Raw genomic sequence first — 57,008 nt, 5'->3', positions numbered from 1 at the left:
CACCCGCCGGACCAGCGCACGCAGATCATCGCTGCTCGGCGGCCGCTTGTAGGCGGTGGCATGCGCCCGGACGAGACCGACGATCGGTTCGAGGTCCTCCTCCGGGGCGTCGATGCCGTGACGCTCCATGGCGTGCCGCACCGCCGCCCGGCCGCTGTGCTTGCCCAGCACCAGCCGCCGGGACGCCCCGACCTCGGCCGGGTCGAACGGCTCGTAGGTCGCCGGAGCGCGCAGCACCCCATGGACGTGGATGCCGGACTCGTGGTCGAACACGGCCTCCCCGACGACGGCCTTGCCGGCGGGCAGCGGCCGGCGCGCGGCCTGGGCGACCATCCGCGCCAGCGGCCGGAAGGCGGCGGCGTCCAGATCCACCGGGTGTTCGAGCAGGNGCCGCAGCGCCATCGCGACCTCCTCGATCGGCGCGTTGCCCGCCCGTTCACCGAGGCCGGTGACGGTGGTGCTCACCCAGGTGAAACCGGCCTGGACCGCGGCCAGGGTGTTCGCCGTGGCCAGGCCGAAGTCGTCGTGGGCGTGGATCTCCCACGGACCGGGGACCGCGTCCACCAGCGCCCGCAGCCGGCTGTGCAGGGCGAGCGGGTTCGCGACGCCGACGGTGTCGGCCCAGCGGAACCGGGTGACACCGAGCTCGCGCAGCCCGCCGGCCAGGTCGATGACGAAATCGTCGTCCGCGCGGGAGGCGTCCTCGAACCCGACACTGACCCGCAGCCCGCGGTCGGCGGCGGCGCGGACGCTGTCGGCGGCCCGGCGGCGGGCCCAGTCCCTGTCCTTGCCCAGCTTGGTGCGCAGGTGCAGGTCGGAGACCGGGATGGCCACATGCGCCGCCCCGGCCCCGCAGGCGGCGGCGGCGTCGATGTCCCGGCGGTCGGCCCGGCACCAGGCCACCACCTCGGCGCGCGGCACGGCGGCGACGATCCGGCGCAGCACGTGGACCTCGCCCGGACCCATGGCGGGAACCCCGGCCTCGATCTGGTGCACGCCGGCCGCGTCGAGCGCGACGGCGATCGCGATCTTCTCCTCCGCGGTGAACGCGACTCCTGGAGTCTGCTCGCCGTCACGCAGAGTGGTGTCACAGAAGCGGACCAGGCCGCGGGCCGGTTCGGGCCCGGCCGTGGGGCCCTCACCCGGCGGCACGGGTCGCGGCACACTGGGGTGGGACGGCCTGCCACTCATCATGATGGTCACCGGCACTTTCGACGGCTGTGAAATACCCGACGCGGAGGCTGTGTGTTCCCGGTCTCCCTGGCCGGCCGCTAAACGGCGGCGCCCGGGTGCCAGAAGGCCGGAATCGCCAGCGACCCTATGTCGGGCCGATTTCAGAAGCGGGTCGCGAGGTAGCCGGGAGGTTAACAGGACAGTCGCCACGGCGGTGCCAACCTTTTCCGTCAAGATATCTCCTGGAACCGGGAAGAAAAAGCCCGCCCGCCGCCCGCCGCCCGCCGCCCGGTCGGACCCTCCAGGACGGGCGGCACCGGGGCACCGGGGTTCCCGGGTATCCGGGGTACCGCGGGTCGCGGTACCCCGGCCCGGCCCGGCCCCTGGGCGTGCTGCCTAGCCCGGGGGCAGGCTGCCGGCCACGCTGGCGGTGAACGCCGATCTCATGGCCGCCCGGAGTGACTTGGCGAAGAACACCACCACCGAACGCCGCGGGCCGAGGCGGCTCCGGGGGCGCATCCGGTGCCCGAACCGAGGACGGGACGGCCCCGGCTGGTCGCCGGCCCCCGGCCGGTGCCGCCAGGCGCCCGGCACCGGCCCGTGTCGGTGCGGCCGCGCGGATCGGGTGGGCTGCCGCCTGATCGGGGGCCTGGTCCGGTCTGGTCTGGCCCGCCCGGTCGAATCCAGCGGCCCGGTCGAATCCAGCGGCCCGGTCGAATCCAGCCGCCCACCCGCTGGATGCAACGCGTTTCTCGAAAGATAACCCGCTGTACGTGTTCCGTGCGAGTTTCAAGATAGCTGTGTGGGGCGCGTTTCCGGGACGGTCCACTTCACGGACCTTGCTGCATGGTCATCGCGCCACCTTTGTTCACCGGCGTGGCCGGGTGGTGGAACCCGCCAGATCTGCGTACTCCTCCGGACCTGGTCCGGAGAGGGAGAACTGGTGTGACATCTACTTTCTCCGCCTCGGCAGGGCCTCTCGCGCTGGGCGCTGCCGGAGCCGCCGCGGTGCTGCTGGGTACCGGGAGCGCATCCGCGGGTGTCCCACGACCACCCGGTGGCGGGGCGAAACCCGTTCGTCTCGGCGTGGGCTCGGGAGAGCCGACAGCTGACGGCGTGCCGGACGGCTAGGCCGACTCCGTGGATCTCGGCCCGTGCGGGTGCTCGGCCCGTGCGGGCGGCGGCGCGGCGGGTGCGTTTGGTGATCTGACGATGGCGGTCAGCGTTTCGGGCGCGGGCGCGCGAGTGGCGATCGGGCGCCTGAAGGGCTGTTTGTGTCTCCTGTGGAGGCGTCTTGACGACCACGGCGGCGCAGGGGCCGCAACCCCTGCGGGCGAAGGACACACAGAGCTCTTCAGTCGCTGTCGGCGAATCCTCGCCACCCGCGGCCGCGGGGGCGGCTGACGGTGTTGCGGGGTCCGTTGGCGCCCTGAAAGCCCTGGTAGCGCCATTACGGCGGGTCCCACGGGGGGCCGGCGGCCCGGCGGTCGCGCCGCGGCGGGAGCTTCACCGGCCGAGTCGTCCGCGGGCGGGGTCGTGGACGTCGAACGGGTGGGGCGGTGGGGACCCGGTGCCGGCCCGGGACACCCCGCCCGCCGGGCCTCACGGCCGGCCGACGGCCGCGAGATCCCGCTGATCAGACAGCCGTGTCACCCGAGCCCGGCCTGTCACCCGAGCCCGGCCTGGGACGCAGATCCGTCTCGACTACGCCGATGTGAGGCGCCGCAGGTGACGACCACGGCAGAGGCGATCTCGATCCGGGCCGACGACATCGCCGAGGAGCGTCGACCGGGCGTTTCTACCGGCCTGACCGGGCGGCCGGCGGGCCGGACCCATCAGGGCGGGGACTACGGTCGGATGCCGTGAGCACTCCGCCCCCGGTGGTTCCCGCCGGCCCCCGCACCGCCGGGTCCGCCCGCCCAGCCGGATCCGCCGGATCCGCCGGATCCGCCGGCGCCCCGCCTGTCGATCTGCGCAGTGACACCGTCACCCGGCCCACCCCCGGCATGCGCCGGGCGATGGCCGACGCCGAGGTCGGGGACGACGTCTACCGCGAGGACCCGACCGTGCGGGCGCTGGAGGAGCACGTTGCCGACCTGCTCGGGCACGAGGCCGCGTTGTTCGTGCCGAGCGGGACGATGGGCAACTTCTGTGCGCTGCGCGCCGGGGCGCCGGTGGGTACCGAGATCGTCGCCGACACCGAGGCCCACATCGTGACCTACGAGCTGGGGGGGCTCGCCGTGCTGGGCGGAGTGCAGACGCGCACGCTCACCGGCCTGCCCGACACCCTGGAGCTCGCGGCGGTCGAGGCGCAGCTGCGCTCCTTCCCGGACGGGCGCGGCTACAACATGGTCCGCACGAGTGTGCTGGCGGTCGNGAACACCCGGGCCCGGGCCGGTGGCCGGGTGTGGGCCCTGGACCGCCTCGACCAGCTGCGCGCCATCGCCGATCGCGCCGACGTCCTGCTGCACTGTGACGGGGCCCGGCTGTGGAACGCCGCGGTCGCGCTGGAGGTGGAACCGCGCCGCCTGGGTGGCGTCTTCTCGACGCTGTCGGTGTGCCTGTCCAAGGGTTTGGGCGCCCCGGTGGGCTCCCTCGTCGTCGGCGACGTCGACCACGTCGAACGGGCCCGCGTGTGGCGCAAGCGGCTCGGTGGGGGCATGCGTCAGGCCGGGGTGCTCGCCGCGGCCGGGCTGTACGCCGTGCGCCACCATGTCGAGCGGCTCGCCGAGGATCACCGCCGGGCCGGTGAGCTGGCGGCGCTGCTGGCGGCGGCGGCCCCGGGGCGGGTCCGCCCGGAGCTGACCGAGACCAACATGGTGCTCGTCGACGTCCCGGACGCCGTCGCGTTCGCCGGGCGGGCGGCGGCCGGTGGGGTGCTGGTCGGCGCCGCGGGGCCGACGACGGTCAGGATCGTCACCCACCTGGACGTGGACGACAGCGCGATCCGGCTGGCCGGGGAGGTCCTCGTCCCGCTGCTGGCCGAGCTGCCCGCGGTTGGACCCTGATCTTCGCGGTGGGCGGCTGACCCCCTGTGGTCTGCCGCTGATCGTCCGCGGCGGGCGGCTGGGCGTCGGCTGTGGGCTCCCGGTCACCCGCGGGCGGGGTCGGTGTGCTGTGCGGTCTGCGAGGCGGCGGCCTCGGGGCGCAGGTCGGCGAGGCCGAGCTGGTGCGCCGGCGGGTCGGGCAGGGCGATCCAGGTCGTGGTGACCCGCCCCGGAAGCACCCGCACCAGTTCGCCCGGGCGCAGGGCCCGCCAGTCGGGGTGCTCGTCCATCGGCTCGCTGGCGACCACCACCGACGGCACCGCCGCGAGGTCGGCGGAGCGGACGCGGGTGGTTCCCGCGGCGTCGACGTGCTCCAGCGGACGTCCGCCGTGGTGCCCGCCGGCGGCCCGGCGCAGCAGGTAGAGCTGGTTGGTGTCGGGGTAGCGCAGCGCCCACAGCTCCCGCGGGGTGATGAGCACCAGGTTGATGCTGTAGAGCGGCAGGTTCTCGGCCACCCAGCGGGCCGCGGCGGTGAGGCCGCGCCCGATGTCACCGCCGGCGTTCGCGATCTCGGTGGTGATCAGCGCGAAGAAGCGCTCGGAGTCGGTGTCCCCCGTGACGGAGGCCAGCGCGGGGCCGAGGCGGGCCTCCAGCCGGTCCAGGTCCTCGATCACCCCGTTGTGGGCGAACAGTCGGCCCTGCTGGCAGAACGGGTGGGTGTTGGACACGGCGAGCCGTCCGGTGGAGGCGTGGCGCACGTGGGCGACGAAGGTCGTCGAGGTGACGTGCCGGGCTTCGGCGGCGAACTCGTGGTCGGCCCAGGCGGCGAGCGGCTGGCGGAACACCTCCGGTCGGCCGTCGCTGTCGAACGCGCCGAGGCCGGTGCCGTCGGGGTTGCGGTGGCTCTGCTCGTCGAGGCTGTCCGGGGCGTCGAGCAGCCAGAAGGTGGCCCGGGTCCGGGCCGGGGCGCTGGTGAGCCCCAGAAGTCGACACATATCCCTGCCCCCTGCCGGTCGTGGCCGTGGGTGTTGTGTGCCCGCGGACGTGGTGGCTGTACCGGGCCGGGTGCGGGCGGTCGGGGGCCGGGCCGCCGCCGGGCGCGGTGGGCAGCGGGCCGTTCGGTGAGGTGTCCCGGCCGCGACACGGTACGGGTTTCGGTGGTCTTGTGCGCTAACATCCGGCACGCCGGGGGGCGGAAATCGGGCGCGGCGGCCACGGATGGTCATCCGGGTGGCGCCGTCGCGCCGTCGCGTGACGCGACGGTGACCAGGAGGCCGGTCTGTGCCGATCATCGATCGGGCTCGTGTGGCCGCGGCGCTGCCGGGCTACGACCTCGGTCGGGAGCTGGGCGCGGGCGCGTTCGGCCTGGTGGTGGCCGCGCGCCGGGTGGGTCCCGCGGTCGGTGGCGACGATGTCCATGACGTGGCGGTGCGAATCCTCGACCTGGGTGCCGCCGGCGGCCCGCCGCTGCCGGGGCGGGTGGTGGACCCGGCGTCCGACGCGCGGGTCCTGACCCGTCTGGACCACCCGCACCTGTGTCGGCTGCTGGACATCGTCCCGGTCGACGGGCTGCGCCTGCTGGTCGCCGAGCTGCTGCCGGGCGGCACCCTGGCCCGGCAGAGCCTCTCGCCGCCGGCGGCCTGTGCCGTCGCCGTCGCCGTCGCGGACGGGCTGATGCACGCCCACGCCGCCGGCGTGCTGCACCGCGACGTCAAACCCGCCAACATCCTGTTCACCGCGGACGGCCGGCCGAAGCTGACCGACGTGGGCGTGGTGGGCCTGGTGGACGGGACCGCGCTGGCGGGCGGGCGGGTCGTCGGCAGCGCCCAGTACATGGCGCCCGAGCAGATCATCGGCGGGCGCCTGCTGCCGGCCACCGACATCTACTCCCTCGCCGCGACCCTGTACGAGCTGCTGGCCGGAGCGCCGCTGTTCGGGGCCGGGCTGACCGTGCCGGACCTGTTCCTGCACCACTGCGAGGTGGTGGCGCCGCCTCCGCCGGGAGTACCGGCGCCGGTGGCGGCGGTACTGGCCCGGGCACTGGCGAAGGCGCCGGGGGACCGGCACCACAGCGCGGGCCAGTTCGCGATGGAGCTCGCCGCGGCGGCGGCCGCGGGTTACGGGCCGGACTGGCTGGAGCGGGCCGGCGTCCAGTTGCGGGTCGAGGCGGTCCCCGGCGGCCCGCCGGGCGGCGCCGACGATCCGGCGGACCGCACGACCCGGCTGACCGAGCCACCTCCCGAACCGCCGGCGCTGTCCGCAGCGCCGGCCGCCGCGGCCGTCGCGGGTGGGTACGCCACGGGCGGCGGGCAGGCCGTCACCAGCGAGCGGACCACGACCAGCGCGCCGCCCGGTGCCGCCGGTGGAGCCCGGGCCGCCGCCCCGCCAGGCCTCGGCCTGGGTGCCGGTTCCGGAGGCGGCTGCGGGGCCGGACCCGACGCCCGGCCGTGGCGGACCAGGCGGGCCGCGTTGCTGGCCGCGGCCACGGTCACCGCCGCCGGGGTGGCCGCGGCGGCGATGATCCCGCTGGGGGGCAGGGGGAGTGGTCCGGCCAGCGAGGCTGCCGCGGGACTGATGAGCGGCCCCGGCACCGCGGCGCCGGTGGCCCCGGACGGGACGCTGCCCAAGCCGCCGCCCTATCCGGTGGTGGCCATGGCGGGAACGGGCCGGCCCGGAGCCTCCGGCGACGGCGGCCCGGCCGCCCGGGCCGAACTCAACGCGCCGTTCGGCATGGTCGCGGACTGGGCCGGCAACCTCTACGTCGCGGACGCCGGCAACAACCGGGTCCGGCGGATTGCGGCGGACGGCTCCATCGTGACCATCGCCGGCACCGGCACGGAGGGCTTCTCCGGCGACGGGGGCCCCGCGACCGAGGCACAGCTGGGCCGCCCGTCGGCGGTGGCGCTCGACCACGCCGGGAACATCCTCATCGCCGACACGTTCAACCAGCGGATCCGCCGCATCGCCCCGGACGGGACGATCACGACGGTCGCGGGCACCGGCGAGCACGCCTTCGGCGGCGACGGCGGACCGGCCACCGAGGCCGCGCTGTGGTACCCCGGCGGGGTCGCGGTGGACCGCAACGGCACCATCTTCATCGCGGACACGGCCAACAACCGGATCCGGCGGGTCGGCGTCGACGGGATCATCAACACCCTGGTCGGCGGGGACGGGGAGGGGGCGTTCGGCGACGGCGGCCCGGCCTCCGAGGCGCTGCTCGCCTTCCCGATCAGCGTGGCGGTGGACGGTTTCGGCCGGCTCTACATCGCCGACTCCAACAACAACCGGATCCGCCGGGTGGGGCTCGACGGGGTGATCGAGACGGTGGCCGGCAACGGCCGGCCCGGCTACTCCGGCGACGGCGGCCCGGCGACGGCGGCCACCCTGCGGTCGCCGCGGGGCGTGGTGGTCGGCGCCGACGGCAGCATCTACATCACCGACCGCACCAACCGCCGGGTCCGCCGGGTCGACCCCGGCGGAGTGATCACCACCGTTGCGGGGACGGCCCGCCCGGGCCGCGCCGCCGACGTCGACCCGGACGCGATGGGTCCCGACGGGCAGGTCGCGCTGAACACGGCCGGGGACCTGTTCGTCGCCGACCGCCGCCGCCACCTGGTGCTCCACGTGCACCTGAGCGGCGCCGGCTGAGCGGCGCCGGCCGACCGGCGGGCTGACCGGCGCGGGCAGCACCGCGACACCACACAGACGAGGACAGGAGGGCCGCCGTGCCAGTCGTCGACCGCGGCCGCGTGGCCGCCGCGCTACCCGGCTACGGGATCGGCGCCGAGCTGGGGTCGGGCGCCTTCGGCCTCGTGCTCGCCGGCTACCACCAGGAGCTTGACCGCCGGGTCGCGGTCAAGGTGCTGACCAGTCCGGACGCCGCCGCCGAGGCGGGTTTCCGCGCCGAGGCCCGGCTGTTGAGCCGGCTCGACCACCCGCACATCGTGCGGACCTACGACTATGTCGTGCGCGGCGACCTGTGCATGCTGGTGATGGAGATGCTCTCCGGGGGCACCCTCTCCCGGCGCGCGCTGCACCCCGAGGCCGCCTGCGCGGTGGGCCTGGCGATCGCCGACGCGCTGGCGCACGCGCACGCGCACGGCGTGGTGCACCGCGACATCAAACCGGCCAACATCCTGTTCAGCGACTCCGGCCAGCCGAAGATCACCGACTTCGGGATCTCGAAGGTGATGGAGGGTTCGGCGTCGACGGCCAGCCGGGTGGTGGGCACACCGCGTTACATGGCCCCGGAGCAGATCACTGGGGACCGGCTCGGCCCGGCCACCGACCTGTACGCGCTGGGTGTCGTCCTGTACGAGCTGTTCACCGGCACCCGGCTGGCGCCGGCCGCCCTGCCGCTGCCGGCGTTGCTGCGCCACCACACCGAGGTGCCGCCACCGCCGCCGCCGGGCGTGCCCGCCCCCCTGGCCGCGGTGCTCATGCGCTGCCTCGCCAAGCGGCCTGACCAGCGTCATCCCAGCGCGCACGCGTTCGCGCTGGACCTGGCCCGCGCCGCCACCTCGGTGTTCGGGCGGAACTGGCTGGACCGGTCCGGCATCCCGATCCATCTGGGGCTGGACATCCGCGCGGTCACCACCCGGCGCCCGTCCCGCCTGACCGGGCGGCGCCCGCCGGCTGGTGGCGCCGGCCCGGTCACCGCGGGCGCGGGCGCGGTGAGTCCCGGCCGGGCGGGCGGGTCCGAAGGGCGGATCCCGGTGCTGGTGACGGCCCTCGCGGTGGGGCTGGCCCTGGTCATCGGCGGCGGGGTCGGCTGGGCGGCGTGGGGCCGGGCCGACCCGGCGCCACCCACGGCCCCGCCGCCGCCGGCCTGGCAGCCGGTCCTGGCCACGGGCACGATCACCGCCGTGTTCGGCGCCGGCTCGGACGGTTTCTCCGGCGACGGCGGCCCCGCGGCGCAGGCCGAGTTCGACTCGGTCAGTGACCTGACCGTCGACGCCGCGCGCGGCGTCGTCTACGTCGCCGACACCGACAACCACCGGATCCGTCGCATCGACCGCGCCGGGGTGATCACGACGGTGGCCGGGAACGGCACGGCCGGCTTCGCCGGTGACGGGGGGCCGGCGACCGCCGCCGCGCTCGACAGCCCGGCCAGCGTGGCGGTCGCGCCCGACGGCACGCTGTTCATCGCCGACAAGGACAACCACCGGATCCGCCGGGTCAGCGTCGACGGAATCATCACCACCATCGCCGGCCAGGATGCGCCGGGCTTCGCCGGCGAGGTGAGCGACGACGGCCTGCTCTTCGCCGGTGACGACCTGCCGGCGGTGAACGCGAAGCTCGACTACCCCAACACCGTGCTGCTGACGGCGGACGGCAGCCTGCTGATCGCGGACGGGGAGAACAACCGGATCCGCCGCATCAGCCCGGACGGGATCATCAGCACGATCGCCGGCACCGGCGGGAGCGGTTTCACCGGTGACGACGGGCCGGCCACCGCCGCCAGCTTCAGCTACCCGTGCGCGCTGGCCCGCGGGCCCGACGGCAGTCTGTACGTCGTGGACCAGGACAACTACCGCATCCGCCGCATCGACCCCGCCGGGGTGATCACCACCGTCGCCGGCACCGGGCACAAGGGCTTCTCCGGTGACGGCGGGCCCGCGACCAGTGCCGACATCAACACCATCGGCGCCGACGTCGAGGTGGACGCGGCCGGCACCGTCTACCTCTCCGACCCGGGGAACAGCCGGATCCGCCGCATCGGCCCGGACGGGATCATCACCACCCTCGCCGGCACGGGTGTGTCGGAGTACTCAGGCAACGGCGGTCCGGCCCTCGAGGCGGAGCTCGTCTACCCGGGCGGCCTGGCCCTCGACGCGGGCGGGAACCTCTACGTCGGTGACGCGGTCGACGGTCGGGTCCGCGCCGTGCGGGTCCGCTAGGCGGCCGGCCCGTGCCCGCTGTCGACCGTGCCCGCATCGCCCGGGCACTGCCCCGCTACGCCCTCGGTGAGCAGCTCGGCGCCGGCTCCTTCGGTCTCGTCATCGCCGGGCGCCACCTCGACCTCGACCGGCTCGTCGCGATCAAGGTGCTGCCCGCGGCGTCGGTGTCCGGTTTCCGCGGCGAGGCGCGGATGCTCAGCCGGCTCGACCATCCGCACATCGTGCGCGTCCACGACTACGTGGTGCTGGACGATCTGTGCCTGATGGTCATGGAGCTGCTCTCCGGCGGGGCGCTCTCCCAGCACCAGCTGTCGGCCGCGGGCACCCTGGCCGTCGGCGCGGCCGTCGCCGACGCGCTCGCCCACGCCCACGCGGCCGGCGTGCTGCACCGCGACATCAAGCCTGACAACATCCTGTTCACCGGGTCCGGGCAGCCGAAACTGACCGACTTCGGCATCGGGATGATGCTCGACGGTGCGCCGGGACCGACCGGCCAGGTGGTCGGGACGCCGCGGTACATGGCGCCGGAACAGATCGCCGGCGGCCCGGTCGGCCCGCCCGCCGACCTGTACGCGCTCGGCGTCGTCCTGTACGAGCTGGTGTCGGGCCGGCAGGTGTTCGACCCCGGCCTGTCGGTGCCGGAGCTGCTGCGCCACCAGCGCGAGGTCGACCCGCCGGTGCCCGCCGGGGTGCCGGCGGCGGTGTGTGACGTGGTGCTGCGGACGCTGGCGAAGGACCCGGCCGCCCGCCCGGCGGACGCCCGCACCCTCGCCCGTGACCTGGCCGCGGCCGCGGCCGCGGTGTTCGGCCCGGACTGGCCGGCCGGCTCGGGTCTGGTGGTGCATCTTCCCGAGTCCACCGCGCGCCCCCCGGCGCCCGGGGAAGGCCCGGTTCCACGGTTCACGCCGCCGCCCCGGCCCTCGGTGGGCCTCGCGGGCTCGGCCGGGGAAGCCGCCGAGGCCCGGCCCCGCCCCCCCTCCCGGCCGGAGTCCGGGCAGGTGCCTGGGCATGAGGTGTCCGGGCATGAGGTGTCCGGGCGGGAGGTGTCCGGGCCCCAACCGGTTGTGGCGGCGCGGAACCTGTTCGAGGGCACCTCGTACGGAGGCTGGTCCCCGGCCCGGCGCCGCACGGCCGTGGTCGCCGGCGCGGTCGCGGCCTTCCTGCTCGCCGTCGTCGCGCTCGTGCTCATGCGCGAGCTGGGTGACGGCGGGGGCACCGGGGCGGCTGCCGCGGACGGCGGCTCCACCGGTACGCCGACGGCGCCCGCAGCCGGCACGGCCGCGCCACCACTGATCGACACGGTGCGGGCCTGGGCCCTCGCCCCCTCCGGCGGCTTCTACATCGTCGACGGCACCGGTGCCCGGCTGCTGCGCCTGGCACTGGACGGGACGGTGTCGGTCGTGGCGGGCACCGGGGTGGAGGGCTCGACCGGCGACGGCGGCCCGGCGACCGCCGCCCGGCTACGCGGGGTGAATGACCTCGCGGTGGCCCCCGACGGCACCGTGCTGCTGTCCGACGGCGGCAACCAGCGGATCCGCCGGATCGGCGTCGACGGGGTGATCAGGACGGTCGCCGGTGGTGGCTCCGAGCTTCCCGCCGACGGGCGGAGAGCCACCGACGTCTCGCTCGGCTCGGGCGGTCGGGTCGCCTGCGGCCCCGGCGGCGAGCTGGTGCTGGCCCGCGCGGGCCAGATCTACCGGGTCGACCGCGCCGGTGTGCTGCATCTGATCGCCCGCACGCAGGATGTCGGGGCGACGGACAACCCGGCGCGGGGAGAGGAGTCGGTGCCGGTCATCGCCGCCAGCATCGGCGACCTCGAGGTGGGCGGAGGCCGCGTCTACGTCGCCGACTTCACCACCGACCGGATCAGGGTGCTGGAGCCGGACGGCACGCCGCGCACGCTGGCCGGCGGCGGTCCGCAGGGGCAGCTCGGCGACGGGGGTCCGGCTACCGCGGCCGGGCTGAACCTGTCGAGCGAGCCGTCGACGCTCGCGCTCGACCCGACGGGGAACCTCTACTTCGCCGAACCGGTGCCCAACCGGGTGCGCCGGGTCGACGCCCGCGGGGTGATCACCACCGTTGCCGGCACGGGGGAGATCGGCTCGGGCGGGAACGGCGGTCCGGCGACCGCCGCCCGGCTGTGGAGCCCCGCGCGGGTCGCCCTCGACACCTCCGGTGTTCTCTTCATCGGCGAGACCGGGACGTCGATCCGCCGGGTGGGCCCCGACGGGGTGATCACCAGCGTCCTGGACTAGTGCCGCCCCGACTCACCGCGCGGGCGGCGGGGCGTCGGCGCCGGCCGGGTCGGTCGTGGGCGCGGCGGTCGTGGAGACGATGGACATCAGCTGGCGGAGGTTGGACTCCGCGGCGGTCTTGGTGAGGCCCAGGGTGGCCAGCGGGCCGGCGCCGTCCTCCAGCTCCAGCAGGGCCAGCAGGAGGTGTTCGGTGCCGACGAAGTCGTGGCCCAGGCGCAGGGCCTCCCGGAAGGTGAGCTCCAGGGCCTTCTTCGCCCGGGCGTCGAACGGCACGAGGTCGGGGACCTCCTCCACTCGGGGCGGCAGGGCGGCGGTCATGGCCGCGCGGACGGCGTCGAGGGTGACGTGCTGGGCGGTGATCGTGGCCGGGCCCAGCCCGTGGCGGTCGCTGATCAGGCCGAGCATGAGGTGCTCCGGGGTGATCTCGCTGTTGCCGGCCGCCTGGGCCTCGTTCTGGGCGGCGATGACGGCGTTGCGGGCGCGTGGGGTGTAGCGGCCGAAACCCTGCGCCGCGTCGAGGCTGGCGAGCTCGCCGGGCTCCCTGGGCACGAACCGCTTCTGCGCGGCCTGCTTGCTGACTCCCATGCTGCGGCCGATCTCCGTCCAGGACGCGCCGGAGCGGCGGGCCTGGTCGACGAAGTGGCCGATCAGGTGGTCGGCCACGTCACCGAGGTGGTCGGCGGCCAGCACGGCGCCGGCGAGCTGGTCGAGGGCGTCGGTGTGGACGTGCTTGATCGCGGCGATCAGGTCGTCCAGGCGGACGCTGTAGGTGAGGGGGAGGGGATCGGGGTTCGTCATGGCGTCAACTCTAGGTTGACGACTGGGAATCGTCAACCATGGGTTGACGCTGACGCTGACGCTGACGCTGACGCCGACGGGTGCCGGCGCCGGGACGGGAGCCCGACGCCGGCGTGGGCCGGCGGGGTTCAGCCGGTGGTGCGGCGCCGGTACAGCCTGACCGCCAGCGGCGCGCACACCGCGATGATCGCCGCTGACCACAGCAGCGCGGCCACCACCGGATGCTGCATCGGCCAGGCGCCGGCGGCCGCCGACGGATTGGGATTGCCGAACAGCTCGCGCGCGGCGGCGGTCACCGCGCTCACCGGGTTCCACTCGGCGATCGCCCGCACCACGGCCGGCATGCCCGCGGTGGGGACCATCGCGTTCGACACGATCGCCAGCGGGAACAGCACGACCAGCCCGATCGACTGGGCGCTCTCCGGGCCCTGGCTGACCATGCCCAGGCAGGCCGTCGCCCACGCCAGCGCGTAGCTGAACAGCAGCGGGATCGCGAGCGCGGCGACGAACCGCCCNGGCGAGGTGTCCGGGCGCCAGCCGACCGCCAGCCCCGTCAGCAACACGATCGACAGGCAGACGCCGGCCGCGAGCAGGTCGGACAGCGAACGGCTGACCAGCACGGCCGCCCGCCACATCGGCAGGGTGCGGAACCGTTCGACGACCCCGGTGCCCAGGTCGTTGCTCAACCCGACCGCCGTGCCCATCGCCGAGGTCGTCAGGTTCAGGGAGACCAGCCCGGCGATCGCGAAGTCGGCGTAGTCGCCCCCGGCGACGCGCACGCCGCTGCCGAGGACATAGATGAACAGCAGGGTGAACAGCACCGGCTGGACGGTGATGTCGGACAGCTGCAACGGCTCGCGCGCGATGTGCAGCAGGTTGCGCCAGGTCAGCACCCCGACGTCGCGGGCCGCCCGGCCGAGCGGGCCGGCGGAGCGGGCGGCCGCGGCCGGGCTCCCGGAGGCCGGGGGCCGGGTGGACGGGTGGAGGGCCGCCGTGAGCTCGGACATCACGCCACTCCCATCGCGTCGCCGGCCGGCTCCGGCCGCGCGCAGCGCCGTGGGTGGTCGGGGTGGTCGGCGTGGCCAGGCTGGGCGGGTAGGTCGGGCCGGTCGGGCCGGTCTGCTCGCCCGGTGGGCGGGGCGGCCGCCGTCCCGGTGAGCGCGAAGAAGACGTCGTCGAGGGACGGCGCGTGCACGACCAGGTCGTCGACGCGCGCGCCGACCGCGTCGAGCGCGCGGATGACCTCGGTGGCCACCCCCGATCCGGCGCGGACGGCGGCGCGCAGCCGCCGGCCGTCCCCCTCGGTGTCGACCCGTCCGTCGAGCAGGGGCGCGAGGGCCGCGGCGGCGTCGGGGTGCGCCGCGCTGAGAGTGACCTCCAGGCGGTGCCCGCCGACCATGTCCTTGAGCTCGCGGGCGGTACCCCGGGCCGCGATCCGGCCGTGGTCGATCACCACGATGTGGTCGGCCAGCGCGTCGGCCTCCTCCAGGTACTGGGTCGTCAGCAGTACCGTCGTTCCGGTGGCCACCAGGTCGCGCACGATCTCCCACATCCGCGCCCGGCTCGCCGGGTCCAGCCCGGTCGTCGGTTCGTCGAGGAACAGCACCGCCGGTCGGGCGACGAGGCTCGCGGCCAGGTCCAGCCGGCGGCGCATGCCGCCCGAGTACCCCTTCAGGACGCGGTCGGCGGCGTGGGCGAGCTCGAAGCGTTCCAGCAGCTCGGTGGCGCGGGCGTCGGCGTCCCGCCGGCGCAGGCCGCTCAGCGCGGCTGTCATCCGCAGGTTCTGCCGGCCGGTGAGTGCCTCGTCAAGGGTGGCGTCCTGCGCGGTCACGCCGATGCGGCGGCGGACGTCGCCGGCCTGGGTGGCCACGTCGAACCCGGCGACCCGGGCGCTGCCGGAGTCCGGCCGCGCCAGCGTGGTGAGGATGCGCACGGCGGTGCTCTTGCCCGCCCCGTTCGGGCCGAGAACGCCGAGCACCGTGCCCGCGGGAACGCTCAGGTTGATCCCGGCCAGCGCCTGGGTCTCGCCATAGCGTTTCGAGAGGCTGCTGGCCTCGATCATGAACTTGTCCACGCCCGTCTCTCCGCCCATTTGGTAACTTGCCGACAGGTAAGTTTGCTTACCTGTCGCAAGGTAAGCAACATCAGGTCCTGCCGTCAAGTAGGTTCAGATCATGCCCAGACCGCCCGCACCCGTCGCGGGGGAGAAGAGCACCCGGGAACGGATCCTCGACGTGGCCCTGGAGCTGTTCACCCACGCCGGCTACGAGGCGGTGTCGCTGCGCGAGATCGCGGAGCGGATGAACTTCACCAAGGCGGCGCTGTACTACCACTTCTCCAGCAAGGACGACATCCTGCTGGCGCTGCACCTGCGCCTGCACGACCTGGGCCGGGCCGGGTTCGAGGACCTGGAGGCCGACCTCGCCAGCCCCGACCGCTGGCCGGGCATGCTCGACCTGATCGTCGGCACGCTGCTGGCGAACCGCACGCTGTTCCTGTTCCACATGCGCAACCACACCGCGATCCAGCGGCTCCAGCCCCACCACGGCAACGACGAACACGCGGACCTGCAGGAGCGGTTCCAGCGGGTGCTGGCCGACGAGAACATCCCACTCGAGCTGCGGGTGCGGCTGGCCTGCGCGCTGGGCGCGATCGCCGGCGGGTTCGTGCTCGGCGGCGAGGTCTTCGCCGGTGTCAGCGACGACGACCTGGGCCGCCTGGTACGCACCGCCGTCGGCGACCTGATGGCGCCCGCCGCCGACACCGCGGCCTCGATCCGCCGCCCCTGAGCGCCCGCCGGCGGGCGGTGTCCCGCCGCGGGGCCGTCTGTCATGATCGTACGGTGACCTCACCGCGACAGTGGGCGGCGGCCACCCGCCGGACCTTCCTGGACGCCACCTGGCGACTGGCCGCGTCCGGCGCGGCGGCGACCGCCGCCGGCGGACTCGCCGGCGGCTGTGACAGCTCCCCGGCGGCGGGCGGTGGGCCGGCCGCCACGGCCGGCGGCGCCCTCGACCAGCCCCGCCGGCCGCCCCTCACGGGAACACCGGGCCCCGTGCGGGCCGAGGATCTCGTCGACGCCGACACTCTGTGGGGCTGGGTCGAGCGGATGACCGCCGCCGGCCCACGGTTCACCGGCTCGGCGGCGCACCGCCGCTACCTCGACGACCTCGAACGGCAGCTGCGCGGTCACGGTCTCACCGTCACCCGCTACCCGACCCGGCTCGACCAGTGGATCGCCCGCTCCTGGTCACTGCGGGTCACCGACTCCGCCGGTGTGACCCACGACATCCCGGTGGCCTCGTATCGGCCGCACGCCGGTGAGACCGGCCCGGCCGGGGTGAGCGGCCCGCTGGTCGACCTCGGCGCGGGCGACGACGAGGCCTACCGCGCCGCCGGCGGTGCGGGCGCGGGCGGTGGCCTCACCGGGGCCGTCGTCCTCGTCGACGCGCCCGTGGCCCGGCTGCAGGCCTCCGTCCTCACCGACCTGGCCTACTCGGTGCACCCGCCGTCGGCCCGCGCCGAGTTCGCCGCGGAGGACTACTCCCGGGTCTGGCTGGGCGTGCCCGCGCCGCCCGACCCGGCCGTCGCGCTGTCCCACGGGGCCGTGGCGATGATCGAGGCCGGTGACCAGTCCCCGGCACTGGCGGCCGGCCAGTACACCCCGCACCAGCAGGAGCACGTGGGCCTGCCCGCGCTGCGGCTGGACCGGGAGCAGGCAGCCCGCCTGCGCACGCTGCTCGCCCGCGGCCCGGCGCGCGCCACCGTCGTCCTGACCGCGGACCGCGAGCGCACCACCGTGGACTACCTGCTCGCCCGGCTGCCGGGCGCGTCACCGCGGGCCGTCCTGGTCGGCACCCATACCGACGGGCAGAACGCCGTGGAGGAGAACGGCNGCCCGGCACTGCTCGCGCTCGCGGAGTACCTCAGCCGCTACCCGGCCGCCGCCCGGCCCCGGGACCTGCTGTTCCTGTTCTCCCCGAACCACATGACCGCCGACGTGGCCACGGAGAAACCGGACGCCTGGCTACGGGAACACCCCGAGATCACGTCCACCGTCGACATGGCGCTCGTCGCCGAGCACCTGGGCACGCTGGGCTGGGACGACCAGGGAGGCACCGGCCCCTACCGACCGACGGGGCGCGCCGAGCCGGTCGCCGTCGCCGTCGGCCACAGCGACACGCTGCGTGGCCTCGCCGAGGACGAGCTGCGAGCCGACGGGGTGATCCGCGCCGGCGTGCAGAAGCCGTTCCAGAACGGGCTCTACGGGGAGGGCACGTTCCCCTACCGGCTGGGTATCCCCACCATCGCCCTGATCACCGGGCCCACCTACCTGCTGCAGGTCAGCGAGGGCGACAGCCTCGACAAGCTGGACCGCGGCCTGCTGCACCGCCAGACGCTCCTGCTCGCCCGCCTGCTCACCCGNATGATGGACCTGCCCAGCGGCCCGCCGCCGTGACCTCGATGCCTTTCTCGACCTCGGACCCTCCCGCTTCGGCCCTTCCGGCTCCGGCGGCCCCGGCTCCGGCGGTCCCGAGTCCGGCGGCCCCGAGTCCGGCGGCCCCGACCCGGGAGCAGGCCGCCCGCAGGGTGCGCGCCGGCCGGCCGAGCAGGTAGCCCTGCCCGTAGCCGATCCCGGCCTCGGTCGCGGCCCGTAGCTCGCCGGCGGTCTCGATGCCCTCAGCGATCACCTGGCTGCCGATCTCCTCTGCGACGCGGACGATCGCGGCCGCCACCGCGCGCCGGGCGGCGTCGACGTCCATCGAGTGGGTGATGACGTAGTCGATCTTGACGATGTCCGGACGCAGCTGGAGGAGCTGTTCCAGACCCGCGTAGCCGGTGCCGATGTCGTCCACCGCGATCCGGGCGCCCCGTTCGCGCAGCGTCCGCACCCCCCGCATGACCACCGGGTCGGAGCCGAAGCGCTCGTGCTCGGTGAGCTCGACGATCACCCGGTCGCAGGCCCCGAACGACCTGAGCAGCCCCAGCAGGCCCGACGTGATCGTCGCCGGTGCGGCGTTCACCGACAGCATGACCGACGGCGGGAGGTCGGGCAGCACGGAGAGGGCGTGGCGGATGGCCGCGAGTTCCAGCTCGGTGCCCAGCCCCACCTGCTCGGCGACCCGGTACCAGCCCTCGGGCCCGCGGTCCGACCCGGGGAACCGGGACAGCGCCTCCACACCGGCGATGCCGCCGTCGGCGAGGCTCACCACCGGCTGGAACACGATCTCGGGGCCGCCGGCGTCGATCAGGTCGCTGACGAGCCGCGAGACCCGGCTCCGCGACTCCCACACCCGGCGCAGGTCGATCACCGCGTCGCTGAGGAACGCCGCCAGCAGGTCGACGAAGCGACCGTCACGGGGCCGCAGCCGCGGACGGGGCTCGTGCCCGAAGCAGCCGACCAGGCCGTACACCTCGTCGTCGGTGTCGAAGACGAGGGCGGCGGCGTACGAGCCGACCCCGAGCTCGCGCACCATGCCGGCCCGCGACGTCCGCCGGTCGGCATGGGCGTCCGGGATGATGATCGGCTGGTCGTGCGCGAGCACCTGCGGGTACAGCGCGGCCTCGCGGCGGATCGTGCTGCCCGGCAGCACGTCGAACGACGCGGCGTCACCATCGAAGACCTGCAGGACCAGCCATTCCTCGTCGAGGCGGCCCAGGAAGGCGAGATCCATGGCGAGGTGCCGGCGCAGCACCCCGAGCAGGTCCGTCACCGCCNGGTCGGTGGTGACCGAATCACCGGGCGGGTTCGGCGGTCGCCATGGTCCCAGAGGCATGGCACGGCTCCCTCACTCCGGCACCCCGACATCCGCGCTGCGGGGCCCGGCGTCGCGGCCCGGCCGGTCCGCATCGGTATGCCCGGCGCGTCGCCCCGCACACCGGTGCGGGGCGGGATCGCGGGCCGGGATCGCGGGCCGGGACGTCCGCTCAGAGCCAGCCGTTGCGGCGGAACGCCCGGTAGAGCGACAGGCAGATGACAGCCATCAGCGCCAGGACGGCCGGGTAGCCCCACACCTGCCGCAGCTCGGGCATGTGCTCGAAGTTCATCCCGTAGATGCCGGCGAGCGCGGTCGGAACCGCGCCGATGGCCACCCAGGCGCTGATCTTGCGCATGTCCTCGTTCTGCGCGATCGTCACCTGGGTCAGCGTCGCCTGCAGCGTGGACGAGAGCAGCTCGTCGAGATGGATGACGCGCTCGGTCACCTGGACGAGATGGTCGAACACGTCCCGGAAGTGGTCGCGCACATGCGGGTCGATCATGGGCAGCGACGTGTCCGACAACATGCGCAGCGGGCCGTTGAGCGGGGTGACGGCGTGCTTGAACTCCAGCACCTCGCGCTTGAGCTGGTAGAGCTTCTCCACCGGCGGGTGGGCGGCGTCCTGGAAGACCGACGCCTCGACGGCGTCCATGTCGGCGTCAAGGCGTTCGGCGAGGGCCAGGTAGTTGTCGACGATCCCGTCGCACACCCCGTGCAGCACCGCGGACGGACCATGCCGCAGCATCTGCGGCCGGTCCTCCAGGTTCGCCCGCAGCGACTCGAGGGCGCCGTGGTTGCCGTGCCGGACGGTCACCACGAAGTCGGGCCCGACGAAGACCATGACCTCGCCGGTGACGATGACCTCGGTGTCGCGGGCCGGTTCGTCCTGCTCCACGTAGCGGGCGGTCTTGAGCACCATGAACAGTGTGCTGCCGTACAGCTCGATCTTCGGGCGCTGATGGGCGACGACGGCGTCCTCCACCGCCAGCGCGGGCAGGCCGTAGATCTCGGCGATCGACGCCAGCTCGGTGTCGCTGGGCTCGAACAGCCCCAGCCAGGCGAACGCGCCGTGGTGACGGCGGGCGATGCGGGCGGCGGTCAGCAGGTCCGAGCCATCCGGTACCCGGCGCCCGTTGGCGTAGACATGGCAGGCCACCACCCGCCCGGAGTGGGCCTGCTCCTCGCTCGCACGCGCCCTCCGCTTGGGCCGGGTGCGTACCAGCGACACCGGCCGGGACAGCGCACCCGCCAGGAGATCCCGCAGCGAGCCGCCGTCGAGGTCGTGGTCGTGGTCGTGGCCGTGCGGGTGATCGTGCCGCCCCGGCCCGGTGGCGCCCTCGCCGCTGCCGCTGCCAACGCTCACGCCGTCCGCCTCCGCACGATTGCCTCGCTCCCCTCCGGCCGAACATCTTCGACCAGGCGGGCTCGCGCCACGCGGGTCGCCAGTCCATCCTGGCGGACGCCGCGGCGGGCCCGCGGGCCGGTGGGGTCTCGCACCCTCGGAGCGGCTGGGTGGCCAGCCTGAGGCTGTGGTGACGGACCTGTCTGATCGGACGGGGCGCCCCGGGTGTCGAGCCGGGTCGCGAGGCCCGATGGGCGACCGCCCCAGGTCGGTACCGGGGCACCACCGACCCGTCCCCTCCGGCGTCCTGTACCTCGCCCGCGGGTACCTTGGCCGGCGGCCACCCGGCAGGCGCACGGCCGTCGGCCCACCGCTTCCGGCGGAACCCGCCGCAACGTCGCTGCCAGGGCTTTCCGCGGGCGTACAGGCCGCGCCACAGCCGTCACCCGCCCCCGCACGGCGGGTCCGCGGGTGTTCGCCGACAGCGACTGAAGGGCTCGTTGTGTCTCTGCTGTCAGCGGGGTTGCGGCCCCTCCGCTGTCGGGGTTGTCAACAGCTCTCGCGAGGAGACACGGCGAGCTCTTCAGCCGCTGCATCGCCACGCCCGCGCCGGCACCCGAAACGCTGGCCGCCACTGTCAGATCACTCAGCGCACCACCCGCCCCGCTACGCCAGGCCCGCTGAGGTATTCGGCCGGTCACGACACGCCCGCGCCCGCGGCGGCCGACGCCCGCGGCCGCCCGCGCCTGCGGGCGGCCGCCCGTGCTCAGGCCTTCGGGCCCCCGGCGACGTAGAGGATCTGCCCGGAGACGAAGCCCGCTGCGTCGTCGGCGAAGAACGACACCGCGTTCGCGATGTCCTCGACCTCACCGGGACGCGCCACCGGGATCTGCGACGACGCCGCGGCCAGGTAGTCGTCCCAGGCCACGCCGAGACGCTGGGCGGTCGCCCGGGTCATGTCACTGACGATGAAGCCCGGCGCCACACAGTTCACCGTGACGCCGAACTTGCCCAGCTCGATGGCGAGTGTCTTGGTGAATCCCTGCAGCCCGGCCTTGGCCGCCGAGTAGTTCGCCTGCCCGCGGTTACCGAGCGCCGAGATGCTGGAGAGGTTGACGATCCGTCCCCACTTCGCCTCCACCATGTACTTCTGCGTGGCCTTCGACATGAGGAACGAGCCGCGCAGGTGCACGCCCATGACCGCGTCCCAGTCACCCTCGGTCATCTTGAACAGCATGTTGTCCCGGGTGATCCCGGCGTTGTTCACCAGGACGGTCGGCGCCCCCAGCTCACTGGCGACCCGGGCGACCGCGGCCTCGACCGCCGCGGCGTCGGCGACGTCGGCGCCCAGCGCGATCGCCTTGCCGCCGGCGGCCGCGATCGCGTCGACGGTGCCCTTGGCCGCGGACTCCTCCAGGTCGAGCACGGCTACCGCCAGACCGTCGTCGGCCAGGCGCCGGGCGATGGCGGCGCCGATTCCGCGGGCGGCTCCGGTGACGATCGCGACACGGGAAGGGGACTCGGGCACGGGAGCGGCTCCTCACACGACGGGGGCACGCGGGATGCGTGACTGGGCGTTCGGCGCACCGGCAGATGATCCCNGGGAGGGACCGGCCGCTGCGTCGGCACCGGGCGCCTGGCGCCGCGGCCCCTAAAGTCAACCGGGTCGGCCCGCCGGACGCCACCGGTCCGATCACCGCGGCCGTCGCATGGACCGCCACGAGGTCCGCCGCGAGGTGCGTTATGTCGCCAGTTGCATGGCCAGTTGCCTGGCCAGTTGCGTGGCCGGCTGGGTAGCCCGTCACGTGGCCCGTCGCGTGGCCGTCCGGGCGCCCTCCGTGCCGCTAGAATCCGCGATACGGAGTGTCTGCTCCGTCTGCCGGAAGTTCGTCGCACGTTGTGTGCACACGTTGTGTGAAGGAGCGCCGTCGTGGCCGGTCCGCAGACCCCGCCCGGAGTCGAGATCGTCCAGCCGGGCGTTCCCGGCGCGGCCGAGATCCTCACCCCACCGGCGCTGGCCCTCGTCGCGGACCTGCACCGCCGTTTCGGCCAGGCCCGCCGGGAGCTGCTGGCCCGCCGCGCCGAGCGGCAGGCGGCGCTCTCCACGGGGGCCGACCCGGACTTCCTGCCCGCCACCCGGCGTATCCGGGAGGGGGAGTGGCAGGTGGCGCCGCCGGCACCGGGCCTGGTCGACCGCCGGGTCGAGATCACCGGCCCCACCGACCGCAAGATGACCATCAACGCGCTCAACTCCGGTGCGAAGGTATGGCTGGCCGACTTCGAGGACGCCAACACCCCGCTGTGGGAGAACATGATCGGCGGGCAGCTCAACCTGCGGGACGCCCTCGCCGGCACCATCGCCTTCACCAGCCCGGANGGGAAGCGCTACACCCTCGCCCCCGGCGCGACGATCAGCCACGGCACCGCGACCACGACCGCGACCACGATCGTGGTGCGGCCCCGCGGCTGGCACCTCGACGAGAAGCACCTGCTGGTGGACGGCGAGCCGGTGGCCGGCGGCATCGTCGACTTCGCCCTCTACGCCGTGCACTGCGGCCGCCGCCAGCTTGATGCCGGCAGCGGCCCCTACTACTACCTGCCGAAGACCGAGAGCCACCTCGAGGCCCGGCTGTGGAACGAGATCTTCACGCACACCGAGGACGCGCTCGGTTTCGCCCGCGGCTCCATCCGCGCGACCGTGCTGATCGAGACGATCCTGGCCGCCTTCGAGATGGAGGAGATCCTCTACGAGCTGCGGGAACACAGTGCCGGGCTCAACGCCGGCCGGTGGGACTACCTGTTCAGCATCATCAAGAAGTTCCGTGACCGCGGCAGCGCCTTCACCCTGCCCGACCGCAACGCGGTCACGATGGCGGCGCCGTTCATGACCGCCTACGCCGAGCTGCTGGTGCGTACCTGTCACCGCCGCGGGGCGCACGCCATCGGCGGGATGGCGGCGTTCATCCCCAGCCGGCGTGATCCGGCGGTGAACGCCACCGCGCTGGCGAAGGTCCGGGAGGACAAGACCCGGGAGGCCGGCATCGGTTTCGACGGCTCCTGGGTGGCCCATCCCGACCTGGTGCCGGTGTGCCGGGAGGTGTTCGACGGGGTGCTCGGTGAGCGCCCCAACCAGATCGGGCGCACCCGCGAGGATGTCGCCGTCGACGCGGCCGCGCTGATCGACCTCACCACCACGCCGGGCGCGCCGACCCTGGCCGGGCTGCGCAACAACGTCAGCGTCGCGCTGCAGTACCTGCGCGCCTGGCTCGCCGGCTCCGGCGCGGTGGCGATCTTCAATCTGATGGAGGACGCGGCCACCGCGGAGATCGCCCGCTCCCAGGTCTGGCAGTGGCTGCACAACGACGTCGTGCTGGTCGGGGACACCCCCGCGGCGGCGGGGGAGCCGGGCCCGGCCGACCCAGCCGGCCNGGTCGGTGTCCCGGTGACCCGTGAGCTCCTCGAGCGGGTGGTCGCCGAGGAGCTCGACGTGCTGCGAGGCACCCTCGGCGAGGCCTACGACGCCGCCGGGTTCGAGCGGGCCCGGGCGCTGTTCGTCGAGGTCGCGCTCGCCGACGACTTCGTCGAGTTCCTCACCGTGCCGGCCTACCAGCGGATGCCCTGAGCTCCGCCGGGAGGACTGGTGACAGCGGACCCGGATCCGGCCGCGGCGGCGGCGGGGCGCGCGGGGGTGGTGCAGTCGGTCGACCGGGCGTTGCATCTGGTCGAGCTGCTCGCCGCCGCCGGGAACGGGGCCGGGCTGGCCGATCTCGCCCGGGCGGCCGGCCTGCCGCAGCCCACCGTCCACCGGCTGTTGCGCGCGCTGCACGAGCGCGGCTGGGTGCGCCAGGACGCCGACCGCCGCTACGCCCCGGGCGCCCGGCTGATCGGGCTCGGCAACGCGGCGCAGCGGCTGCTGGCGGCCGGCGCGCAGCCTTTCCTGCGGGAGGCGGTCGCGGTGTCGGGGGAGACGGCCAACCTGGCCGTCCTCGAAGCCGATCAGGTCGTGTACGTGGCGCAGGCCGCCTCGCCGCACCGGCTGCGCATGTTCACCGAGGTTGGCAACCGGGCGCCCGCGCACAGCACCGGTGTCGGCAAGGCGATGCTGGCGTTCCTGCCCGAGCCGACGGTGCGCGCGATGCTCGCCCGGGCGGGGCTGCCGCGGCGCACCGCGAGCACGATCACCGACCCGGCGGACTTCGCCGCCGAACTCGCCGACATCCGGCAGCGGGGTTACGCGACGGATGACGGCGAGGAGGAGGTCGGTGTGCGGTGCGTGGCCTTCCCCCTCACGGATCCCGCCGGACGGGCGGTCGCCGCGTTGTCGGTGTCCGGCCCGGCGGCGCGGATCCCCGCGGGGAGTGTGGACGACCTGGCGGCGCGGCTGCGCCCGGTCGCCGCCGCCTGCGGTGGCCATCTCCTGCACCGCTGATCCGACCGCGGCCGGGCACGTCCCGCTGGACCGCAGGCAGGTCACCCGAACACCAAGATAGTCAACGATGGTGACTTCGCCGCCCGGCGGTTCTTGATCATTTCGTCGTGCCGTAGCGCAGCCCGNCGTACAGGATCAGCGCGATCTGGACCGCATCGTCCTTCCAGCCGGTGGCGCGCAGCCCGCAGATGCCGCCGAGGGCGCGCAGGACGACGCGCCCGCCGACGCCGTCGCGGACGAGACCGGCCGCCACGCCCGCGGCGAGCAGTTCGTCGAGAGCGCCGGCCATCTCCTCGCGCGTGTCGTCGAAGACCGGTGAGTCGGTCGCCATGATGCTCTCCAGTGCCGCACCCATCCCTCTGCCTACTGCCGCGTGCTCGACGATCAGCAGCAGAAAGGCGCGCAGTGCGTCGTCCGCGGTGTTTTCGGCGAGCAGTCGGGTGGGGGTCGCGCAGAGCTCGGCGACCTCCTGCCGGTAGACCTCCGCGACGAGCGCGTCGCGCGTGTCGAAGTGGCGGTAGAGAGTGCCGACGGCCACCCCGGCTCGGCGGGCGATCTCCTCCACGTGGGCATCTTCGTCGGCGAGGAACGCCGCGCGCGCCGCGGCCAGCAGTGCTTCGCGGTTGCGGCGGGCGTCGGCGCGCAGCGGGCGGGATGGCGGCAACGGTCCTCCATAAGGTGAGCGTGACTCCGCTTACGTGTACAGTTTCCGGAGTCAGGTTCACCTTACTGGGGAGGCGCCCGTGACGATCGCGGACGAAGGGCTCGCCGGCCTGCGAGTGCTGGTCACCGGCGCCAGCCGGGGGCTGGGGGAGGCGACGGCCCGTCGGTTCGCCGCCGCCGGTGCGACCGTGCTGACGGCCGCCCGAACCGCGCCCCCGCGGGATCTGCTCGCCACGTTCATCCCCGCCGACCTACGTTCCGCGGCGGGGGCGGCGGAACTCGGGCGCCGCGTGCTGGAGCGGGCCGGGGGCATCGACGTCCTGGTCAACAACGCCGGCGCCGCCACCGGGCCGGCGCCCACCCTTCGGCGGTCCGACGAATCCTGGCTCGCCGACCTGGACATGAACCTGCTCAGTGCGGTCCGCCTCGACCGGGAGCTGGTTCCCGGGATGGTCGAGCGCGGCCGCGGGGTCGTGGTGCACGTGTCCTCCATCGCCAGCCACCTCCCCCAGCCCGCCGAGGCGTCCTACGCCGCGGCGAAGGCGGCACTCAACGTCTACAGCCGCGAGCTGGCGACCGCGGTGGGGGAGCACGGCGTGCGCGTGGTGTGCGTGCTGCCGGGCTTCGTCGTCACCGAGGGAGCGGCCAGCCATCTCCAGCGGATGGCCGACAGCCAGGGGGTCGGCGTCGACGACGTCACCCGGCAGATCGTCGACCGGCTGCAGGTGCCGATGAGGCGCCCCGGCGACCCCGAGGACGTCGCGGAGATGATCGCGTTCCTCGCCTCCGGCCGCGCCGGATGGCTGACCGGTGCGCAGTTCCGGGTCGACGGCGGCATCATCCCCACGGTCTGAGCCGCCGGGCGGGCCGGACTCCCGGATGTGCGGAAGCCCGGCCGCTGTCGATCAGTGGATGTGCGGGGTGGGGGTCGGGTCGGATCAGGAGCGGGCGGCGAGGACCTTGACGACCTGCTCGGCGACCCCGGTGGCACTGGCCGGGTTCTGCCCGGTGACCAGGCGGCCGTCGGTGACGACCTGGGCCTGGAAGTTGGCGGCGCCCAGGTGCTTGGCCCCCAGGTTCTCCAGCCGGCTCTGCAGCAGGAAGGGAACGGTGTCGGCCAGGCCGACGGCGTTCTCCTCGTCGTTGGTGAAGGCGGCGAGGCTCCTGCCCTCGACCAGGGGCCGGCCGTCGGAGAGCGTGATGCCGACCAGCCCGGCCGGGCCGTGGCACACGGCGGCGACGACGCCCTGGTTCTCCTCGTAGATGCGGCGGGCGAGCTCGGCGAGGGCGGTGTCGTCGGGGAAGTCCCACATGGTGCCGTGGCCGCCGGCGTAGAGGATCGCGTCGTAACGGGTCGGGTCGACCTGGGCCGGGGTGGGGGTGGCGCGCAGCTTGGCGGCGATGTCGGGGTCGGCGAGGAAGCTCTGCTGGGTCGGGTCGTCCGGCTTGACGCCGTCGCGGGGCGGCTCGCCGCCGGCCGTGCTGACGAGGTCGACCTCGTAGCCGTGCGCCCGGAAGACCTTCCAGGGGTCGGCGGCCTCGGAGACGTAGAAGCCGGTGTTCCGGCCGGTCGCGCCCAGTTCGCCATGGCTGGTGAGGGCGATCAGGATCCGCTTGGTGGGGGCCATCGTCGGTGCCTCTCCGTGGTGAAGACCTGTCCGTCTGAAGTCTCTCGGAGCCGACGGTAGGTGCGGGCGTGGTCGGCGTCTAATGCCCGCCGCCGCCCGGGGCATAAGAATTCTTATGGCCGGCGTCCGCCACCAGCCGCATGGTGATGCGGGCGGCTTCCGGCGCGCTGGCGGGGTTCTGACCGGTGACCACCCGGGAGTCGACCACCACCCGGGGCGCGTAGCTGCGGCCGGACTCGTACCGCGCGCCCAGCGCGGTAAGCGCGTCGGGAAGCAGCAGCGGAACCACGTCGACCATGCTCGCCTTGTGCTCCTCGTCCCGGCTGAAGCCGGTGACGCGCAGACCCTGGACGAGCGGGGCGCCGTCGTCGCGGCGGGCCGGGAGCAGCCCGGCCGGGCCGTGGCAGACGGCGTTCACGACCCCGCCGGCGGACCAGACCGCCGCGACCAGCGCGCCCAGGGCGGCGTTGCGCGGCATGTCCCACATCGCCGCGTAGCCGCCGGCGAGGAAGACCGCCTGGTAGGCGGCCGGGTCGACGTCGTCCACCGCGGGGGTGCGCGCGAGGGCGTCCCGGACGTCGGGGGAGCCGAGGAACAGGCGTTGCACCGGGTCGCTGTGGTCGACGCCGTCGGCCTGGGGGCGGCCGCCGGCGATGCTGGCGATGTCGACCCGGTAGCCGGCGGCGCTCGCCTCCCACCAGGGATAGGCCGCCTCGGGCAGCCAGAAGCCGGTGCTGCGGCCGGTGTCGCCCAGCCGCGTCCAGCTGCTCACGACGACGAGGACCCGTGGTCCGGAGCTGCGGATCGTGTCCACCCCCCGATCATGCTCTCTTCCGCGGCCAGTCGTCTTGCCGACACCGCCGCGCCGGGCCGGCGCCGCGTCCCGCGGAAACGCGGCGTATGTCGCTGATGTGGGTGCGGCGATCCCGACAGCTGCCCGGAATGCGGACGCCCGTCGGGCAGCCGACGCCTTCGTCGGACAAGTACCACCTTCCCGGTGTACTCGTGCCTTCGCCGGGTCGTGATCCGCCATGGGGATAATCGGTCCGCGTCCCGGCGGGCAACGGCCGGCCCGGCGGCCTTTCCGCCATGCGCGGTGGCTAGAGCGGGCCGAGGCGGTGAGATACACCCAACCGGGCTGGCAATTTCGGTGACTGCGCAACAACGAGGAACGGCAAGTGCCGGAACATACTCCGACCGCTGGGGGAAGACGTGCAGCAGGGGCCCGGCCTCGACCTTCTCCGCACCTTTCTCGCCGTATACCGCTCCGGTGGGCTCACCCGCGCCGCCCGGGAACTCGGGCTCAGCCAGCCCGCGGTGACCGGTCAGGTCAAGGCCCTGGAGACCGCCCTCGGCCGGCCGCTGTTCGACCGGACCAGCCGCGGCGTGCTGCCCACCGACGACGCGGAACGGCTGGCGACCGAGATCGCCGACCACGTCGACGCGCTGGAACGGGTCGTCATCGCGCGTACCTGTGCGGACGGGGGACCGCTGGACCGGGTGGTGCACCTCGGCGGCCCGCCGGAACTGACCTCGGCGCGGGTACTGCCCTCGCTGGCCGACCTGGTGCGCCAGGGGCTGCGCATCCGGGTGAGCCTCGGGTCCGCCGAAGCCCTGCTGGAAGGTCTCGCCGAGGGCCACCAGGACATCGTCATCAGCGACACCCACAGCCGGGACCGCCGGCTGCGGGTGACCGCTCTGTGCGACGAGGAGCTGGTCCTCGTCGGTGCCGAGGGGTGGGCGTGCCGGCTGACCCCGCAGCGGTTCGCCCGGTGCGGCGCCGCCGCGCTGCAGGACGTCGCGGTGGTCACCGGGTCTAGCGGCGACTCCCTGGTGCACCAGTACTGCTCACTCGCCTTCGGCGNGCTGCCCCGGCTGCGGGCGGTGGTCACCGTCGACGACCTGCGCGGGGTGATCTCCACGCTGCTGGCCGGTGCCGGGGTGGGCGTGGTGCCGCGCTACCTCATCGCCGACCATCTGGCCGCCGGCTCCCTGCGGGAGCTGCACACTCCGGAGATACCGCCGATCAACACGCTGTTCCTCGCCGTCCGGGCCGGCGCGCTGACCCAGCCCCATCTGGCCGAGGTGCACACCCGGCTGTTGCTGCAGGCCCGCCTGTGGTGAATTCTCCCGAGTATGGTTGTGACGGTTCCGCCGTACCGTGTCGGCTAGCCGTCACCGCTGTCGGAAACTAATCTTCGCCATCGCCGTGATGATGGCCGGCCGGCAACTCGTTATTGGCCGGATCGGAATTCGCCTGGCACCTTGTGGTCCGAGGCGGTCGCCAGCCAGGGCCTCCTCGGACTGCCCCCGACAGTAAATCGGAGTGGTGCGATGTCTTCTTCCGTGGTGATGGTCCGGCAGCGNTCCGCCGAGACAGTCGATCGTATTGTGATCCGGCCGTCCGGCAAGGACGTGCGGGAGCTGGAAAGGCTGTTGCGTCGCGGCGGCCGGGCCCAGCAGGAACGCCCGGAGCGGCACGGGCATCTCAACGAGCACATCACCAAGCCCTGGGGCTGCGAGTACCNGGTGTTCGCCGACGACTTCCACGATGTGTGGGAGCTGCGGATCGAGCCCGGGCACGCGACGTCCGTGCACGCGCATCCNCGCAAGGTGACCTACCTGCTGTGCCTGGCCGGAACCGGCGAGATCTCGACCCTGGACGGGACGTTCGAGATCGGCCCGGGAACATCGGTGCGGATCTGCGCGGGGGCCTTCCACGGCACCGCCAACAACGGATCCGAGCAGCTCGCGCTGGTCGAGGTGGAACTGCCGCGGAACAAGTACGACCTGGTGCGGCTGGCGGACAGCTACGACCGGGCGGCGACCGCCTACGAGCCGGTGGGCAGCCGCATCGAGAGCAGCCCGCTGCGCCGGGCGCCGCATGTCCCGCACGGGGTCATCCGCCGGCTCGCGCCCGATCGCCGGTTCAGCTACGAGATCCGGACCGGGATGGACCTGTACTACCGCCGGCTGCCCATCGAGATCTTCCACGTCCCCATCGGCATGAGCGGCGTCGTGCACGGCAGCGTCGACGTGCTGACCGCGACCGGTCGGGACGGTGTCGCGACCGACAAGTACTACCTGTCGATCAGTCGGGGTCGGTAGCGGGAGCCGCCGTCCTTTCGCCGTTCTTCGTCGTTCTCCGGCTCCCGTTCGTCTTTCCCGAGAGGAATCCGCCATGAGCAGCGCCGTCATCCTCACCGGTCCCGGCTTCCAGGACCACGACGTCGTCTACACCTACTACCGGCTGATGGAACAGGGGTGGACGGTGGACGTCGCCACCCGCGACGGCGAGCCGGTCACCGGCAAGTACGGTGTCCCGCTGCCGATGGACAAGACCGCCAGTCCCAACATCAGCTTCGACGACCTCGACGTCGCCGCCTACGACGTGGTGATCTGCACCGGCGGCCACGAGGCGCCCGACCGGGTGCGCCAGGACCGCCGCGTGCTCGACTTCGTCGCGGGTATGGCGGAGTCGGGCCGGATCGTCGCCGGGCTGTGCCACGGCCCGTGGATCATGGTGAGTGCCGGGGTGCTGCGCGGCCGAAAGGCCTGTGCGTACATCGGCCTGCGGGACGATGTGGTCAACGCCGGCGCGCATGTCGTCGACAGTGACGTCGTGGTCGACGGCAACATCATCACCTGCTCCTACTACGCCTATGTCGGCCGGTTCATGCGGGCGGTGTTCGAGACCGCCGAGGCCCGGGCCGCCGCGCCGTTGCCCGCGGCGGGCTGAGAACCGCGGACGCCGTGGCGTGGGCCCGGGCGTCGGATCCGGGCTCTGGTCGTCGGGAATCCGGTCAGCCGTCGGGGCTCCGGTCATCGGAGAAATTGTGATCTGACACCACTGGACGGTTTCGTCCGAGACCGTCGGAGCCATTTTCCGGCGGAGCTGCGGGTGGCGTTCGCACGCCTGAAGGGCTCGAGGTACCTCCTTTCCGAGCGGTCTTGACAACGTCCTTGGTGGGGGTATTCCCGGTTTCGGGAGCGACTGTTCCCGAGAGGCACACAAAGCCCCTTCGGCCGCTCTCACGGCTCCCCGCCCGGCAGCTCGCGGAGGCGCCGGCGCACATGGACCGGCCCGCGGAGGCTCGGGAGAACCGCTGTTCAGCGCCCTGGCGAGGCATTGGCAAGGTTCCGGCGGGCCGGCCTCGGCCTCCCGGGTCGACCCGGCTCGCCCCCCGGGTCGGCCCGGGAGGAGACGACCGGGAACGCGGCCGAGGGCCTGCGGTCCGGCGGCGCCGCACCAGGATCCCGAAAGCACCGAAAATGAACTAATTCCGCAAGCCGTTTCCGGTCCACGTCTCCCGGCGATGCCCGGTGGTGGTGATGGATTCTGACGGTTCTGCCCATCCGCGCCCCGCCGGGTCGATTCGTCCGCGGCTCGAGCGGCGTCGTCCGTGCGCCNGGAGCGGATTCACCGGAACACCAGGGAGAAAAGGAGCTTACGACGATGCTCTTCCTTGATTTCGACGGGGTCATCTGTGACGCCTTCACCGAATGCGCGGTGGTGGCCTGGCACGGTTACCGGCCGGCGCCGCCCGGGGCGGCGCCGACGCTGGACGGCGCGGTGCTGCCCGACCGGTTCGTCGCGGATTTCCGGCGGATCAGGCCGTATGCCCGCACGCTCGGCGGTTTCCTGGTCGCCCACCATCCNGACGCCGGCACCGTCGACTCCCAGGAGGGGTACGACCGGCTGTTCGCGGCGTTCGAGCCCGCCGACGTCGCGGACTTCGAACGCCGGGCGACCGCGGTGCGGACACGGCTGCGGCTGAGCTCACCGCGGCGCTGGCTGGACGTCCACCAGGTGTACCCGCAGGTCGGGGTGGCGATGGCCCGCCATCACGGGCGGGTGGTGGTCGTGACGGCCAAGGACGCGGTGTCGGCGGGGGAGATCCTGGCCCACCACGGCCTGCGCGGGCATGTCGCGGAGATCATCGGTGACTGCGCGGACAAGCCCGCGGCGATCAACGCGGCGCGGGAACGGTCGGGGCGGCCCGACCGGGTGCTGTTCGTCGACGACAATCTGGACAACGTGCTCGGCGCGGTGCGGGCCGGGGTGCCGAGCCGGTGGGCGCGGTGGGGCTATCACACCGCCGAGCACGTGCGCCGCGCCGGCGCGGAGAGCGTCAGCCCGATAGAGCTCGCCGAGCTCGCCGGGCTGACGGTGTAGGCGCGGGATGGGTGTGCGTACCTCCCCGCGCCCGCGGCGGTCGGCCGCGCCCGCCGTCACCACCAGCACGGTCCCCACCGCGGGCTCCACCACCGGCGCCGGGGCAGGCCCCACCCGACCCACCCCTGGTACCAGCCCCATCACCGCGGCGCCCGCGGCGGCCTCGGTGACCGTCCTGCTGGTGGTCTGCGCCCTGCTGATTCCAGCCGCCCTGTACGTGGGCGTGCCGTTGGCCGGGCCGACCGGACGGCGTTTCGGGGTCGGGGCCGCGGCGGCGAGCTGGACCAGCGGTGCGTTCGCCCTGGCGTACGCGGCGGGTTTCCTGGCCGCGGGTCCGGTCGCGGCGCGGCTTGGTCCGCGGCGGACGCTGGCCGGGGCGAGCGGGGTGCTGGCTGTCGTCACCGCCGTGGCGCCGCTGGCCGGCGGGTACGGCGCCTTCCTCACCGTGCGGGCCGGGCAGGGGCTGGCCGCGGCGATGTTCGCGCCGGTGGCCCTGGTGTACACCGCGGAGCGCACCGGCCCGGCCCGGCGGGGCGCGGCGCTGGCCTGGCTGACCACGGGTCTGCTCGGTGCCGGTCTCGTCGGTCAGCTGCTGGGCACCGGCCTGCTTGCCTGGTCGGGTTGGGAGGCGGTGTTCTGGGTCAGCGCGGCCGGTTACGGTGCGCTGGCGGTGGCCCTGTGGCTGGTCCTGGCCGTGGACGGGCCGCCGGTGGCCAGCGCGGGCGAGGGCCTGGTCCGGTCGGTGGCGGAGCTGCTGCGGGACGGGCGGATCTGGCCGGTGTTCGTGGCGGCGTTCGGCGTCTTCGGGACGTTCGTCGCCATGTACCGCATGGTCGACACCCGACTCGTGGACGACCATCAGGCGGGAACGGGTCTGCTGCTGGCGTTCGAGGCGGTGGGCTGTGTCGGGCTGCTGGCGGCCCCGGTGGTGGCCCGGACGGGGCTGGGGCGGTCACCGCGGGCGCAGAGTGTGGCCGGTTTCCTGCTCGCGGCCGCGGGGCTGGGCGTCCTGCAGATCGGGGGCGTGGCGGTGATGGTCGCCGGCAGCGTCGCCTATGTCGCGGGGACGAGCCTGGTCGTCCCCGGCCTGGTCGGGCTGCTGGCCACGGGGGCGGGGGAGCGGCGCGCCGTCGCGGTCGGGGTGAACACCTGCGTGCTGTTCGTCGGCGCCGCGGTGGTGCCGGCGCTGGTGGTGGGGCTGGGGTATCGCCCCGGCCTGCTGGCGCTGACGGTGCTGCCGCTGGCCGGGGCGGCGCTTCTCAGCAGGACTTCGTCCAGCGGATCTCGTCAAGATAGTCAACAGCGTTGACGGCCCCGGGTGGCCATTTTCGATCTTGGTTGACCCGTCTCATGTCAGCCTCTCTCATGTCAGCCTCATCGTAGAAACGCCTGGTTTCCCGGGACCTCGGCGACAAGGCCGCCGCCCTCCGATTCTGGCGGGCGATGAGACATCACAGACTCCACGACAGATCCGACAGATCCGACAGATCCGGCGGCGGCCCCGACCGCCCTGACGCCGGACCCGCCATCCCTCGAACCGGCGTGGGTGGCGTCCCGCGTCGCGGTGCGGGCCGGGCGCTGAACCGCGGTACGGCGATCGTCGCGGCGGCGCTCGCCGGCACGGCGGTCCTCACCGGCGCCGCGGCAACCGGCGCGGCGACGACGGCCGGTGACCTTCCCGTGACCGGCTTCCGGCCGGAGCTGCTCCCCTTCGAACGCCAACCGGTGCGCTGGCACCCGTGCCAGGTCGGGCCGAACGACGCGGCCGGCGCCTACCTGGACGATGCCGGAGCGCAGTGCGCCGAGCTCAGCGTCCCCCTGGACTACGCCCAGCCCGACGGACGCACGCTCACCCTGGGGGTGTCCCGGCTGCGGGCGGTGGACCAGGACCACCGCCGTGGACTGCTGATGGTCAACCTCGGCGGTCCCGGTGGCGGCGTGGTGGACGCGCTGGGTGACATCCGTCTGCTGCTGGGCACCGCGGCCGACCGGTTTGACCTGGTCGGGACGGATCCGCGGTTCGTCGGGCGCAGTTCGGCACTGGACTGCGGGCCCGCGCTGGCGCAGGACTGGCTGCGGGCCGGCGGGCCTGACCGGGACGACTTCGACCGGGTTGCCGCCATACAGGAGGCCACGGCGGCGGCCTGCGCCGCGCACGCCGACGTGCTGCCGTTCGCCTCCACCCGCAACACCGCCCGGGACATGGACATCGTCCGGGCGGCGCTCGGTGCGCGCCGGACGTCCTATCTGGGCTACTCGTACGGCACCTACCTGGGTGCGGTGTACATGCAGCTGTTCCCGGACCGGGTCGACCGGTTCGTGCTGGACAGCGCGGTGGATCCGGCGACGTACAACCCGCNGGTGCTGCGTGGCACCGGGGATCTGCTGGAGGCGGCGCTGCNGGAGTGGGCCGACTGGGCGGCGGGCCGTGACGCGCAGTTCGCGCTGGGCGACACCGCCGCGCGGGTGCTGCGCACCGTGGACCGGATCTACGAGGAGGTTGCGGTCCGGCCGTTGGTCGTGGACGGCGTCGCCTTCGGCTCCGCGGAGATCCCGAGCCTGCTCATCGCGTCGCTGGTCGACGACAGTGTGGAGGCGGCGGAGATCCTCGCGATGGGTGTGCGTGCGCTGGCGGACGCCGCGGACGGGCGGGTTCCGGTGGTGAGCCCGATTTTGGCGGAGTTCCTCAGCGGTGTCCCGACGGCCGGTCCGGCGCGCGGCGGCCCGACGGGCACCCGTGACCCCCGGGGCACGGTCGCGGGGGTCACGGGGGGCGGAGGGCTGGCGGGGGAGTCGATCAGCGCGTTTCTGAGCGCGCAGCTGGCGGTGGTGTGCGGTGATGTGCCCGCGTCCCGGATCGTCGGGGACTACCTGGCGGACATCCGCCGGCATCGGCGGGCGCAGCCGCATGTGGCGACGGCGATCTGGAACATCACGCCGTGCTCGTTCTGGCCGGTGCGGCCGGTGGAGCCGCCGACGCGGGTCGCGAACGACCTGCCGGCGCTGGTGGTGGCCGCGGAGAAGGACAACCGGACCCCGTACGCCGGGAGCCTGGCGCTGCACCGGGCGCTGACCGGCTCCCGGCTGGTGACCTTGCGCGGCGCGCGGGTGCACGGCGTGTTCCCGGGGCGCAGTGAGTGCGTGGACGGGGCCGTCGAGGCCTATCTGCGGGACGGGACCCTGCCGCGGGCCGCGGTGTCCTGCACGCGGCCACCGGCCGCACCGGGCTCACCCGGCGAGTGACCTGGCCGGCGTGCCGCCGGTGACGGTGCTGGTGACCGNGGCGGCCAGCTCCCCGGTCACCAGCAAGATAATCAACACTGTTGACGGCCCCGGGTGGCCATTTTCGATCTTCGTCGATTGCCGGACCCAGCGAATCGCACCGATCCCCTTCCATCCAAAAGATCAGCACGGACTACGCCCGGCTCAATCAAGATCGACTGAGCGACTGGCGGCCGGGTGACATCCTGAAAGGCTGCTGGTAGATGCTTTCTGGGTCGGCAACGCTGCCGGGTCCGCCCCGGAACCCGGACCCAGCGGTGCGGTGAACGAAAGGTGAAGGTGGCGGTATGGCGGTTTCCCGGCGTGAGGTCGCGACACCCGACGGGACGATGGAGGTCTTTCTCCAGGGCCCGGCCGACGGTGCCCCGGCACCGGTTGTGATCATGATTCCGGATGCCTACGGCGTGCGGGACACGGTGCTCGAGATGGCCGGGCGGCTCGCGGCGGCGGGTTATCTGACGGCGGTGCCGAACATCTTCCACCGGTCGGGTCCGGCGACCACCGGCCACCTGGAGATCAACTTCGCGGATCCGGCGCAGCGGGCGCGCCTCGGCGAGGTCGTCGGCAAGGCGACCCCGGCGGCGGTGATGGCTGACCTCGGCGCCCTGCTGGACGTGCTGGCCAGTGACCCGGCGGCCGAGGCGGGCCCGGTGGGGGTCATCGGCTACTGCATCGGCGGCCGGATGGCGTTCACCGCGGCCACGGCGTTCGGTGAGCGGGTCGCGGCGGCCGCGTCGATCCACGGTGGTGGGCTGGCGACGGAGGATCCGTCCAGCCCGTATCTGGCGGCTGACGGGATCCGCGCGGAGGTGTATGTGGCCGCTGCCCGTGACGACGCCCATCACACGGCGGCGGACCACGCCCGCCTGCTCGCGGCATTGGACGAGGCGAAGGTCGACTACACGGCCGAGGTGCTCCCGGCGTTGCACGGCTTCGCGATGGTGGACTTCCCCGTCTACGACGAGTCCGCGGCGCGGCGGCACTGGGAGATGTCGCTGGCGCTGTTCGCCCGCACGCTGCGGCCGGCGGGTTGATCGCAGCGTGCGGCGCTGGTCGCCGGCAATGACACCTGGAAAGATAATCAACATTGTTGACCGTCCGGCAATGCATTTTCGATCATGAGGTATCTCGCATCACCTGAGTGCACATAGAAAACATAGAAAACCTGGACGCGTGAAAAACGCACCCGGCCGGCGAGACCTTCCAAGATCCAAGGATTCCTGAGGCTCTCCGGCCGGATATGCGTCCGGTGGAAATACCGTGACCCGGCGGCTGCTGGCCGCTAGAGTCGCCGGCATGTACTTCCAGCAGATCTACGGCTGACACGACCGGGGCGGCTGCTCCCGGCTTCTCCCCGCGCGTCCGCAGCAGGCCCCTGCGCGCCGCGGGCCAGGTTCGCCGAGTTCCTCGGAGCCGTCGGCGTGCCCTGCCTGGCCTTGTGTCCTCGCGTCTTTGTGTCCTCGCGTCTTCGCCGTAGATCTGATCTGAAATGAGTGATCGTTCATGTCCCGTCGCCGTGCCCATATCGCGATGGTCGGCATTCCGGCCGTCAGTCATGTCCTGCCCAGCCTTGAGATCATCCGCGAGCTGGTGGCCCGAGGACCCGATCGCCGCGATGGGGCTGTTCCTCGACGACGCTGTTCAGGCACTTCCCCAGCTGCGCGCCCACTACGATCACGACCCCGCGGACCTGTACCTGTACGACATCGGCGCCTACGCCGCGCGTGCTCTGGCCGAGTCCCNGGGCCGGCCGGTCTTGCAGCTGTCCCCCACGATCGTGGCCTGGGAGGGCTATGACCGGGAAGTCGCGGCGCAGCAGGCGCTGCTGCCGGGCGCGGACGCATACCGGGCGAGGTTCGCGCGCTGGCTGGCCGGGTGCGGGGCGTCGACCACCGATGTGGACGCGTTTTCCGGACGTCCCGCGCGGGCCCTCGCGCTGATCCCCCGGGCGATGCAGCCGCGACTCGATCGGGTCGATACCACCCGGGTGACGTTCGTCGGGCCCTGCTTCGACCTGACGGCGGGCGCGGGCGACAGCTGGGCCCGGCCGGCGGGCGGGGAGAAGGTGTTGCTGATCTCGCTGGGTTCGGCGTACACCCGGCAGCCGGAGTTCTACCGCCGCTGCCTCGCGGCTTTCGGTGACCTTCCGGGTTGGGCCGTGGTGCTGCAGATCGGCAGGTATACCGATCCGCGGGAGCTCGGCGACATTCCGTCCAATGTGCAGGTGCATTCCTGGGTGCCGCAGCGGGCGATTCTGGCGCAGGCGGATGCCTTCGTCACGCACGCCGGTATGGGTGGGTGTGGCGAGGGGCTGCGGGCGGCGTTGTGGGAGCTGGTCACCGACGCGCGGGTTGCTCGCCGCCTGGCCCTGCTGCGCGCCGAGGCGCGGGCCGAGGGCGGTACGCCGCGCGCTGCCGATCTTGTCGAGGGCCTGCTGGGCTGATGGCTCGCGGGCCTGCCGGCCTGCTGGGCTGACCGGTGCGTCTGCGGGCGGTCACCCGGTCGGTTCGGGCGATCCGGCTGGGCCGGATGCTCCGGCTGGCTGGGCCGGTTGGGGCAGGAGGCGGGCGCGGGCGGCGCGGAGTTCGGCGGCGAGTTCGTCGGCCTGCCGTTCGGCGCGTTCGGCGCGGGCGCGGGCGTCGGCGAGGGCCGCGAGGCGTTCGGCGGCGGTCTGCTGTTCGGCGGCGAGGCGGGCCGCCGCTTCGCCGCGGACTCGTTCCAGCAGGTCGATGGCGGCGGCGCGGTCGCGGTCGAGTTCCTCCGCGGCGGCGGCGCGGACCTGGGCTGTCTCGGTCTGGGCGGCGGTGAGCCGGCGGGTGAGGTCGTCGCGTTCGCGGCGGGCGTCGTCGCGGAGGCGGTCGCGGTCGGCGCGCAGCTCGGCGATGGTGGCCGCGTCGCGTTCGGCGGCTTGTTCGGCGGCGCGCAGCTCGGCGGTGAGCCGGTCGCGTTCGGCGGTCAGTTCGGTGCGTTCACGTTCGGCGGCGGCGCGGATGCGGGTGGTTTCGGCGGCGGCGTCGGCGCGGGTGCGGTCGAGGTCGGCGGCGGCCCGGTCGCGGACGTCCTGGATGCGGCTTTCGGCTTCGGTGCGGGCGGCGGTGAGGTCCGCGGCGGCCTGGGCGCGGGCGGTGTCGGCGGCGGCGATGGCCTGGGCGTAGGCGGCCTGGCTGGCGGTGAGGCGCTGTTCGGCGTCGTCGAGGGCGGCGACGGCTTCGGCCGCGACTGCTTCGGCTTCGGTGCGGCTGGTCTGTTCGGCGCGGGCTGTCTGTTCGGCGCGGACGGCGCGGGCGACGGCTTCGGCGACCCGTTCGGCGGCGTCGGCTTCGGCGGCTTCGACCTGTGCTTCGGCGCGGGCGACGTCGCCGAGGCTGGCCATTTCGCGGGCGAAGGCGTCGAGGGAGTGGGTGAGGTCGGTGGCGAGGGTGCGGATCTGCCCGGCGAGTTCGTCGGCGCGGAGTCGGCCGGCGGCGAGGGGCCGGTGGGTGGTGGGGCGTCCGCTGGCCGGGTCGGGGCTGGTGGTGGGGGTGGTGTCGCGGCGGGCGAGTTCGCGGCGGCGGCGGTAGGCGGCGAGCCGGTTGTGGGCGGGGTCGTCGCAGTAGGCGGGGGGCCGGCCGGGGCGGTCGGTGGCGGCGGTGGGGCGGTCGCAGTCTGGGAACGCGCAGCGGGCCGGTGCTGTGGCCGGGGTCGGGGCGGGTGCCGGTGCTGTGGCGGGTGCCGGTGCCGGGGTTGGGGCCGGTGGTGGCGGTGTGGTCGGTTCGCCGGTCGCCTCCGGTCCGGTCGGGCCGGTTGGGGTGTGCTGTTCCAGGGTGGTGGCGGTGCCGTCGGCCGAGCTCATGCTCCGGTTCTACCGGATGGGGTGGGTGGCTGATCGTGTGCGGCACGCGCGGCGCGCAGGCGGGTTCGTCATGGTGCGCGGCTGTTCGGGTGCGGCTCTTCCTGGCCTGCCCGGTTCGGATTCGTTGTGCTCGTTGTGGGGTGCGGNGGGTGGGGTGGCGGCTGCGTGCGGGGGATCCTGGGTGCCATGGTGGACGGTGTGTTGAGCGGCGGGACGGGCGAGATGGTTATGGATGAGGACGCCTGGGAGGCGTGGTACGCCGCTCGGGAGGTGGAGTGGAGTGGGCGTCCGAACAGCCAGCTGGTGGCGGAGGTGGGTGCGTTGGCGCCGGGGCGGGCGCTGGATGTCGGGTGCGGGGAGGGCGCGGACGCGCTGTGGTTGGCGGAGCGTGGCTGGCAGGTGCTGGCGGTGGACTTCTCGGCGACGGCGTTGCGGCGGGGGAAGGCGCAGGCGGTGGGCCTCGGTCGGGCGGTGGCGGCGCGGGTGATGTGGATGCGGGCCGATGTGATGACCTGGTCCGGTCTGGATGCCCCGCCCGCCTCCACCCCCGCTCCTGCCCCCGCTCCTGCCGCGCGGCGGGTGTCGCGGTTCGAGACCCGGTTCGATCTGGTGTCGGCGCAGTTCCTGCACCTGGCGGCGGACCGGCGGCGGGCGATGGTGGCGCGGTTGTGCGGTGTGGTGGCGCCGGGTGGGTCGCTGCTGGTGGTGGGGCACGATCCGGCTGATCTTGCGTTGGGTGTGCCGCGTCCGGGGGCCGGGATGCTGTGTGAGGCGCGGGAGTTGGCGGGGTTGTTGGATCCGGCGGGGTGGGAGGTGCTGGTGGCGCAGGCCCGTCCCCGGCCGGTCGCGGTGTCTGGTGGGGGTGAGCTCGTGGTGCGTGACGCTGTGTTGCATGCCCGCCGGCGGGCGTCCTGACGGGTTGTTCCGGGGTCGGCGGGGTTGGTTCCGCGCGGCTCGGTCACGCCGCCTGGTCGGGTTTGCTGTTTCGCGCCGGTGTCCGGGTGCGGTCGGCGCGGTTGAGCTGGTGGCGGGCCGCGGCGAGCAGGAGCAGCACCAGGACGGTGAGGGTGGCGTTGGCTGCGTATTTGACCGGGTAGGAGACGGTGCCGATCGGGTCGACGAGGAACGACAGTCCGGCGTTGACGGTCAGGGCGGAGCCGGCGACGGTGAGGGCGCGGCGGCGTCCCTGCTGGTTGGTGGTGTGGTGGCGGTTGCGGGTGGCGCGGTGCAGGAGTGTGCCGGCCGCGGTGAGGATCGCCAGGTCGGTGAGGGTGCCGGGCCAGGTCGGTGGGAGCAGGTGGTGGGTGGTGAAGGTGGTCACCGCGAGGGCGGCGAGTAGTCCGGTTCGCGGCCTGCGGGACCTGGCTGGTTTCGTCGGCGCGGTGGTGGCTGGTGGAGGTCGGAGCGGGGTGCGGCGGTGTGCGGGGCGGGTCAGGGCGGCCGCGGTGAGCAGCAGGACGGCGATCGCGGTGGCGCCGAGTTGTGCCGGGGAGGCGTGGAAGTCGCGGGTGGTGTCGTGGTGGACGAGCGCGGCGGCGGGGAGCCAGAGCGCGATGAGGGTGAGCAGGCCGCGGCGGTGCAGCCACGGCTGGTCGGCGATGCGCGGGACGGTGCATTCGACGACGACGATGGGGGCGGTGACGCTCCAGATCACGTGGCCGGTGACGAAGTTGACCAGTGGGTGGGCGGCGAGGCCGGTGCCGGGGATCAGGGTGCGGGCGCGGTCGGTGTCGTAGGCGGGGTCGCCGGTGACGTGCGGGTTGAACAGGCTCTGGTCGATCAGGCCGGCTTGGAGGAGTCCGAAGGCGGCGGCGAGGGTGATGACTGCCAGTGGTCCGCGTCCGTGGCGGCGGACCGCTTCGCGGATGAGGACGGCGACGGTGCCGTAGAGCGGGATGAAGAACAGCAGGCTGGCGATGAGGTCGAGGGGATGTCCGATGCTGGTGTCGTAGCCGATGAGGTGTTCGGCGCAGATCGGGGACAGGACGAGGAGTCCGGCGGTGGCGGCGAGGCGTGCCCGGCCGGCGGGCGGGCGCGGGGGGCGGGCGCCCGCGTCCGCTGGTGCCGTGGCCGTGGCCGTGGCCGTTGTTTTGGCCGTGGTGGGGGTGTTCATGCCGATGGTGTCGGGATCGGGGGGTGGCTTCAGGGGCGGGTTCGGCGGGTGTGGTGGTCCACCGCTAGGCACAGCACGGCCCCGGCCAGGAGCATCGCGGCGTAGCAGAGGATTTCGTGGCCGTCGACGGTGAGTAGGCGCAGGAAACCCAGCAGGGGTGGCCCGCCGAACAGCTCGCGGAGCAGGCCTGCGCCGCCGCCGACGGCCAGGATTCCCCCGAGGGGCCGGCCGCCGGCCACCAGTGGGCTGTCGGGCCGCGCCGGAACGCCCGGTGTGGCGGGTGTGGCGGGGTCGTCGCGGTCGGGGGATGCGGAAGTCATGGGGTGACGGTAGGAAAGCGGCGGTGCCGCGGGTATCGGGCGCAGGTCGGTGGGGTGGCGACCAAGGTGTTCCGGTGGCGGGGCGGGTGTCGTCCTTTGGTATCTGTTCGCGGTGAGCGGGGCGTGGGGGTGGGTGGGGCCGCGTAGATTGCCGGGGCATGGGCCCGGTTCTGGCCACCCGCCGGGAGTGGGTCGCTGATGTGGCGCTGATGCTGTGCGCGGCGGGGTTCGCCGCGGTCACCGCCGGTTCCGTCACGGTGCTCGACGAACGCGGCCCGATGTGGCGGGTTGTTGACGTGGTGGCGGCGGTGGTGGCCTGTGTGGGGCTGCTGGGGCGGCGGCGCTGGCCGGTGGCGCTGGCGGTGGTGCTGCTGGTGGCCGGTCTGCGGACGCCGTATCTGACTGGTCCGGTGGTCGTGGCGGTGTTCACGGTGGCGGCTCGGTGTTCCCGGCGGGCGACGGTGTGGGTGGCGGTGGTGGCGTTCGCGCCGCTGCCGCTGTTCCTGTGGCGGTTTCCCGGTCTGGAGGAGGAGCGCGCCGGGCGGGTGTTGACGTATTTCGTGCTGGTGGCGGGTGCTGTGGGGTGGGGGCTGTTCCGGCAGTCGCGGGGGCAGCTGATCGCGTCGTTGCGGGAGCGGGCCGAGTTGGCGGAGGCGGATGCGGTGCTGCGTGCGGAGCGGGCCCGGCAGGAGGTGCGTGGGGAGATCGCGCGGGAGATGCATGACGTGCTGGGCCATCGGTTGTCGTTGTTGGCGGTGCATGCGGGGGCGTTGGAGTTCAACACGGCGGCGTCTCGGGAGCAGGTGGTGCGCGCGGCGGGGGTGATCCGGGAGAACGCGCAGCTGGCGTTGCGGGATCTGCGGGAGGTTATCGGGGTGCTGCGTGGTGGGGAGCTGGTGGCGGGCGGGGCGCCGCAGCCGGTGCTTGCGGATGTGGGGCGGCTGGTGGTGGAGGCGCGGGAGGCCGGCGGGCAGGTTGCGTTGCGGATGCCGGCCGGGGAGTTGGTGCCGCCGGTGACGGTGGGCCGGGTGGCGTTCCGGATTGTGCAGGAGGCGTTGACGAACGCGCGGGTTCATGCGGCGGGTGTTCCGGTGGATGTGGAGGTGGCGGGTGCGGCGGGGCGTGGGCTGGTGGTGGCGGTCAGCACGCCGGGGCGCGGGGCTGCTGCCGCGGGTGCTGGGGGTGCGGCGGTGACTGTCGGGTCCGCTGAGGGGGGTTTCTCGTCCTGTTCCCTTTCCCTGTCCCCCGCGGCTGCCGCGGCTGCGGTTTCGGTTCCGGCTGGGGGTGGGGGGCGTGGGCTGCTCGGGTTGGCGGAGCGGGTGCGGCTGGCGGGGGGTGTGTTCGCGGCGGGGCCGGTGGGGGCCGGCGGGTTTGTGGTGCGGGCGTGGCTGCCGTGGCCGGACGACGCCGCCGACGCCGCCGACGCCGACGCCGACGCCGCCGCCGACGCCGCCGACGGTGGCGGTGGTGGCGGTGGTGGCGGTGGTGGCGGGGCTGCCGCGTCGGCTGGGGGGTCTGGTGACGGGTGGAAAGGGGCGCGGGAGGGAGTGGCTGGTGATTGACGTGCTGCTGGTGGACGACGATCCGCTGGTGCGGGCCGGGTTGGCGCTGATGCTCGGCGGTGCGGACGATATTCGGATCGTGGCCGAGGCCGCGGACGGGGCGCAGGTGGCGGGTCTGGTGGAGCGGTGTCGGCCGGCGGTGGTCCTGATGGATATTCGGATGCCGGGGGTGGACGGGGTGGCGGCGACGGCGCGGGTGCGGGCGCGGGCTGGTGCGCCGGAGGTGCTGGTTCTGACGACGTTCCACACCGATGCGCATGTGCTGGGGGCGTTGCGGGCGGGGGCAGCGGGGTTTCTGCTCAAGGACACCGCGCCGGGTGACATCGTGGCGGCGATTCGGACGGTGGCCGCGGGGGATCCGGTGCTGTCTCCGGCGGTGACCCGGCGGCTCATCGCGCAGGTTGCGGGGCCGGAGGATGGTCGGGATGCGGTGGCGCTGGCTCGGGCGCGGTTGGCGTTGTTGGGTGAGCGGGAGCGGCAGGTGGCGGTGGCGGTGNGGCGTGGTGCGTCGAACGCGCAGATCGCCCGGCAGTTGCATCTGGCGTTGCCGACGGTGAAGACGCATGTGTCGCGGATTCTGACTCGGCTGGGTCTGAACAACCGGGTGCAGATCGCGCTGCTGGTGCATGACGCCCGGCTGCCGGCCGAGGGCGGTGTGGGTTGAGCCGGCGGTGTCAGGGCAGGTGGACGGAGCCGTCGGCTGCCAGGGGCCAGGCGGGGTTGTGGGCGACTTCCCAGGGGTGGCCGTCGGGGTCGAGGAAGATACCGGAGTAGCCGCCCCAGGGGGTGGGTGCGCCGGCGCGGCCGAGGGTGGCGCCGGCGTGCTGGGCCTCGGTGAGGACGGCGTCGACGTCGGCGGGTGTGGGCACGTTGTGGGCGAGGGTGATGCCACCCCAGCCGCCGGGGTCGGTGACGGTGCTGTCGGCGGCGAGTTCGTCGCGGCTCCACAGGGCGATGACCAGGCCGCCGGCCTGGAAGAAGACGACCTGGCCGTCGGGTGACTGCCCGGACCAGCCGAGTGCCTCGTAGAAGGCGCGGGAGCGGGCGATGTCGGTGACACCGAGGGTGATGAGGGAGATGCGCTGCTGCATGCCGCGGAGCATGGCAGGCNCCACCGACAGTTTTGTCCGGTGGTCAGGCGTGCGGCAGGCTGGATCGTGTGATGCGGCGGGAAGCGCGGGAGCCGGGTGTGGGTGGTGGCCGGCGGGCTGGTGGGGTGGATCGCCGTCCGACGACGGGCCGGCCGCGGGGTGCGGTCACGTTGCGGTGTGTGGGGCCGGGTCGTGAGCCGCCGTTCGCCGCGGTGACCAGTGCGTCGGTGGTCGCGGTGACCGGGGGGGGATCTGATGGTCGTCGCGGACCTGCCGCGGGGGCTGGACCTTCCCGGTGGTCATGTGCAGCGGCAGGAGCGGTCCGCGCGGGAGACGGTGCGCCGGGAGGTGTGGGAGGAGGTCCGGGCCACGGTCGGGGCGCTCACGCTGGTCGAGGTCGTCGAGTCGGATTTCTTCGGCCGTGACGATCTGACGTACATGCTGGTCTTTGCGGCTCGGGTGCGGCGGCTGGCGGTCTGGGAGGGTGGGCATGAGTCGGCGGGGCGGGTGGTGCTGCCGCCCGGGGAGTTTCTGGACCGTTACCGGGGTGGGGATCCGGCGCTCATGCGGCATCTGGTGGGCGCCGCCCTGACGGTGCTGGGTGTGCCCACCGCCGGGTGGGGGTAGACGCGCGGGTATCGGAGCGGCGGATGTGATGTGGAGGTGTCGCGGCCGCGGGGAGGGGCTCGTCCCGGGGCGGGGCTGGGGAAGGTCGTCTTTTTGTCGGGAGTGGCCGGGCGCGTCGCCGTATCGTCGTTGTTCCTATGCGTGCGACGGTTCGGGTCTACGGGCTGCTGTTGGTGGCGGGGTTTCGGCGGGGTTCGACGTACCGGCTGGCGGCGCTCGGTGGGCTGGTGTCGAATGTGACGTTCGGCCTGTTGAAGGTGGCGGTGCTGTTCGCGGCGGTGGGGGCGGCTGGTGGTGAGGTCGGCGGTTATGACCGTGCGCAGATGAGCACCTACATCTGGTTGTCGCAGGCGATGCTCGGTTCGGTGAATTTCTTCGGCGGCAGCGACATCGCGGAGCGGATCAAGGACGGTCAGGTCTCGGTCGATTTTCTGCGCCCGTTGGATGTGCAGGCTGCGACGGTGGTGACCGAGGTCGGGCAGGCGCTGTTCGCGTTCGTTCCCCGGGGGATTCCGCAGCTGGCGATCGGTGGTCTTTTCGTCGGGATGACGCTGCCCGGGTCGGTGGCGGTGTGGGTGCTGGGTGTGGTGAGCCTGCTGCTGGCGGTGGTGTTGTCGGCGGCGACGGTGTATCTGGTGGCCGCGGTGGGGTTCTGGCTGGTGGAGACCCGGGGCGTGCAGCTGGTGTACATGGTGGTGTCGGGGTTCTTCGCCGGGTTGTTCGTGCCGATCAGCATGTTTCCGCGGTGGTTGGAGTTGGCGGTGCAGGCGACTCCGTTCCCGTCGATGTTGATGTATCCGGTCACGGTTCTCGCTGACCGGGTGTCGGTGGGTGGTGCGTTGACGCTGGTGGCGGTGCAGGTCGCCTGGCTGGCCGGGGTGGGTGGGCTGGGTCAGGTGCTGACCCGTGCCGGCCGGCGCCGGCTGGAGATTCAGGGTGGCTGAGCCGGCGGCCCCGGCCCCGGCTCCCGTCGCGCCACCGGCCGCCGCCATGCACCCCGCCCCTGCGGCCCCTGCGGCTCAGGGTGCGCAGCTGGTGGGAGCGGTGGAGGTGGCGGCGGCCGGGTGGTCGCGGCCGGTGGCGGTGCTGGGTGCCCGGCTGCGGCCGTACCGGGCGGTGCTGGCGTCCCGGGCGCGTTCCCAGGCCTCCTACCGGGCGAACTTCGCTTTGGACCTGCTCAGTTCGCTGCTGTCGGCGGTGGTCGAACTGGCCGAGGTGTGGGTGGTGTTCCACGCGACGACGCGGCTCGGCGGGTTGGAGTTCTCCCAGATGCTGCTGGTGTTCGGCCTGGCGGATCTGGCGTTCTCCCTGGCGGATCTGGCGTTCGGGCACTGCGATCGGCTGCCGACCTATCTGCGGGCGGGCACCTTCGACGTGTTCTATCTGCGGCCGCAGCCGCTGCTGGCGCAGATGGTGACCGGTGAGGTGAGCCTGCGGCGGCTGGCGCGGGCGGCGGTGGGGTTGACGGCGCTGGTCGCCGGGCTGGTCGTCGGTGACATCTCCTGGGGGCCGGGGGCGGTGGTGTTGCTGGTGACGGCGCTGGTCAGCGGGGTCGCGACGTTCGCGGCGATGTTCGTGTGGGCGGGTNGGCTGCAGTTCTTCCTGGTGGACGGACGGGAGATGACGAACGCGTTCGTGTACGGAGGGCGGTACGCCGCCACCCAGCCGGCGGCGGTGTGGTCGCGGCCGCTGGTCGTGCTGTTCGGGTTCTTCTTCCCGATGGCGTTCACCGGGTATCTGCCGGCGTTGGTGCTGCTGGGTGAGCCGGGGCCGGTGTGGCTGCCGAGCTGGTTGGGCTGGTGTGGGCCGGTGGCGGCGGTGTGGGCGTGGGTGATGGCGGCGCTGTTCTGGTGTCTCGGGGTGCGGCACTACCAGGGAGGTGGCGGGTGAGCGGGGCGGCGGATGGTGGGGTGGGGGACGCGATTGTGGAGATGGTCGGGTTGACCCGGCAGTTCACGGTGCGGGAGGGGGTGCGGCGGCGGCGGCTGACCGCCGTCGATGATCTGACGGTGCGGATCGCGCCCGGGGAGGCGGTCGGTTACATCGGTGCGAACGGTGCCGGGAAGTCCACGACGATCAAGATGCTGGCGGGGATTCTGGTGCCGACCCGCGGCACGGTGCGTACCTGTGGGCTGCGGCCGGTGAAGGACCGGCGGCGGCTGGCCCGGCAGATCGGGGTGGTGTTCGGGCAGCGTTCGCAGCTGTGGTGGGACCTGCCGGTGCGGGAGTCGTTCCGGATCCTGGCCGCGATCCATGCGCTGCCGGCGGCGGTCGGGCGGGCCCGCACCGAGGAGCTGGTGGAGCGGTTGGAAATGGCGGATTTTCTGGCGACGCCGGTCCGGCAGCTGTCGTTGGGGCAGCGGATGCGCGCGGAGATCGCCGCGGCGTTGCTGCATTCCCCGCGGCTGGTGATTCTGGACGAGCCGACGATCGGGCTGGATGTGCTGTCGAAGCAGCGGCTGCGGGAGTTCCTGATCGCCGAGCGTGCGGTGCATGGCACGACGCTGCTGCTGACCACCCATGACATGGGGGACATTGTTCGGCTGTGTGAGCGGGTGCTGGTGATCGACCGGGGCCGGCTGGCCTATGACGGTGATCTGCCGGGGTTGGCGGGGGCGGCGGGCGCGGACCGGGTGCTGGTGGTGGATCTCGCCGGTCCGGCGGCGGATCTGACGGGGGTGCCGGCGGCCCGGCATGTGGCGAGTGAGGATCGGGGCCGGCGGCAGCGGTTGGCGTTCGACGCGGAGACGACGACGGCGGCGCGGGTGCTGGCGGCGGTCACGGCGACCGCGGAGGTTCTCGACTTCACCGTGGAGGAGCCGGACATCGAGGATGTGGTGCGCCGGTTGTATGCCGCGACCCGCCGGGTGCCCGGCGTGCCGCGGTCGGGGACGTGAACGGCGGGGCTGTCGTGAACGGCGGGGCTGTTTCGAGGTCGGGGCGGTAGCGCAGCAGCGCCCCGACCGGCCCGTAGTTCGACGCCGGGATGGTGGTGTCGGCGGGCTGGGTGACGGCGACGTGGGCGATCGTGTCGGCGAGCCGCGGCCAGCCGATGGTCTCCCCCCAGCGCAGGGTCGGTTCGTGACGATGGTGCCGCTGGCCAGTGCGGATGACCGGTCGGCCGACTTCGATCATTGCTGGTTGTCGGGGGCAGCGTGTCGGGGTGGGTGTGGGTCCGTGGGTGCGCGGTCGCCGGCGGTGCCGGTGTCGCCGGCCGCATCGCCGGCCGTGCCGGTGGCCGTGCCGGTGTCGGTGGTTTCGCATCGGCCGGTGATGACCGCGGCGACGGTGGAGGCGGCGGGGATGCGCCCGTCGTCGGCCATGGTGAAGACGGCCCGCATCATCTTCGCCACGTACACCCAGTCCAGGAGCAGGCCGTGGCGGGTGGCGAAGTCGGCGATGAAGGTGTCCAGGGTGCGGTCGCGGCGGGCGTAGCCGCCGGCGTGGAAGCCGTCGGCGACGGTCCAGTTCGTGGTCACGGCGCCGAAGGTGGCCTGTTGCAGGGCGGCGACCTCGCCGGGCAGGAACCCGCCGCGCAGCACCGCGACGCCGACGGCCCGCCGTGGCCGGGTGGGTGCGGTGGGTGCGGTGCCCGTTCCGGTGAGGCCGGCGGCGAGGCCGGCGAGGGTGCCGCCGGTGCCGACGGGGACGTAGGCGAGGTCCAGGTCGGGGATCTGGGTGAGTAGTTCGCCGGCGAGCTGCGCGCAGCCGGTGACCGCGAGGGGGTTGCTGCCGCCTTCGGGTAGCAGGTAGAAGCGGCCGAAGTGGGCGCGGAGCCGGGTGTGCAGGGCCGGGTCGGCGCGGTTGCGGTAGCGGGTGCGGTCCAGGTAGGTGAGGTGCATGCCGTGTGCGGTGGCGGCGGCGAGGACCGGGTTGAGTGGCTGGTGTTCCTCGCCGCGGATGACGCCGATCGTGGCGTATCCGTAGTGCCGGCCGGCGGCGGCGGTTGCGGCGATGTGGTTGGAGTACGCCCCGCCGAACGTGAGCAGGGTGTCATGGCCGGCCGCGGCCGCCGCGGTCAGGTTGTGGGCGAGTTTGCGCCATTTGTTGCCGGGCAGGTCGGGGTGGATCAGGTCGTCCCGTTTCAGCAGCAGCCGGATGCTGCGGGCGGCGAGCCGGTGGTCGTGGAGTTCGACCACCGGTGACGGCAGCCGCGGCACCGGTCCGTCGCGCGGTGTCCGGGGGTTCATTGTTCCCAGCCTGCCACCGCGGCGCGGATCGCCGCGAAGCCGGGGGTGGGGGCGGTGGCGCGGCTTAGGCTTGTGGGTGGCGTCGCGTGCCGTGACCGGCCGGGTGCGGCAGGCAGGTGCCGGGAGAAGCCCACGGCGGAGGGACCGCGCTCATGTCGGTCGCGTTGAACCACACGATCGTGCACTGCCGGGACCGGCGGGAATCCGCCGAGTTCCTGGCCCACATCCTCGGCCTGACGGTCGGGGTGGCCCTCGGGCCGTTCCTGCCGGTGGTGACCGCCAACGACGTCGCTCTCGACTTCGCCAGCACCGACGAGCCGGTCGCCGTGCAGCACTAAGCGTTTCTGGTGTCGGAGGACGAGTTCGACGGGGCGTTCGCCCGGCTCTGCGCGGCCGGGGTCCCCTACTACGCCGACCCGCAGGGGGCGGAACCCGGGCGGATCAACCGGCGGGACGGGGGGCGGGGGCTGTATTTTCGGGACCCGTCCGGGCATGTCATGGAGATCATCACCCGCCCGTACGGGGCCTGAGCCGGCCCCCGTCCATGCCCCCTTCGTCCTCGTCCTCCTCGTGCTCGTCGTGCTCGTCGCCGTCGTGCGATGTCCGCCCGTTCGCCGCGGCCGCCGGGGGGCCGGGTTCCTACTGGTCGCGCAGCTTGCGGGCGATCTGCTCGGCAAGCCTTTCCACCAGCGCCGTGTCGGGGCGCTGCCCGTTCACACCGCTACCGTTGACGATCAGCGTGCTGAACACCCGGCCGCGGCCGAAGTGGACCATGTCGAGGTAGGCGGCGTCGCCGAAGGTGACGCGGTAGGCGGCGAGGGCCCCGTCCGGGGTGGACAATTCGGTCATCTCGACGTCGGATTCGAGGTCGGCCTCGCTGTCGAGGGACTTGTTCTGGCAGGTCAGATAGTCGGAGTGCGCCAGGACGGCGGCGAGGGTCCTGACCTGCTCGCGGGTGTAGGTCGCGGCCAGGGAGCCGGCCTCGACGGTCTCGTCCTGTGTCGCGGAGCTGTCCTGGTCGCTGAACGTGGCGCTGACCGCGGTGTCGAGCGCGGGTGGGTTGATGGCCTCGGCGGGCTGGCCGAGGCAGGCGGCGAGTTCGGCGTCGAACATGTCGGTGGGGCTGTCGTCCTCCCCCTCCTCGGTCGCCGAGGCGTACAGCCCGACGGTTTCGGGGCCTTCGGTGAGCAGGTAGTCCACCGCCGCGATCGGCTTGTCCGCGGAGGTGTCATCGAGCAGGCCGTCGTTCCCGCCGCCGCAGGCCGCGGCGGTCAGCATGAACAGCACGCCCATCGCGGCCGTGCGGGTACGGGTCACGGCGGAGCCGGCGCGGGGCATCATTTCTCCTGACAATCATGGATACATGGCACGGAACGTGACCATCTTGGTCGAATGAGGATTCTGGCGTGTGGGTGGGGAGCGCGCAGGCCCCCACCCGATCCGCCGGGTGATCAGGAGGGGGCGCCATGAGCGGGCCCGTCGGAACGCCGCCGGCCGCCACCGGAGCACCCGACGAGCTGTCGCGGCGGCTGGGGTTGCCCGACGCCGTGCTGATCGGCCTCGGGTCGATGATCGGCGCGGGGATCTTCGCGGCGCTGGCACCGGCCGCACGCGCGGCCGGTTCGGGGCTGCTGGCCGGGCTGGGCCTGGCCGCGGTGGTGGCGTACTGCAACGCCTGGTCCTCGGCGCGGCTGGCGGCCCGCTACCCGGCGTCGGGCGGTACCTACGTCTACGGCCGGGAGCGGCTGGGGGCCTTCTGGGGATATCTGGCGGGGTGGGCGTTCGTCGTCGGCAAGACCGCCTCCTGCGCGGCGATGGCCCTCACCGTCGGTTCGTATGTGTGGCCCGGGCAGGCGCGGGCCGTGGCGGTCGTGGCGGTGGCCGCGCTGACGGCGGTGAACTACGCCGGGGTGCACAGGTCCGCCTGGCTCACCCGGGTGATCGTGGCGGTGGTCCTGGCGGTGCTCGCCGCGGTGGTCGTCGCCGCCCTCACCTCGACCGCGGCGGACACGGGCAGGCTGGACGTCGGTGACGACGCGACGGCCGGCGGGGTGGCGCAGGCCGCCGGCCTGCTGTTCTTCGCCTTCGCCGGATATGCGCGCATCGCCACCCTCGGGGAGGAGGTGCGTGATCCGGCCCGGACCATCCCCCGGGCGATCCCGCTCGCGCTCGCCCTCGCCCTGGGCGTGTACGCCGTCGTGGCGGTGGGGGCGCTGACGGTGCTGGGCCCGGGCGGGCTGGCGTCCGCCGCCGCGCCGCTGGCGGAGGTCGTCGAGGTGGCGGGGGCCGGCTGGCTGGCGCCGGTGGTGCGGGCCGGCGCGGCGGTGGCCGCCCTCGGCGCGCTGCTCGCGCTGATCCTCGGGGTTTCCCGCACCACCCTGGCGATGGCCCGCGACCGGCATCTGCCGGCGGCGCTCGCCGCGATCCATCCGCGGTCACGGGTGCCGCACCGCGCCGAGCTCGCCGTCGGCGCGGTGGTGGCGCTGATCGCCGCCACCGTGCAGGTGCGGGGGGCGATCGGCTTCTCGTCCTTCGGTGTCCTGGTGTACTACGCCGTCGCCAACGCCGCCGCCTGGACCCTCACCCCGTCCGAGGGCCGCCCGGCGCGGGTCGTCTCGGTGACGGGGCTGGCCGGCTGCCTCGGGCTGGCGTTCGCGCTGCCGATGTCCTCGGTGGTCGTGGGCTGCGCGGTGCTGGCCCTCGGTGCCCTCGCCTACGGGGTGCGTCGCACCGTGACCACCCGCCGTGCCTAGGCGGCGCCCTGCGCGGCGGCGGCGCGGGTCGTGTCCCGTGCCGGTTCAGGGGGTGGCGGCGCCGAACCAGCGGGGCAGGTGGCGCAGCAGGTCCCGCTGGTCCGCACCCGCCCAGGCGACATGGCCGTCGGGTCGCAGCAGGACGGCGGGAACGTCGAGGTCGTCGCTGACGTCGACGACGTGCTCGACCCGGTCCGTCCAGCCGGCCACCGACAGCCCGCCGGTCTGGTCGAGCAGCAGCCCGCGGCCGCCGTGGGTCAGGGTGTAGAGGGAACCGTGCCGCTTCAGGCTGAGGTCACGGATCCGCCGGCCGAGCAGGCCCGGCCCCCCGGCGCGCGCACCGCCGGCCGCCTCACCGCCGCCGCCATCGCCGTCGGCAGAGCCGCCGTCGAGGTCAAGGTCGTAGCGGACCCCGAACGCGGTGATCTTCTCGATCAGGAAGCGGTTCACCTCGTCGAGGTCCATCAGCTGTGCCAGCAGCCGGCGCACGGCCTGCGGGCCGGGTTCGGGGGACAGCAGCAGCGACTGGGCGCGGGTGTTGTCCAGGACGTCGGCGGCGACCGGGTGCCGTTCGCGGTGGTAGCTGTCGAGCAGTCCTTCCGGTGCCCAGCCGGCGATCTGCGCGGCCAGTTTCCAGCCGAGGTTGAACGCGTCCTGGATGCCCAGGTTGAGGCCCTGCCCGCCCATCGGCGGGTGGATGTGCGCCGCGTCGCCGGCGAGCAGCACCCGGCCGGCGCGGTAGTGCTCGGCCTGGCGGGTGGCGTCCCCGAAACGGCTGAGCCAGCGGGGGGTGTGCGCGCCGAAGTCGGTGCCGGCGAGTTGCCGCAGCCGTGCCCGGAACTCCTCCAGGGTCGGTGGGGCGACCCGGCCACCGCCGGGGCGTTCGGTCACGTTCTCGGCGCGGGCGACGAAGCGGTAGGTTCCGTCGCCGTCCGGTGCGGGGCCGAAACGCAGCCCGGCGGTGATGACGGCGGGGTCGGTGGCGAGGGTGGTGAGGGTGTCCGCGGAGGCGGTCACCGCCACCTCGCCGAGCAGCCATTCGACCCCGGCGGGTTCGCCGGGGAAGGCGATCCCGGCGGCCTTGCGCACGGTGCTGCGTCCGCCGTCGCAGCCGACGAGGTAGCGGGCGTGCAGCCGGGTGCCGTCGGCGAGTTCGGCGTGGACCTGCTGGTCGTCCTGGTCGAGTCCGATCAGCGCGTGGCCGCGGCGGAGCTCCGTGCCGAGTTCGGTGGCGCGTTCGGCCAGCAGCCGTTCGGTGAGNTGCTGCGGAATGCCGAGGATGTAGGGGTGTGCGGTGTCGAGGTGTGCCGGCGCGGGTTTCGCGATGCCGGCGAAGAAGCCACCGAGCGGGTATTTCGTGCCGAGGGCGAGGAAACGGTCCAGCAGTCCGCGCTGGCCCATCACCTCGATGCTGCGCACATGCAGGCCCAGTGCCCGGGCATGCGTGTTCGGTTCCGCCTCCTTTTCCAGCACGACGGTGTGTACGCCGTGCAGCCGCAGTTCGCTGGCGAGCATCAGCCCGGTCGGCCCGCCACCGACAATGATCACATCAGGCATGGAGCCCCTTCTACCGGCTTCTGGGGATCGAGGTCTTTTTCGGGGTGTTGACGTGGATGGCGTGCTGCGGCGCCGTTTCCGGCGCCGGGCTGAGATTCTCGGGTACGGCCCGGGTCTTGCGGCAAGCCCCCCTGTGTGCTATATCTTGAAAGTGGCGGCGAGGTGGTTCCTCACCGCCCTTGCTGTTTCACCGCCCTTGCTGTTTCGCTGTTCCCGGGGGCCGTCAGGGCATGTCAGAAGCCCCGTTCGTCCTGGGCGGTGAGCGGTGGCGTGTGGGACCCGCGTGTCGTTCAGGTCGCGCTGGTGGCGGTGGCCCGGTGGTGGTGCCGTCGCAGGCGGGCGTCGAGCGAGCAGGTGCCGGCGCCGACGAGAAGCAGGAACAGGCTGCCGCACAGCTGCGCGAGGTCGACGCGGGATTCGTGCAGGAAATCCCACCAGCCGGACGCGTCGTCGAAGAGCGGCGCGTCGCCCCACAGGACGGGCAGCTTGGTGATGAGCAACGCCCCGAGCATGTCCACGATCATCGGCACGGTGGCTGGGCGGGTGAGCAGCCCGGCGAGGATCAGCGCACCGCAGACGATCTCGAAGACCCCGTCCAGGGGTGCGAAGAAGCCGGGGGCGGGGATACCGGCCTGGTCGAAGCGACCGGTGCCCTGCCTGTCAGGGTGCAGGAACTTCCCGATGCCCTCGGAGAGGAAGACCACGCCGACGTAGAGGCGGATGAGGACGACCGCGGCGGGCGCGTCGGTCGCGATATGCCGGGGCCACCAGGTGCCGAGCCGTGTCATCCGAGGTGCCTCCCCGCCAGTGTGCCGTCTCGGGCCCCGGCAGCATCCCGCGCGCCGCCGGGCGCCGGCGGTGACGCGCCCGGCCGCCGCCGTGTCGTGGTGGGATGACGGGCAGGAAACGGCGGCGGCGTGGCGAGAAGCGGCCCCGCCCGGCGCTTCGCCCCGCCGGCCGCGACCAGTCAGGAGAACCACACCATGCCCGCCGCGCAGGCCTTCCCCCTGCAGCCCACCCCGATCCGGGTGTCCGAGGATGTCCTCGACGATCTGCGTGCCCGGCTCGCCCGGACCCGTCCGCCGCTGGACGAGGGGAACGAGGACTGGTCCTACGGCGTCCCGGCGGCCTATCTGGGGGAGCTGGTCGGCTCCGGGCTGCCGCTGGACTTCTTCAACGGCCCGCGCGCGTGGGACTTCGCCCGCAACCGGCCCCTCACCGACGACCAGCCCGCCGACATCCGGGCCCGGATCATCGAGCNGGACCGCCGCTCGGCGTCCCACCTCACCGTGCACATGCTCGACGGCGCCACCCTGGCGCACGGGCTGAGTGACTCACCCGCGGGCCTGCTCGCCTGGCTGCTGGAACGTTGGAACGCCTGGAGCGACAACGGCGGCGACGTCGAATCCGTGTTCACCCGTGACGACCTGCTCACCCACGCCACGATCTACTGGGTGAACAACTCCATCGCCACGTCGATGCGGTACTACGCCAACGCCAACCGTCACCCCTGGGTCCCCGCCCACGACCGCACCCCGGTCGTGCAGGCCCCGACCGGTCTCACCCTCGTCACCTATGAGAACCCGCCCGGTGTCCACACCGCCGCCGAGCGCGTCCAGGCGTTCAAGGCCGGCCCGCAGGCCGGCTGGTTCAACCATGTGAACGTCAGCGCGCACGACCACGGCGGCCACTTCATCCCCTGGGAGAACCCCGACGCCTGGGTGCGCGACCTGCGCCGCACCTTCCACGGCCGCAGACCCTGAACGATCTGGCCGCTGCCGCTGCGGGCGGCCCGCGGCGGCGGATCCGGGCCCTAGTACACCAGCGGTGCATACCGCCAGGCGTCGCTGTACTCGACGCAGTGCGTTCCCCGCTGGTCGGTGCGCGAGGACAGGCACTGGTGCAGGTAGTCGTGCCGGCCGAGGAAGATCGAACCGGCCGCGATCAGCCCGAGGACGCACGCGACCGCCCAGCGCTGGACAGCGCCCCGGTTGTGGTCCGACCAGGCCAGCAGGAGCGCGGCCAGGGGTGCGCCGGCCGCGATCGCGGCGGCGAGGAGCAGGGCCCGGTCGCCGGCGAGGATCTGGGCTCGGGTCGTCATGTCACCGGTCCAGTTGGCGGTCATCAGCGCCGCGTACGACAGGCATACCGCCGGGCCGAGAATTCCCCCGACGCCCAGCAGCAGCCGCAGGAGAAAGGCCGCCCCCGNGGCAGGCCACCTCGAAGTCCGATCGGTCATGGGACTGATTCTCGCCCAGTGCCGCGGCACACGGGGACACACCCTGCGTGGGATACGTGGGATAGTCGGCGTCGAAACCCGGCGCGGATCGGTGCACGCCGAATCGGTGCACGCCAGGCGCCGGCGGTGGCTGAACGTTCCTACCCGTCGAGGGGATGACCGGATGCGCAGAGCGGTCCCCCCTCGCCCGACGCTCGCCGTATTCCTGCTGCTCACGCTGCTCACGGCATGCGGATTCGTCACCGGGAGACCGACCGTGGTCCGGACCGGTGTCACTGGTCCGGCGGTGGACGGCGTCCGGATCACCTCGATGACGGTGTTCTCCGGCTGGCATCCCCCGTGCCCCGACGTTGCCGACCTGACCCCGGACCCTCTCCCCACCGGCGACCCGGGGATCTTCGCCGACTACGAGGTCACCAACTCCGCCGCCGAGGCACTCACCTACACGATCCGGTTCGACTTCACCACGGATGTCCGTGCGGCCGTGACCAGCAGATACCAGACGGTGCGTTCGGTGGGCCCCGGCGGGGCCGTGCGCGGCACGGTCCGGCTGGGCGTGCTGGAGCGCGAAACGTGCCCGGTGACGGGTGTCAGGGTCGCCGAGGTGACCAAGGTGCCCGCCGGTGAGGCGCCGCCTGCGTCCGGGGAGTGTTCACCGTCGGGCGTCCGGCTCGCTCTCGGTGACCTCACGGCGGCGGCGGGGCGGCGGGCGGCGGATCTGCTCCTGGAGAACTGCGGGACGGGCGACTACACCCTCGACGCGGATGGTGCCCCGCTGCTGGAACTACTGGGCAAGGACCGGTCCCCCGTCGAAGGTGTCCAGATTCTGCGGGACGGCGGCAGCGTCCCGGAACCGGGTTTCGACGAGCCGGCCGGGCCGCTGGTCCTGAGGCCGGGCGAGAGTGCCGTTTCGAGCCTCACCTGGCGCAGCACCACCGAGCTCGGCCCCGCCCCGGTCGACGTCCCGTACGTCANGGTGCGGGCCCGGCAGGGCGCCGATCCGGTGACCCTGACACTGCGCGTGGACCTCGGCACCACCGGGGAGCTGGCGGTCAGCTCCTGGAGACGCCGGCCGGTGTGAGGGCAGCAGAGGAAGGGCCTGGGTCGGGTCGCCCGTACCCGTCTCGTTCAGCGTGCGCCCGTCCACCGGATCTTTGACGTTTGACAGGCTTCCTACGCGCAAGGCCGGCGGTCGGGCCGTTTCCGGGGGTTTTCGTGTGCCTCCGCTCATCCGGCTTCCCACAGCCGCACCGTCTCGTCGTCGGCGGTGGTGGCGAGGGTGCGCCCGTCGGGGGAAAAGGCCACCGACCGCACCGGGTCGGTGTGGCCGGT

The 57,008-nt window shown here is 73.5% G+C and carries 41 protein-coding genes and 23 pseudogenes (1 of these 64 running past the window's edge); 41 read left to right on the top strand and 23 right to left on the bottom strand.

The features are described 5' to 3' along the window. Both UG55_RS31115 and UG55_RS31110 read right to left on the bottom strand, forming a co-directional pair. Nucleotides 1–388: pseudogene (locus UG55_RS31115) on the bottom strand (homocitrate synthase) (its annotated part extends 72 nt beyond the left edge of the window); the annotation flags it as partial. A 1-nt stretch (nucleotide 389) separates the two neighbouring features. Then, nucleotides 390–1,194: pseudogene (locus tag UG55_RS31110) on the bottom strand (homocitrate synthase); the annotation flags it as partial. A gap of 1,707 nt (nucleotides 1,195–2,901) precedes the next feature. Between UG55_RS31110 and UG55_RS29035 the strand changes: the two are divergent. The 3 genes and pseudogenes from UG55_RS29035 to UG55_RS31100 all read left to right on the top strand — a co-directional run. Then, entirely contained in the window at nucleotides 2,902–3,039 is a 138-nt protein-coding gene (locus UG55_RS29035) for a hypothetical protein (protein ID WP_157901483.1), read from the top strand. Nucleotides 3,040–3,179: 140 nt separating this feature from the next. Further along, nucleotides 3,180–3,549 (top strand): annotated as a pseudogene (locus tag UG55_RS31105) (beta-eliminating lyase-related protein); the annotation flags it as partial. 1 nt (nucleotide 3,550) lies between these two features. Beyond that, nucleotides 3,551–4,181 (top strand): beta-eliminating lyase-related protein (locus UG55_RS31100; RefSeq protein ID WP_242423581.1); only part of this gene is annotated, 631 nt, incomplete at its 5' end. An 83-nt stretch (nucleotides 4,182–4,264) separates the two neighbouring features. On the opposite strand, the gene UG55_RS01640 is transcribed toward UG55_RS31100, so the two are convergent. After that, nucleotides 4,265–5,155, bottom strand: a complete 891-nt coding sequence (locus UG55_RS01640; protein ID WP_066061764.1) for a class II glutamine amidotransferase — start codon at nucleotides 5,153–5,155, stop codon at nucleotides 4,265–4,267. Nucleotides 5,156–5,441: 286 nt separating this feature from the next. On the opposite strand from UG55_RS01640, the gene UG55_RS01635 reads away from it, so the two are divergent. The 3 genes from UG55_RS01635 (at nucleotide 5,442) to UG55_RS01625 (ending at nucleotide 12,315) form a co-directional block, all read left to right on the top strand. Then, complete coding sequence (locus UG55_RS01635; RefSeq protein WP_066061761.1) at nucleotides 5,442–7,808, top strand: protein kinase domain-containing protein; 2,367 nt, start codon at nucleotides 5,442–5,444, stop codon at nucleotides 7,806–7,808. A gap of 77 nt (nucleotides 7,809–7,885) precedes the next feature. Next, nucleotides 7,886–10,060, top strand: a complete 2,175-nt coding sequence (locus UG55_RS01630; protein WP_066061757.1) for a protein kinase domain-containing protein — start codon at nucleotides 7,886–7,888, stop codon at nucleotides 10,058–10,060. An 11-nt stretch (nucleotides 10,061–10,071) separates the two neighbouring features. Continuing rightward, entirely contained in the window at nucleotides 10,072–12,315 is a 2,244-nt protein-coding gene (locus UG55_RS01625; protein ID WP_066061754.1) for a serine/threonine-protein kinase, read from the top strand. Between the two features lie 12 nt (nucleotides 12,316–12,327). Here UG55_RS01625 and UG55_RS01620 read toward each other — a convergent pair whose 3' ends face one another. The 4 genes and pseudogenes from UG55_RS01620 to UG55_RS01610 form a co-directional block, all read right to left on the bottom strand. Then, nucleotides 12,328–13,113: a Clp protease N-terminal domain-containing protein gene (locus tag UG55_RS01620; protein ID WP_066061751.1), complete on the bottom strand. Its 786-nt coding sequence runs from the start codon at nucleotides 13,111–13,113 to the stop codon at nucleotides 12,328–12,330. A 128-nt stretch (nucleotides 13,114–13,241) separates the two neighbouring features. Continuing rightward, nucleotides 13,242–13,628 (bottom strand): annotated as a pseudogene (locus UG55_RS31095) (ABC transporter permease); the annotation flags it as partial. Between the two features lies 1 nt (nucleotide 13,629). Continuing rightward, nucleotides 13,630–14,120 (bottom strand): ABC transporter permease (locus UG55_RS31090; protein ID WP_242423580.1); only part of this gene is annotated, 491 nt, incomplete at its 3' end. Next, nucleotides 14,120–15,205 carry an ATP-binding cassette domain-containing protein gene (locus UG55_RS01610; RefSeq protein ID WP_396230774.1) on the bottom strand — a complete coding sequence of 362 codons (1,086 nt, stop codon included), beginning with the start codon at nucleotides 15,203–15,205 and terminating at the stop codon, nucleotides 14,120–14,122. The genes UG55_RS01610 and UG55_RS31090, both read right to left, overlap by 1 nt. Before the next feature lie 82 nt (nucleotides 15,206–15,287). Here UG55_RS01610 and UG55_RS01605 point away from each other — a divergent pair, with 82 nt between their 5' ends. Then, nucleotides 15,288–15,902, top strand: a complete 615-nt coding sequence (locus UG55_RS01605; protein ID WP_066061745.1) for a TetR/AcrR family transcriptional regulator — start codon at nucleotides 15,288–15,290, stop codon at nucleotides 15,900–15,902. 1,637 nt (nucleotides 15,903–17,539) lie between these two features. Here the strand turns inward: UG55_RS01605 and UG55_RS01595 are convergent. From UG55_RS01595 to fabG, 3 genes are all read right to left on the bottom strand, one after another. Continuing rightward, on the bottom strand, nucleotides 17,540–18,788 hold a 1,249-nt coding region (locus UG55_RS01595), incomplete at its 3' end, for an EAL domain-containing protein (protein ID WP_242423587.1). A 253-nt stretch (nucleotides 18,789–19,041) separates the two neighbouring features. Next, nucleotides 19,042–20,235, bottom strand: coding sequence for a magnesium and cobalt transport protein CorA (locus tag UG55_RS01590; RefSeq protein WP_066061740.1), 1,194 nt, complete (start codon nucleotides 20,233–20,235; stop codon nucleotides 19,042–19,044). Nucleotides 20,236–20,980: 745 nt separating this feature from the next. Next, complete coding sequence (fabG, locus tag UG55_RS01585) at nucleotides 20,981–21,742, bottom strand: 3-oxoacyl-ACP reductase FabG (RefSeq protein ID WP_066061737.1); 762 nt, start codon at nucleotides 21,740–21,742, stop codon at nucleotides 20,981–20,983. A gap of 402 nt (nucleotides 21,743–22,144) precedes the next feature. Between fabG and UG55_RS31085 the strand changes: the two are divergent. The 4 genes and pseudogenes from UG55_RS31085 to UG55_RS01575 form a co-directional block, all read left to right on the top strand. Beyond that, a pseudogene (locus UG55_RS31085) lies at nucleotides 22,145–22,590 on the top strand (malate synthase A); the annotation flags it as partial. Between the two features lies 1 nt (nucleotide 22,591). Then, nucleotides 22,592–23,642, top strand: a pseudogene (locus UG55_RS31080) (malate synthase); the annotation flags it as partial. A 1-nt stretch (nucleotide 23,643) separates the two neighbouring features. After that, nucleotides 23,644–23,836, top strand: a pseudogene (locus UG55_RS31075) (malate synthase A); the annotation flags it as partial. Nucleotides 23,837–23,854: 18 nt separating this feature from the next. Further along, nucleotides 23,855–24,643, top strand: coding sequence for an IclR family transcriptional regulator (locus UG55_RS01575; protein WP_242423579.1), 789 nt, complete (start codon nucleotides 23,855–23,857; stop codon nucleotides 24,641–24,643). A 126-nt stretch (nucleotides 24,644–24,769) separates the two neighbouring features. Here the strand turns inward: UG55_RS01575 and UG55_RS46565 are convergent. Further along, a partial coding sequence (locus UG55_RS46565; protein WP_396230773.1) for a TetR/AcrR family transcriptional regulator occupies nucleotides 24,770–25,307 on the bottom strand: 538 nt, incomplete at its 3' end. Nucleotides 25,308–25,386: 79 nt separating this feature from the next. On the opposite strand from UG55_RS46565, the gene UG55_RS01565 reads away from it, so the two are divergent. Beyond that, complete coding sequence (locus UG55_RS01565; RefSeq protein ID WP_066061728.1) at nucleotides 25,387–26,160, top strand: oxidoreductase; 774 nt, start codon at nucleotides 25,387–25,389, stop codon at nucleotides 26,158–26,160. A gap of 84 nt (nucleotides 26,161–26,244) precedes the next feature. Here UG55_RS01565 and UG55_RS01560 read toward each other — a convergent pair whose 3' ends face one another. Both UG55_RS01560 and UG55_RS01555 read right to left on the bottom strand, forming a co-directional pair. Then, complete coding sequence (locus UG55_RS01560) at nucleotides 26,245–26,934, bottom strand: type 1 glutamine amidotransferase domain-containing protein (RefSeq protein ID WP_066061725.1); 690 nt, start codon at nucleotides 26,932–26,934, stop codon at nucleotides 26,245–26,247. A 79-nt stretch (nucleotides 26,935–27,013) separates the two neighbouring features. Further along, nucleotides 27,014–27,748: a type 1 glutamine amidotransferase domain-containing protein gene (locus UG55_RS01555; protein ID WP_199865000.1), complete on the bottom strand. Its 735-nt coding sequence runs from the start codon at nucleotides 27,746–27,748 to the stop codon at nucleotides 27,014–27,016. Between the two features lie 398 nt (nucleotides 27,749–28,146). On the opposite strand from UG55_RS01555, the pseudogene UG55_RS46560 reads away from it, so the two are divergent. From UG55_RS46560 to UG55_RS01515, 14 genes and pseudogenes are all read left to right on the top strand, one after another. Then, nucleotides 28,147–28,798 (top strand): annotated as a pseudogene (locus UG55_RS46560) (LysR family transcriptional regulator); the annotation flags it as partial. Between the two features lies 1 nt (nucleotide 28,799). Then, a partial coding sequence (locus UG55_RS46555; protein ID WP_396230772.1) for a LysR substrate-binding domain-containing protein occupies nucleotides 28,800–29,058 on the top strand: 259 nt, incomplete at its 5' end. A gap of 267 nt (nucleotides 29,059–29,325) precedes the next feature. Beyond that, a pseudogene (locus UG55_RS46550) lies at nucleotides 29,326–29,461 on the top strand (hypothetical protein); the annotation flags it as partial. 1 nt (nucleotide 29,462) lies between these two features. Then, nucleotides 29,463–29,540, top strand: a pseudogene (locus UG55_RS46545) (hypothetical protein); the annotation flags it as partial. 1 nt (nucleotide 29,541) lies between these two features. Further along, the coding region (locus UG55_RS01545) for a hypothetical protein (protein ID WP_242423578.1) at nucleotides 29,542–30,042 on the top strand (501 nt) is incomplete at its 5' end. Nucleotides 30,043–30,115: 73 nt separating this feature from the next. Beyond that, on the top strand, nucleotides 30,116–30,673 hold the full coding sequence (locus UG55_RS01540; RefSeq protein ID WP_066061715.1) for a DJ-1/PfpI family protein: 558 nt from the start codon (nucleotides 30,116–30,118) through the stop codon (nucleotides 30,671–30,673). Between the two features lie 717 nt (nucleotides 30,674–31,390). Next, a pseudogene (locus tag UG55_RS46540) lies at nucleotides 31,391–31,593 on the top strand (HAD family hydrolase); the annotation flags it as partial. Nucleotide 31,594: 1 nt separating this feature from the next. Beyond that, a partial coding sequence (locus UG55_RS01535; protein ID WP_206779338.1) for an HAD family hydrolase occupies nucleotides 31,595–32,110 on the top strand: 516 nt, incomplete at its 5' end. Nucleotides 32,111–32,117: 7 nt separating this feature from the next. Further along, entirely contained in the window at nucleotides 32,118–33,419 is a 1,302-nt protein-coding gene (locus tag UG55_RS01530) for an MFS transporter (RefSeq protein WP_066061707.1), read from the top strand. Between the two features lie 134 nt (nucleotides 33,420–33,553). Continuing rightward, nucleotides 33,554–34,469, top strand: a pseudogene (locus UG55_RS46110) (alpha/beta fold hydrolase); the annotation flags it as partial. 254 nt (nucleotides 34,470–34,723) lie between these two features. Then, nucleotides 34,724–35,353, top strand: a complete 630-nt coding sequence (locus UG55_RS31065) for an alpha/beta hydrolase (RefSeq protein WP_242423586.1) — start codon at nucleotides 34,724–34,726, stop codon at nucleotides 35,351–35,353. Nucleotides 35,354–35,679: 326 nt separating this feature from the next. After that, complete coding sequence (locus tag UG55_RS01520) at nucleotides 35,680–36,426, top strand: dienelactone hydrolase family protein (protein ID WP_066061702.1); 747 nt, start codon at nucleotides 35,680–35,682, stop codon at nucleotides 36,424–36,426. A gap of 469 nt (nucleotides 36,427–36,895) precedes the next feature. Next, nucleotides 36,896–37,134 (top strand): annotated as a pseudogene (locus UG55_RS46105) (glycosyl transferase); the annotation flags it as partial. 1 nt (nucleotide 37,135) lies between these two features. Next, a pseudogene (locus UG55_RS01515) lies at nucleotides 37,136–37,835 on the top strand (glycosyl transferase); the annotation flags it as partial. A gap of 51 nt (nucleotides 37,836–37,886) precedes the next feature. On the opposite strand, the gene UG55_RS29330 reads toward UG55_RS01515, so the two are convergent. Continuing rightward, nucleotides 37,887–39,224 (bottom strand): hypothetical protein, encoded by a 1,338-nt coding sequence (locus tag UG55_RS29330; RefSeq protein ID WP_066061700.1) that lies wholly within the window; start codon nucleotides 39,222–39,224, stop codon nucleotides 37,887–37,889. A gap of 147 nt (nucleotides 39,225–39,371) precedes the next feature. On the opposite strand from UG55_RS29330, the gene UG55_RS01505 reads away from it, so the two are divergent. Further along, a partial coding sequence (locus tag UG55_RS01505) for a class I SAM-dependent methyltransferase (protein ID WP_313954570.1) occupies nucleotides 39,372–40,139 on the top strand: 768 nt, incomplete at its 5' end. Between the two features lie 43 nt (nucleotides 40,140–40,182). On the opposite strand, the gene UG55_RS01500 is transcribed toward UG55_RS01505, so the two are convergent. Both UG55_RS01500 and UG55_RS01495 read right to left on the bottom strand, forming a co-directional pair. Continuing rightward, on the bottom strand, nucleotides 40,183–41,337 hold the full coding sequence (locus UG55_RS01500; RefSeq protein ID WP_128422813.1) for a hypothetical protein: 1,155 nt from the start codon (nucleotides 41,335–41,337) through the stop codon (nucleotides 40,183–40,185). Nucleotides 41,338–41,366: 29 nt separating this feature from the next. Beyond that, nucleotides 41,367–41,657: a hypothetical protein gene (locus UG55_RS01495; RefSeq protein WP_066061697.1), complete on the bottom strand. Its 291-nt coding sequence runs from the start codon at nucleotides 41,655–41,657 to the stop codon at nucleotides 41,367–41,369. A 158-nt stretch (nucleotides 41,658–41,815) separates the two neighbouring features. On the opposite strand from UG55_RS01495, the gene UG55_RS45080 reads away from it, so the two are divergent. From UG55_RS45080 to UG55_RS31050, 3 genes and pseudogenes are all read left to right on the top strand, one after another. Next, nucleotides 41,816–43,219 carry a sensor histidine kinase gene (locus tag UG55_RS45080; protein ID WP_083986289.1) on the top strand — a complete coding sequence of 468 codons (1,404 nt, stop codon included), beginning with the start codon at nucleotides 41,816–41,818 and terminating at the stop codon, nucleotides 43,217–43,219. Continuing rightward, nucleotides 43,212–43,715 (top strand): annotated as a pseudogene (locus UG55_RS01485) (response regulator transcription factor); the annotation flags it as partial. The gene UG55_RS45080 and the pseudogene UG55_RS01485, both read left to right, overlap by 8 nt. A 1-nt stretch (nucleotide 43,716) precedes the next feature. Next, on the top strand, nucleotides 43,717–43,883 hold a 167-nt coding region (locus tag UG55_RS31050; protein ID WP_242423585.1), incomplete at its 5' end, for a response regulator transcription factor. 10 nt (nucleotides 43,884–43,893) lie between these two features. On the opposite strand, the gene UG55_RS46535 is transcribed toward UG55_RS31050, so the two are convergent. Beyond that, complete coding sequence (locus tag UG55_RS46535; RefSeq protein ID WP_066061786.1) at nucleotides 43,894–44,310, bottom strand: VOC family protein; 417 nt, start codon at nucleotides 44,308–44,310, stop codon at nucleotides 43,894–43,896. A 255-nt stretch (nucleotides 44,311–44,565) separates the two neighbouring features. On the opposite strand from UG55_RS46535, the gene UG55_RS01475 reads away from it, so the two are divergent. From UG55_RS01475 to UG55_RS01460, 5 genes and pseudogenes are all read left to right on the top strand, one after another. Then, nucleotides 44,566–44,937, top strand: a complete 372-nt coding sequence (locus UG55_RS01475; protein WP_242423577.1) for an NUDIX hydrolase — start codon at nucleotides 44,566–44,568, stop codon at nucleotides 44,935–44,937. A 137-nt stretch (nucleotides 44,938–45,074) separates the two neighbouring features. Next, nucleotides 45,075–45,881, top strand: coding sequence for an ABC-2 family transporter protein (locus UG55_RS01470; RefSeq protein WP_066061694.1), 807 nt, complete (start codon nucleotides 45,075–45,077; stop codon nucleotides 45,879–45,881). Between the two features lie 46 nt (nucleotides 45,882–45,927). After that, nucleotides 45,928–46,524: pseudogene (locus UG55_RS01465) on the top strand (ABC-2 family transporter protein); the annotation flags it as partial. 1 nt (nucleotide 46,525) lies between these two features. After that, nucleotides 46,526–46,827 (top strand): ABC-2 family transporter protein (locus tag UG55_RS31045; RefSeq protein WP_242423576.1); only part of this gene is annotated, 302 nt, incomplete at its 5' end. A 41-nt stretch (nucleotides 46,828–46,868) separates the two neighbouring features. After that, nucleotides 46,869–47,834 carry an ATP-binding cassette domain-containing protein gene (locus tag UG55_RS01460; protein WP_066061781.1) on the top strand — a complete coding sequence of 322 codons (966 nt, stop codon included), beginning with the start codon at nucleotides 46,869–46,871 and terminating at the stop codon, nucleotides 47,832–47,834. Between the two features lie 234 nt (nucleotides 47,835–48,068). Here UG55_RS01460 and UG55_RS01455 read toward each other — a convergent pair whose 3' ends face one another. After that, nucleotides 48,069–49,127: a 1-aminocyclopropane-1-carboxylate deaminase/D-cysteine desulfhydrase gene (locus UG55_RS01455; protein ID WP_083986288.1), complete on the bottom strand. Its 1,059-nt coding sequence runs from the start codon at nucleotides 49,125–49,127 to the stop codon at nucleotides 48,069–48,071. Nucleotides 49,128–49,279: 152 nt separating this feature from the next. Here UG55_RS01455 and UG55_RS01450 point away from each other — a divergent pair. Next, nucleotides 49,280–49,657: pseudogene (locus tag UG55_RS01450) on the top strand (VOC family protein). A 109-nt stretch (nucleotides 49,658–49,766) separates the two neighbouring features. Here the strand turns inward: UG55_RS01450 and UG55_RS01445 are convergent. After that, complete coding sequence (locus UG55_RS01445; RefSeq protein ID WP_128422812.1) at nucleotides 49,767–50,465, bottom strand: hypothetical protein; 699 nt, start codon at nucleotides 50,463–50,465, stop codon at nucleotides 49,767–49,769. A gap of 128 nt (nucleotides 50,466–50,593) precedes the next feature. On the opposite strand from UG55_RS01445, the gene UG55_RS01440 reads away from it, so the two are divergent. Then, nucleotides 50,594–51,880, top strand: a complete 1,287-nt coding sequence (locus tag UG55_RS01440; protein ID WP_066061686.1) for an APC family permease — start codon at nucleotides 50,594–50,596, stop codon at nucleotides 51,878–51,880. 45 nt (nucleotides 51,881–51,925) lie between these two features. On the opposite strand, the pseudogene UG55_RS01435 reads toward UG55_RS01440, so the two are convergent. The 3 genes and pseudogenes from UG55_RS01435 to UG55_RS01430 form a co-directional block, all read right to left on the bottom strand. Beyond that, nucleotides 51,926–53,140 (bottom strand): annotated as a pseudogene (locus UG55_RS01435) (FAD-dependent monooxygenase); the annotation flags it as partial. A 1-nt stretch (nucleotide 53,141) separates the two neighbouring features. Next, a partial coding sequence (locus UG55_RS31040; RefSeq protein WP_255360403.1) for an FAD-dependent monooxygenase occupies nucleotides 53,142–53,437 on the bottom strand: 296 nt, incomplete at its 3' end. A 290-nt stretch (nucleotides 53,438–53,727) separates the two neighbouring features. Then, nucleotides 53,728–54,225, bottom strand: a complete 498-nt coding sequence (locus UG55_RS01430; RefSeq protein WP_066061681.1) for a DoxX family protein — start codon at nucleotides 54,223–54,225, stop codon at nucleotides 53,728–53,730. Nucleotides 54,226–54,420: 195 nt separating this feature from the next. Here UG55_RS01430 and UG55_RS46530 point away from each other — a divergent pair. From UG55_RS46530 to UG55_RS31035, 4 pseudogenes are all read left to right on the top strand, one after another. Further along, nucleotides 54,421–54,697: pseudogene (locus UG55_RS46530) on the top strand (epoxide hydrolase N-terminal domain-containing protein); the annotation flags it as partial. 1 nt (nucleotide 54,698) lies between these two features. Further along, nucleotides 54,699–55,200, top strand: a pseudogene (locus UG55_RS46100) (epoxide hydrolase); the annotation flags it as partial. A 474-nt stretch (nucleotides 55,201–55,674) separates the two neighbouring features. Further along, nucleotides 55,675–56,650, top strand: a pseudogene (locus tag UG55_RS01415) (DUF4232 domain-containing protein); the annotation flags it as partial. A 1-nt stretch (nucleotide 56,651) separates the two neighbouring features. Beyond that, nucleotides 56,652–56,757, top strand: a pseudogene (locus UG55_RS31035) (hypothetical protein); the annotation flags it as partial. A 155-nt stretch (nucleotides 56,758–56,912) separates the two neighbouring features. On the opposite strand, the pseudogene UG55_RS26800 reads toward UG55_RS31035, so the two are convergent. After that, nucleotides 56,913–57,008 (bottom strand): annotated as a pseudogene (locus tag UG55_RS26800) (WD40 repeat domain-containing protein); the annotation flags it as partial.

The sequence above is a fragment of the Frankia sp. EI5c genome, assembly GCF_001636565.1.
In the GTDB taxonomy this organism is placed as follows: Bacteria; Actinomycetota; Actinomycetes; order Frankiales; family Frankiaceae; genus Parafrankia.
The sequence above is the reverse complement of the archived record's forward strand: the minus strand, read 5'-3'. Positions and strand labels throughout refer to the sequence as shown.

Excerpts from the sequence above, each read along its gene's own strand:
- UG55_RS01640 (WP_066061764.1), bottom strand. The coding sequence starts at position 5,155 with ATGTGTCGACTTCTGGGGCTCACCAGCGCCCCGGCCCGGACCCGGGCC.
- UG55_RS01620 (WP_066061751.1), bottom strand. The coding sequence starts at position 13,113 with ATGACGAACCCCGATCCCCTCCCCCTCACCTACAGCGTCCGCCTGGAC.
- UG55_RS01610 (WP_396230774.1), bottom strand. The coding sequence starts at position 15,205 with ATGGGCGGAGAGACGGGCGTGGACAAGTTCATGATCGAGGCCAGCAGC.
- UG55_RS01605 (WP_066061745.1), top strand. The coding sequence starts at position 15,288 with ATGCCCAGACCGCCCGCACCCGTCGCGGGGGAGAAGAGCACCCGGGAA.
- UG55_RS01560 (WP_066061725.1), bottom strand. The coding sequence starts at position 26,934 with ATGGCCCCCACCAAGCGGATCCTGATCGCCCTCACCAGCCATGGCGAA.
- UG55_RS01540 (WP_066061715.1), top strand. The coding sequence starts at position 30,116 with ATGAGCAGCGCCGTCATCCTCACCGGTCCCGGCTTCCAGGACCACGAC.
- UG55_RS01530 (WP_066061707.1), top strand. The coding sequence starts at position 32,118 with ATGGGTGTGCGTACCTCCCCGCGCCCGCGGCGGTCGGCCGCGCCCGCC.
- UG55_RS31065 (WP_242423586.1), top strand. The coding sequence starts at position 34,724 with ATGGGTGTGCGTGCGCTGGCGGACGCCGCGGACGGGCGGGTTCCGGTG.
- UG55_RS01520 (WP_066061702.1), top strand. The coding sequence starts at position 35,680 with ATGGCGGTTTCCCGGCGTGAGGTCGCGACACCCGACGGGACGATGGAG.
- UG55_RS29330 (WP_066061700.1), bottom strand. The coding sequence starts at position 39,224 with ATGAGCTCGGCCGACGGCACCGCCACCACCCTGGAACAGCACACCCCA.
- UG55_RS01500 (WP_128422813.1), bottom strand. The coding sequence starts at position 41,337 with ATGAACACCCCCACCACGGCCAAAACAACGGCCACGGCCACGGCCACG.
- UG55_RS01495 (WP_066061697.1), bottom strand. The coding sequence starts at position 41,657 with ATGACTTCCGCATCCCCCGACCGCGACGACCCCGCCACACCCGCCACA.
- UG55_RS45080 (WP_083986289.1), top strand. The coding sequence starts at position 41,816 with ATGGGCCCGGTTCTGGCCACCCGCCGGGAGTGGGTCGCTGATGTGGCG.
- UG55_RS46535 (WP_066061786.1), bottom strand. The coding sequence starts at position 44,310 with ATGCAGCAGCGCATCTCCCTCATCACCCTCGGTGTCACCGACATCGCC.
- UG55_RS01475 (WP_242423577.1), top strand. The coding sequence starts at position 44,566 with ATGGTCGTCGCGGACCTGCCGCGGGGGCTGGACCTTCCCGGTGGTCAT.
- UG55_RS01470 (WP_066061694.1), top strand. The coding sequence starts at position 45,075 with ATGCGTGCGACGGTTCGGGTCTACGGGCTGCTGTTGGTGGCGGGGTTT.
- UG55_RS01460 (WP_066061781.1), top strand. The coding sequence starts at position 46,869 with ATGGTCGGGTTGACCCGGCAGTTCACGGTGCGGGAGGGGGTGCGGCGG.
- UG55_RS01455 (WP_083986288.1), bottom strand. The coding sequence starts at position 49,127 with ATGAACCCCCGGACACCGCGCGACGGACCGGTGCCGCGGCTGCCGTCA.
- UG55_RS01445 (WP_128422812.1), bottom strand. The coding sequence starts at position 50,465 with ATGCCCCGCGCCGGCTCCGCCGTGACCCGTACCCGCACGGCCGCGATG.
- UG55_RS01440 (WP_066061686.1), top strand. The coding sequence starts at position 50,594 with ATGAGCGGGCCCGTCGGAACGCCGCCGGCCGCCACCGGAGCACCCGAC.
- UG55_RS01430 (WP_066061681.1), bottom strand. The coding sequence starts at position 54,225 with ATGACACGGCTCGGCACCTGGTGGCCCCGGCATATCGCGACCGACGCG.